General features: G+C 59.1%; 49 protein-coding genes and 3 pseudogenes (1 of these 52 running past the window's edge). 29 read left to right on the top strand and 23 right to left on the bottom strand.

Annotated features, from left to right (window positions below):
• From KW835_RS26940 to KW835_RS20675, 12 genes are all read left to right on the top strand, one after another.
• Nucleotides 1–171, top strand: the 3' portion of a protein-coding gene (locus KW835_RS26940; RefSeq protein WP_255593738.1) for a cyclophilin-like fold protein. The gene continues 363 nt to the left of window position 1, outside the view; 171 of the gene's 534 nt are visible here — the last part of the coding sequence; its start codon lies off the left edge, out of view; it ends in the stop codon at nucleotides 169–171.
• 204 nt (nucleotides 172–375) lie between these two features.
• Complete coding sequence (locus tag KW835_RS20725) at nucleotides 376–1215, top strand: 2Fe-2S iron-sulfur cluster-binding protein (RefSeq protein WP_255593736.1); 840 nt, start codon at nucleotides 376–378, stop codon at nucleotides 1213–1215.
• Complete coding sequence (locus tag KW835_RS20720; RefSeq protein WP_218385929.1) at nucleotides 1202–2194, top strand: xanthine dehydrogenase family protein subunit M; 993 nt, start codon at nucleotides 1202–1204, stop codon at nucleotides 2192–2194. The genes KW835_RS20725 and KW835_RS20720 overlap by 14 nt, the downstream gene beginning before the upstream one ends.
• 13 nt (nucleotides 2195–2207) lie before the next feature.
• Nucleotides 2208–4400, top strand: coding sequence for a xanthine dehydrogenase family protein molybdopterin-binding subunit (locus KW835_RS20715; RefSeq protein WP_218385927.1), 2193 nt, complete (start codon nucleotides 2208–2210; stop codon nucleotides 4398–4400).
• Nucleotides 4401–4586: 186 nt separating this feature from the next.
• Complete coding sequence (locus KW835_RS20710) at nucleotides 4587–4955, top strand: cyclophilin-like fold protein (RefSeq protein WP_218385925.1); 369 nt, start codon at nucleotides 4587–4589, stop codon at nucleotides 4953–4955.
• A gap of 473 nt (nucleotides 4956–5428) precedes the next feature.
• The gene (locus KW835_RS20705) at nucleotides 5429–6052 is read left to right on the top strand and encodes a tyrosine-type recombinase/integrase (protein ID WP_099654885.1); all 624 of its coding nucleotides are present in this window, start codon (nucleotides 5429–5431) and stop codon (nucleotides 6050–6052) included.
• Between the two features lie 179 nt (nucleotides 6053–6231).
• Nucleotides 6232–7401 (top strand): HD-GYP domain-containing protein, encoded by a 1170-nt coding sequence (locus tag KW835_RS20700; RefSeq protein WP_056057405.1) that lies wholly within the window; start codon nucleotides 6232–6234, stop codon nucleotides 7399–7401.
• 88 nt (nucleotides 7402–7489) lie between these two features.
• A complete protein-coding gene (locus KW835_RS20695) occupies nucleotides 7490–12304 on the top strand; it encodes a PAS domain S-box protein (RefSeq protein WP_082522306.1) in 4815 nt (1604 codons plus the stop codon).
• A 9-nt stretch (nucleotides 12305–12313) separates the two neighbouring features.
• Nucleotides 12314–13849, top strand: coding sequence for a transporter substrate-binding domain-containing protein (locus KW835_RS20690; RefSeq protein ID WP_082522307.1), 1536 nt, complete (start codon nucleotides 12314–12316; stop codon nucleotides 13847–13849).
• The gene (locus KW835_RS20685) at nucleotides 13846–15456 is read left to right on the top strand and encodes a response regulator (protein ID WP_056057417.1); all 1611 of its coding nucleotides are present in this window, start codon (nucleotides 13846–13848) and stop codon (nucleotides 15454–15456) included. The genes KW835_RS20690 and KW835_RS20685 overlap by 4 nt, the downstream gene beginning before the upstream one ends.
• 304 nt (nucleotides 15457–15760) lie before the next feature.
• Nucleotides 15761–17497, top strand: a complete 1737-nt coding sequence (locus KW835_RS20680; protein WP_218385923.1) for an ATP-dependent endonuclease — start codon at nucleotides 15761–15763, stop codon at nucleotides 17495–17497.
• Nucleotides 17484–18908 (top strand): UvrD-helicase domain-containing protein, encoded by a 1425-nt coding sequence (locus tag KW835_RS20675; RefSeq protein ID WP_218385921.1) that lies wholly within the window; start codon nucleotides 17484–17486, stop codon nucleotides 18906–18908. Before KW835_RS20680 ends, KW835_RS20675 begins: the two co-directional genes overlap by 14 nt.
• A gap of 146 nt (nucleotides 18909–19054) precedes the next feature.
• Here the strand turns inward: KW835_RS20675 and KW835_RS20670 are convergent.
• A pseudogene (locus KW835_RS20670) lies at nucleotides 19055–19284 on the bottom strand (IS110 family transposase); the annotation flags it as partial.
• 129 nt (nucleotides 19285–19413) lie between these two features.
• Here KW835_RS20670 and KW835_RS20665 point away from each other — a divergent pair.
• On the top strand, nucleotides 19414–19842 hold the full coding sequence (locus tag KW835_RS20665; protein WP_218385919.1) for a hypothetical protein: 429 nt from the start codon (nucleotides 19414–19416) through the stop codon (nucleotides 19840–19842).
• A 319-nt stretch (nucleotides 19843–20161) separates the two neighbouring features.
• The gene (locus KW835_RS20660; protein ID WP_339385456.1) at nucleotides 20162–20986 is read left to right on the top strand and encodes a hypothetical protein; all 825 of its coding nucleotides are present in this window, start codon (nucleotides 20162–20164) and stop codon (nucleotides 20984–20986) included.
• Here KW835_RS20660 and KW835_RS20655 read toward each other — a convergent pair.
• The 5 genes from KW835_RS20655 to KW835_RS20635 form a co-directional block, all read right to left on the bottom strand.
• Nucleotides 20943–21425, bottom strand: coding sequence for a DUF488 domain-containing protein (locus KW835_RS20655; protein ID WP_218385917.1), 483 nt, complete (start codon nucleotides 21423–21425; stop codon nucleotides 20943–20945). The genes KW835_RS20660 and KW835_RS20655 overlap by 44 nt on opposite strands.
• Before the next feature lie 354 nt (nucleotides 21426–21779).
• The gene (locus tag KW835_RS26935; protein WP_255593735.1) at nucleotides 21780–23537 is read right to left on the bottom strand and encodes a DUF2779 domain-containing protein; all 1758 of its coding nucleotides are present in this window, start codon (nucleotides 23535–23537) and stop codon (nucleotides 21780–21782) included.
• A gap of 34 nt (nucleotides 23538–23571) precedes the next feature.
• Complete coding sequence (locus tag KW835_RS20645; protein ID WP_218385915.1) at nucleotides 23572–23781, bottom strand: hypothetical protein; 210 nt, start codon at nucleotides 23779–23781, stop codon at nucleotides 23572–23574.
• Nucleotides 23782–23819: 38 nt separating this feature from the next.
• A complete protein-coding gene (locus tag KW835_RS20640; protein WP_218385913.1) occupies nucleotides 23820–25157 on the bottom strand; it encodes a PD-(D/E)XK nuclease family protein in 1338 nt (445 codons plus the stop codon).
• Between the two features lie 35 nt (nucleotides 25158–25192).
• Nucleotides 25193–26191, bottom strand: coding sequence for a YafY family protein (locus KW835_RS20635; RefSeq protein WP_218385911.1), 999 nt, complete (start codon nucleotides 26189–26191; stop codon nucleotides 25193–25195).
• 631 nt (nucleotides 26192–26822) lie between these two features.
• Between KW835_RS20635 and KW835_RS20630 the strand changes: the two genes are divergently transcribed.
• The 5 genes from KW835_RS20630 to KW835_RS27170 all read left to right on the top strand — a co-directional run bounded on the left by KW835_RS20630 (nucleotide 26823) and on the right by KW835_RS27170 (nucleotide 31232).
• Nucleotides 26823–27752, top strand: a complete 930-nt coding sequence (locus KW835_RS20630; protein WP_218385909.1) for a YafY family protein — start codon at nucleotides 26823–26825, stop codon at nucleotides 27750–27752.
• A 22-nt stretch (nucleotides 27753–27774) separates the two neighbouring features.
• Nucleotides 27775–28068 carry a hypothetical protein gene (locus KW835_RS20625; protein WP_218385907.1) on the top strand — a complete coding sequence of 98 codons (294 nt, stop codon included), beginning with the start codon at nucleotides 27775–27777 and terminating at the stop codon, nucleotides 28066–28068.
• Between the two features lie 55 nt (nucleotides 28069–28123).
• Nucleotides 28124–29224 carry a chemotaxis protein gene (locus KW835_RS27055; protein ID WP_218385905.1) on the top strand — a complete coding sequence of 367 codons (1101 nt, stop codon included), beginning with the start codon at nucleotides 28124–28126 and terminating at the stop codon, nucleotides 29222–29224.
• 74 nt (nucleotides 29225–29298) lie between these two features.
• The gene (locus KW835_RS20615) at nucleotides 29299–30933 is read left to right on the top strand and encodes a hypothetical protein (RefSeq protein ID WP_218385903.1); all 1635 of its coding nucleotides are present in this window, start codon (nucleotides 29299–29301) and stop codon (nucleotides 30931–30933) included.
• 8 nt (nucleotides 30934–30941) lie between these two features.
• On the top strand, nucleotides 30942–31232 hold the full coding sequence (locus KW835_RS27170; protein ID WP_339385455.1) for a YkgJ family cysteine cluster protein: 291 nt from the start codon (nucleotides 30942–30944) through the stop codon (nucleotides 31230–31232).
• A 347-nt stretch (nucleotides 31233–31579) separates the two neighbouring features.
• Here the strand turns inward: KW835_RS27170 and KW835_RS20610 are convergent, their stop codons facing one another.
• The 4 genes from KW835_RS20610 to KW835_RS20595 all read right to left on the bottom strand — a co-directional run bounded on the left by KW835_RS20610 (nucleotide 31580) and on the right by KW835_RS20595 (nucleotide 33075).
• Nucleotides 31580–32053 carry an antitoxin gene (locus KW835_RS20610; protein ID WP_218385901.1) on the bottom strand — a complete coding sequence of 158 codons (474 nt, stop codon included), beginning with the start codon at nucleotides 32051–32053 and terminating at the stop codon, nucleotides 31580–31582.
• A 30-nt stretch (nucleotides 32054–32083) separates the two neighbouring features.
• Nucleotides 32084–32455 (bottom strand): hypothetical protein, encoded by a 372-nt coding sequence (locus KW835_RS20605; protein WP_255593729.1) that lies wholly within the window; start codon nucleotides 32453–32455, stop codon nucleotides 32084–32086.
• A 63-nt stretch (nucleotides 32456–32518) separates the two neighbouring features.
• Nucleotides 32519–32740 (bottom strand): hypothetical protein, encoded by a 222-nt coding sequence (locus tag KW835_RS20600; RefSeq protein WP_218385900.1) that lies wholly within the window; start codon nucleotides 32738–32740, stop codon nucleotides 32519–32521.
• A gap of 26 nt (nucleotides 32741–32766) precedes the next feature.
• Nucleotides 32767–33075 (bottom strand): hypothetical protein, encoded by a 309-nt coding sequence (locus tag KW835_RS20595; RefSeq protein WP_218386029.1) that lies wholly within the window; start codon nucleotides 33073–33075, stop codon nucleotides 32767–32769.
• A gap of 89 nt (nucleotides 33076–33164) precedes the next feature.
• On the opposite strand from KW835_RS20595, the gene KW835_RS20590 reads away from it, so the two are divergent.
• From KW835_RS20590 to KW835_RS20575, 4 genes and pseudogenes are all read left to right on the top strand, one after another.
• Nucleotides 33165–33896: a DUF72 domain-containing protein gene (locus KW835_RS20590; protein WP_255593727.1), complete on the top strand. Its 732-nt coding sequence runs from the start codon at nucleotides 33165–33167 to the stop codon at nucleotides 33894–33896.
• Nucleotides 33838–34379 (top strand): annotated as a pseudogene (locus tag KW835_RS20585) (DNA/RNA non-specific endonuclease); the annotation flags it as partial. The gene KW835_RS20590 and the pseudogene KW835_RS20585, both read left to right, overlap by 59 nt.
• A 70-nt stretch (nucleotides 34380–34449) precedes the next feature.
• Nucleotides 34450–34761 carry an HU family DNA-binding protein gene (locus tag KW835_RS20580; protein ID WP_056057356.1) on the top strand — a complete coding sequence of 104 codons (312 nt, stop codon included), beginning with the start codon at nucleotides 34450–34452 and terminating at the stop codon, nucleotides 34759–34761.
• Between the two features lie 149 nt (nucleotides 34762–34910).
• Complete coding sequence (locus KW835_RS20575) at nucleotides 34911–35363, top strand: helix-turn-helix domain-containing protein (RefSeq protein WP_218385898.1); 453 nt, start codon at nucleotides 34911–34913, stop codon at nucleotides 35361–35363.
• Nucleotides 35364–35399: 36 nt separating this feature from the next.
• On the opposite strand, the gene KW835_RS20570 is transcribed toward KW835_RS20575, so the two are convergent.
• From KW835_RS20570 to KW835_RS20510, 13 genes and pseudogenes are all read right to left on the bottom strand, one after another.
• On the bottom strand, nucleotides 35400–36593 hold the full coding sequence (locus KW835_RS20570; protein WP_255593726.1) for a hypothetical protein: 1194 nt from the start codon (nucleotides 36591–36593) through the stop codon (nucleotides 35400–35402).
• Nucleotides 36594–36852: 259 nt separating this feature from the next.
• Nucleotides 36853–37953 carry an SAVED domain-containing protein gene (locus KW835_RS20565; RefSeq protein WP_218385890.1) on the bottom strand — a complete coding sequence of 367 codons (1101 nt, stop codon included), beginning with the start codon at nucleotides 37951–37953 and terminating at the stop codon, nucleotides 36853–36855.
• A 9-nt stretch (nucleotides 37954–37962) separates the two neighbouring features.
• Complete coding sequence (locus KW835_RS20560) at nucleotides 37963–39495, bottom strand: nucleotidyltransferase (RefSeq protein WP_218385888.1); 1533 nt, start codon at nucleotides 39493–39495, stop codon at nucleotides 37963–37965.
• A complete protein-coding gene (locus tag KW835_RS20555) occupies nucleotides 39492–40007 on the bottom strand; it encodes a Mov34/MPN/PAD-1 family protein (protein ID WP_218385886.1) in 516 nt (171 codons plus the stop codon). The genes KW835_RS20560 and KW835_RS20555 overlap by 4 nt, the downstream gene beginning before the upstream one ends.
• A complete protein-coding gene (locus KW835_RS20550; protein ID WP_218385884.1) occupies nucleotides 40004–41743 on the bottom strand; it encodes a ThiF family adenylyltransferase in 1740 nt (579 codons plus the stop codon). Before KW835_RS20550 ends, KW835_RS20555 begins: the two co-directional genes overlap by 4 nt.
• Nucleotides 41740–42753: a nucleotidyltransferase gene (locus KW835_RS20545; protein ID WP_218385879.1), complete on the bottom strand. Its 1014-nt coding sequence runs from the start codon at nucleotides 42751–42753 to the stop codon at nucleotides 41740–41742. Before KW835_RS20545 ends, KW835_RS20550 begins: the two co-directional genes overlap by 4 nt.
• Nucleotides 42754–42890: 137 nt before the next feature.
• A complete protein-coding gene (locus KW835_RS20540) occupies nucleotides 42891–43118 on the bottom strand; it encodes a hypothetical protein (RefSeq protein WP_218385877.1) in 228 nt (75 codons plus the stop codon).
• 1311 nt (nucleotides 43119–44429) lie between these two features.
• Nucleotides 44430–44741: a ChpB-ChpS toxin-antitoxin system antitoxin gene (locus tag KW835_RS20535; protein ID WP_218385876.1), complete on the bottom strand. Its 312-nt coding sequence runs from the start codon at nucleotides 44739–44741 to the stop codon at nucleotides 44430–44432.
• Between the two features lie 280 nt (nucleotides 44742–45021).
• Complete coding sequence (locus tag KW835_RS20530; RefSeq protein WP_218385874.1) at nucleotides 45022–45462, bottom strand: RES family NAD+ phosphorylase; 441 nt, start codon at nucleotides 45460–45462, stop codon at nucleotides 45022–45024.
• 14 nt (nucleotides 45463–45476) lie between these two features.
• Nucleotides 45477–45953 carry a hypothetical protein gene (locus KW835_RS20525; protein WP_218385873.1) on the bottom strand — a complete coding sequence of 159 codons (477 nt, stop codon included), beginning with the start codon at nucleotides 45951–45953 and terminating at the stop codon, nucleotides 45477–45479.
• A gap of 129 nt (nucleotides 45954–46082) precedes the next feature.
• A pseudogene (locus KW835_RS27165) lies at nucleotides 46083–46274 on the bottom strand (DNA polymerase III subunit beta); the annotation flags it as partial.
• 396 nt (nucleotides 46275–46670) lie between these two features.
• On the bottom strand, nucleotides 46671–47255 hold the full coding sequence (locus KW835_RS20515) for an HAD domain-containing protein (RefSeq protein WP_218385871.1): 585 nt from the start codon (nucleotides 47253–47255) through the stop codon (nucleotides 46671–46673).
• Between the two features lie 290 nt (nucleotides 47256–47545).
• Complete coding sequence (locus KW835_RS20510) at nucleotides 47546–48403, bottom strand: hypothetical protein (protein ID WP_218385869.1); 858 nt, start codon at nucleotides 48401–48403, stop codon at nucleotides 47546–47548.
• 389 nt (nucleotides 48404–48792) lie between these two features.
• Here KW835_RS20510 and KW835_RS20505 point away from each other — a divergent pair, with 389 nt between their 5' ends.
• The 6 genes from KW835_RS20505 (at nucleotide 48793) to KW835_RS20480 (ending at nucleotide 56640) form a co-directional block, all read left to right on the top strand.
• Complete coding sequence (locus KW835_RS20505) at nucleotides 48793–49230, top strand: helix-turn-helix transcriptional regulator (RefSeq protein WP_218385867.1); 438 nt, start codon at nucleotides 48793–48795, stop codon at nucleotides 49228–49230.
• 329 nt (nucleotides 49231–49559) lie between these two features.
• A complete protein-coding gene (locus KW835_RS20500; RefSeq protein ID WP_218385865.1) occupies nucleotides 49560–50477 on the top strand; it encodes a hypothetical protein in 918 nt (305 codons plus the stop codon).
• Entirely contained in the window at nucleotides 50462–52846 is a 2385-nt protein-coding gene (locus KW835_RS20495; protein WP_218385863.1) for a hypothetical protein, read from the top strand. Before KW835_RS20500 ends, KW835_RS20495 begins: the two co-directional genes overlap by 16 nt.
• Nucleotides 52847–52848: 2 nt before the next feature.
• Nucleotides 52849–54102, top strand: coding sequence for an ATP-binding protein (locus KW835_RS20490; protein ID WP_218385862.1), 1254 nt, complete (start codon nucleotides 52849–52851; stop codon nucleotides 54100–54102).
• Entirely contained in the window at nucleotides 54086–55213 is a 1128-nt protein-coding gene (locus KW835_RS27160; RefSeq protein WP_370633663.1) for a TniQ family protein, read from the top strand. Before KW835_RS20490 ends, KW835_RS27160 begins: the two co-directional genes overlap by 17 nt.
• Entirely contained in the window at nucleotides 55210–56640 is a 1431-nt protein-coding gene (locus KW835_RS20480; RefSeq protein WP_218385854.1) for a TniQ family protein, read from the top strand. Before KW835_RS27160 ends, KW835_RS20480 begins: the two co-directional genes overlap by 4 nt.
• Nucleotides 56641–57671 lie beyond the last annotated feature (1031 nt).

Here is a 57671-nt window from a genome sequence, read left to right as displayed (position 1 = left end):
ACGATAAGCAACGGCGACCTCATGCTGTACGGCTCAGACACCCTGGTCCTTTTCTACTTGGGTTTCGAGTCGGCCTATTCATACACGCGCCTTGGCCGTGTCGATGACCCGAGCGGCCTGGCGCAGGCGCTCGGCCAGGGTACAGCTCGCATCACTTTCTCGCGTTGGTAGCCGTCACTCCCCATTGCGCGCCTACCTTGCATTGCGGGGAAATTATTAGCTAAGGTAATAGCAGCAATAAGCAATCGTTCGGTAGTCAAAGGCCTGCTTGCCCGACAAACTCAATGCGCGGCAAGACGAACAGAACAACACGCCGCATCGGTCAGCACGCCTGCATGGCCTCCACAAATGCGGTTTCCAACAAGGACACAGTCCATGCCCCACGAAACACACAACGATCTGCCAACGGAAATCAGTGCCGACGAGGCCGCCCTAGTGCAAGACATGCCTGAGCTCAAGGGCGTTGGCCAGGCGCGGCGCACATTCATGGTGCAAACCGGTGGCGGCGGCATCGGCCTCTTTGCCGCCAACTTACTGGCCACGGAGTCCGCGCTGGCACAGCTGCCGCCAGTGCCGGGTGCGGCGTCCGCGCCCATCGTCGCGCATAACGTCGTGGTGGTGACGTTCAAGGTCAACGGCACACCGCAGACGCTGCAGCTCGACTCGCGCGTGGTGCTGCTCGATGCACTGCGCGAGCGGCTTGCGCTCACCGGCTCGAAGAAGGGGTGCGACCAGGGCCAGTGCGGCGCCTGCACGGTGCTGGTCGACGGGCAGCGCGTGCTCTCGTGCCTGACTCTGGCCGCCACGCTCGAAGGCCGGGAAGTCACGACCATCGAGGGCTTGGCAAAGGGCGACCAGCTGCATCCGATGCAGGCCGCGTTCATCAAGCATGATGGATTTCAGTGCGGCTACTGCACATCGGGGCAGATCTGCTCTGCCATCGGCATGTTGGGCGAGGCCCGGCGCGGCCAGGTCAGCCACGTCACAGAGAACATTGGCAGGACAACGACCCGCCTCACGGACGACGAGATCCGCGAGCGCATGAGCGGCAACATCTGCCGCTGTGGCGCGTACCCAGGCATCGTCGCCGCGATTCAAGAAGTCCATTCGGGCCGGCAGGCAGCCCAGACCTGGGGCTTTGCCACCGAAGCGCAACTTGCGATGGCATCCACCGCTACAAGCCGTTCGAAGGAGGATGGCCATGAGACCGTTTGAGTATGTTCGCGCGCCCGATTCCGCCGCCGCTACTGCGGCGGTGTCGGCCGTGCCCCAGGCCAAGTACCTGGCCGGTGGCAGCAACTTGCTGGACCTGATGAAGGAGGACGTCGAGCGGCCCACGCGGCTGGTGGACATCACGCGGCTGCCGCTGCGCGAGATCCAGCGCACGCGCTCCGGCCTGTCCATCGGCGCGCTGGCAACCAACAGCGAGACCGCCAATCACCCGCTGGTCCGGGAGAGCTACCCGTTGCTGACGCAGGCGATCGTTGCAGGTGCCTCCGGGCAGTTGCGCAACATGGCGACCAATGGCGGAAACCTGCTTCAACGCACGCGCTGCAACTACTTCTACGACACGTCGATGCCCTGCAACAAGCGCGAGGGTGGTAGCGGCTGCGGAGCGCGGGAGGGCCTGAACAAGATCCACGCGATCCTGGGCTGGAGCGAATCGTGTGTGGCGACCTACCCTGGCGATATGGCAACGGCCTTGTATGCGCTGGATGCCAAGGTGCGTGTGCGCGCACCGGACGGAAGTGAGCGGCTGATCGCCATCACCGACTTCCACCGGCTGCCGGGCGATACGCCGCAGCGCGACAACAACCTGGAGCATGGCGATCTGATCCTCGCCATCGAGCTCCCGGTGCCGTCGGGCGACTTTGCGCGCCATTCGCACTACCTGAAGGTGCGCGACCGCGCCTCGTACGCCTTTGCGATGGTCTCGGTGGCCGCGGCGCTGCAGCTGGACGGCGGCACGATACGGCAGGCGCGCGTTGTGCTGGGAAGCGTCGCCCACAAGCCCTGGCGCAGTGCGGAGGCCGAGGCCGTGCTGGTCGGCCAGCGCGCCGATGAGGCCACCTTTCAGCGTGCGGCCGAAGCCGCGTTGCGCGATGCGCGGCCACTGGCGCACAACGCCTATAAGGTGGAACTGGGTCGTCGTTCTGTCGTGCGGGCGCTGATGCGCGCCTCGCGACTGGCTTGAGGAGAAGATCGCTATGGCACGCCATCTTGGCAAAGAAACCACCCGCGTCGACGGACTGGCCAAAGTCACTGGCAAGGCGAAATACACCGCCGAATTCCAGATCCCGAATGTCACCTACGGCTTCATCGTGTTGAGCACCGTGGCCAAGGGACGCATCTCTGCGATTGACACGCGAGAAGCTGAGCAGGCTGGGGGAGTGATCCGCGTTTTCACGCACTTGAACGCGGGTAGGCTGGGGTCGCCACCGGCCGCCGGAACGGCGCCCGGGTGGTCGTGGCCGCTGCAGTCGGACCGGGTGTTCTTCAACGGCCAGCCCATCGCCCTAGTTGTCGCGGAGACCTACGAGCAGGCCCGGCACGCGTCAAGGCTGGTGAAGGTCAGCTACCAGGCCGAACCCCACAACACCGACCTCGCCACGGTGCTGGAAAGTGCGCAGCTTGACCCGGCCTCGGCCAAGGCCGTGCCTCGCGGCAACCCGGTGGCCGCCATGCAGGTAGCGCCGATTAAGGTGGCGGCGGAATACTGCATCCCCATCAACCACCACAATCCGATCGAGCCGCACGCAGCCATCGCCTTCTGGCAGGGGGATCAACTCACCATCTTCGACAAGACCCAGGAGGTCTTCGGCGTACAGAAACACCTGGCCGCGGGCCTGGGCGTGTCGGCCGAGAACATCCGCGTGGTGTCCCCGTTCGTTGGCGGTGCCTTCGGCGCATCGCTCAAGCCCAATTACTACCCCTCCCTGACTGCGATGGCCGCACGAGAGCTCAAGCGCCCGGTGAAGGTGGTCTACACGCGGGCGCAGATGTTCACCGGCCATGGCTACCGGCCCCACACCATTCAGAAGGTGGCGCTGGGGGCAGACCGCAACGGCAAGCTGTCGGCCATCATCCATGAAGCCTTTCACAACACCTCTTCGTTCGAGCCGTTCTCGGACGCCACCACCAGCTTCCTGAAACAGGTGTATGCGTGCCCGAATCTGCATGCGCCGCTGAAGGTTTCCGCCACCGACCTTGCCACGCCCACGTGGATGCGCGCACCGGGCGCCGTGAGCGGCATGTTCGCCCTGGAAAGCGCGATGGACGAGCTGTCGTACGCGCTCGGGATGGATCCGTTGGCGCTGCGCCTGGCCAACTACGCCGAGGTCGACCCGGAAAGCGGCAAGCCTTTCTCAAGCAAGGCGTTGCGCGAGTGCTACCGCCTGGGCGCAGAGAAGTTCGGTTGGGGCAACCGCAAGGCCGAGCCGCGCTCGATGCGCGATGGACGTCTGCTCGTCGGCTGGGGCATGGCCTCCAGTGTCTGGGGCGCCTTTCAGCAGCCTGCCAGCGCGCGCATTGTGTTTCGCGCCGACGGCACGGCAAGTGTCACCAGCGCCACCAGCGACATCGGGCCAGGTACCTACACCGTCATGACCATGATCGCGGCCGAATTCCTGGGGCTGCGGCTGGACCAGGTGCACTTCGAGCTGGGCGATACGCGCCAGCCCAGGGCACCGGCGCAAGGCGGCTCATGGACCACATCCAGTGTGGGTTCTGCCGTGCGGGGCGCTGCCCTGGCCGTCACCGCCAAACTCCTGGAGTTGGCGAACCGGGATGCCGCATCGCCCCTAAGGGGTAAGGCTGCGGCAGAGGTGGAGATGCTCGAAGGGTTCTTGCGCCCCAAGGGCGATGCATCGCGCTCGGTGGCCATTGCCGACGTGATGCGGCGCACCGGCACGCACGAGATCGCCGAGACCTACGACTCGACGCCATCGCCAGAGCGCGCAAAGTACGCATCGCTGGCCCACGGGGCCCAGTTCGTCGAGGTGAAGGTCGACCCCGACCTGGGCACCATCAAGGTCACCCGCGTCATCGAGGTGACCGCCTGCGGCAGGATTCTCAACCCGCTGGCCTCGCACAGCCAGGAGATCGGCGGCGTGGTGTGGGGCATCGGCATGGCTTTGGAAGAAGCCACCGAAATCGATCACCGCTACGGCCGGATCATGACGGCCAGCCTGCAGCACTACCACGTGCCCGTGAATGCGGACATCCATGCCATCGATACCATCTTCGTCGAGGAGGAGGACACCATCGTCAATCCGCTGGGTGTGAAGGGCATGGGTGAGCTCGGCATGGTGGGCATTCCCGCTGCCATCGCCAATGCGGTGTTCCACGCCACCGGCAAACGCATCCGCGATCTGCCGATCACGCCCGACAAATTGCTGTGACCACGCGAACCGCTCGACCGACTTCCGCAGGTTCCTCCGCTGCAGCCCCTCCGTCGTAATGAGCTTCTCTTCGCCTTTTCCCCCAGCCTGTCGTGACTTATGCGGTTGTGCTGCCTGTGGCCGCCGCAGGGACCGGCGCAGTGTCGATATCGTCTGCTCTGCCTTGTCGGTGAGGTAGGGCAGCATATGAAAATCGAGTTTCTTCGGGATGGTGCAGTGATCGCGACGGCGATGCTTTATGACAACGCGACTTCCAACGATTTCGCGTCGCTGCTCCCGCTACGACTGACGTTGGAAGACTATGAGGGGACTGAAAAGATCGCAAGCCTCCCCAGGACGCTGACCACCGACGGAGCGCCTGCCGCCTGCTTACCGGTCGCTGGCGACCTTTGCTTCTACGCCCCATGGGGCAACCTTGCGATCTTCTACAGGGATGGCCAGCTTTCGACCGGCCTCATACGGCTGGGCCGACTTCAAGCAGGATGTGAATCCGCGCAATTTTTGGGTGACTTCACTGGTCATGTAGTAGTAGCCGTGGCCCAAGACTGCGTCTGAGCGATGTTTCGCTACGAGTAAAGCGATGGTTTGGATTTTTTCTTGAAGTGGAGGCTTTTCGTCATAGATAGGACTCTGTGATTCATGGGAGGCGGTGGTCTCCTTCTCTGGGTTTGAGTGGTTTTACGGCGCGCTCCACGGATCTCCATGCCGGTAGCTGGTTAGGCCTCCCGGACTAACGGAACACTCAATCCGGACAACGACTGCTTTGCCCCGATTAATGCCAATACAAAAGCTGGATACCGCCGACGGCAACCGCTGCACTGCAGCCCTACTGCCCGGCCGCTTTAGGCTGGTTGCTGTCGCTCGACCCGAAGTCGTTGAACGACTGCTGCGATCGAGAGCAGACAGTGAAGAACATCACTGGGCGTTTTCTGAACCGCAAGAACTGACATATCTACCGTGGTCACTCGTGGACAACGGCATCTAAAAGGCGCATCGTATTTGTCCCCTCTACTCGATGGGAGACCATCATGGAATCCGCTCCAGTCGTCGTTCATCGCGAGCCTTGGAACAAAGGGAAAATCGTTGGTCAGAAGGCTCCCTTCAAGCCTAAAGACATCTGGGCGCTACGCGTGCGCCTCCAGATGGAGAGCCGGGTGCGCGATCTTGCACTCTTCAATCTGGGAATAGACAGCAAGCTGCGCGGATGCGACCTGGTCGCCCTCAAGGTTCGCGATGTTTGCCATGGCGACCAAGTCGCCTCGCGAGCAATGGTCTTGCAGCACAAAACCCAGCGCCCCGTCCAATTCGAGATAACGGCGACCACCCGTGAAGCACTTCAGCAATGGATCAAGGCAGCCGGACTGAAATCAGAAGACTTTCTTTTTCCGAGCCGACTTCACAAGTCTCCGCACCTCGGGACGCGCCAGTACGCCCGGATTCTCGAGCACTGGGTGGTGCAGCTTGGGCTCGATCCAGCAGAGTATGGAACGCACTCCATACGGCGCACCAAGGCTACGCTCATCTACCGGAGAACCAAAAACCTACGTGCGGTCCAGCTACTACTGGGCCACTCAAAAATCGAATCAACTGTCCGCTACCTTGGCATTGAGGTTGACGATGCTCTTGAGCTATCCGAACAGACCGAAATCTGAGTTGAGAGAGCACCGTATTTCCATAGCGAGACAGCCCTTGGGGGCAGGCATTAAATCACCCCTGAACTCGGAGTGCTGCCCTTCGATCCAACTTAGGTCAATTGAGCACTTGTCAAACTGTCCCGTGTAAGGAATAGTTAGGCTGATGAGGGGCCTACGCCTTGGAGGGATGATTAAAGATGCTCAAACAGTCCGAGGATTCTCCGCGTCCACTGGTACTTGCTGTCGATGACTCTTCAGACAATCTTTGGGTACTTTCCGGCCTCCTCAAAGATCAGTACCGGGTGAAATTGGCAGGGTCTGGCGAAAAAGCGCTGCAGATCGCGCGCAGCATCCCAGCACCAGACTTGATTCTGCTGGATGTGATGATGCCGGACCTCTCCGGCTATGAGGTATGCCGCCAGCTCAAGGCGGCTCCGGCCACGCGGGATATTCCCATCATCTTCCTGACGGCCATGACGGGGACGGAGGATGAGAAGGTCGGGCTGGCATTAGGCGCTGCCGATTTCATCACTAAACCAATCAACCCTCCAATCGTGCTTGCCCGTGTGGCGACCCAGCTTCAGGCCAAGGCGGGTGCCGATTTCCTGCGCGACCAAAATCAGTTTTTGCAGACGGAAGTCCACAAGCGCACGCGCGAACTCGCCGCTATCCAGGATGTCACCATCCTGGCCATGGCGTCCCTGGCAGAGACCCGCGACAACGAGACCGGCAACCACATCCGCCGCACGCAGCACTATGTGAAGGCGCTAGCCACAGCGCTAAAGACGCATCCGCGCTTCAGCACTGCACTCAGCGATCACGTGATCGACATGCTGTACAAGTCGGCGCCGTTGCACGACATCGGCAAGGTTGGCATCCCGGACCGGATTCTTCTCAAACCCGGGCGGTTTGAGCCGCATGAGTTCGAGATCATGAAGACGCATACGACCCTGGGCCGAGACGCGATACAGCATGCCGAGGACCAGTTGGGCATGCCGGTTGAGTTCTTGCAATACGCCAAGGAGATCGCCTATGGCCACCAAGAGAAATGGGACGGCAGCGGCTACCCACAGGGCCTGGCGGGCGAGGCAATTCCCCTGTCTGCGCGCATCATGGCCGTGGCCGATGTCTACGATGCACTGATCAGTCGTCGTGTCTACAAGGACGGGATGCCACACGAGAAAGCGGTGGACATCATGCGCGAAGGCCGAGGCTCGCATTTCGACCCCGACATCCTGGATGCCTTTCTCGGCATGCTCGAAGAGTTTCAGCGCATTGCTCAAAAATTTGCCGACAGCGACGCGGAAATGGCCGACAAGGCCAAGCACCTGGAATTGGCGACTGCGGTCATTCAGCCTTCTTCCTGAGCTCAATAGGTTCCCAGGCAGCCAGCCTCCATTGCCGGGACCGTCTGGCCTGCATCACTTCGCCCCGGAATAGAGAGGAACGCGTTTCATGAACGCTATTGTTCAGCACTACCACCGCTCCTCCCTGACGGCGAAGCTCGCGTTCGCCTTTTTCGTCATCCTCCTCATGGCAATCGTGCTCAGCGTGCTGGGCATGCAGGCGGTCAGCCGCGTGAACGACGAGATTCAGGACATGTATGAAAGGGACCTGCAGGGCGTTTCCAACGCCCGGGCGATCCAGTTCCACTATGCCAGCATGGGGCGCCATTTGCGCAATGCGCTGCTCACCGTAGAGACAGACGACAGGGCCCAGGCGCTGGAGAGGCTTGATCAGTCGCACCAAGATATCTTGCGCGAGGTCGGTGAGCTTCGCGGGCGCATTGTTCGCGACGACAACAGACGCAACCTTCTGACGTTCGACCAGAACTATGCGGAGTACCGCAAGAGAGTTGAAGGTCTGCTTGAGCTCGCCAGGCAGGGGCAACTTCAAGAAGCGCGCAGACAGGTCTCAAGTCGGGAGTTCGCTGTCGTTGGGGATACCGTGGCCCAGTCTATGGAAGCTGTGGCAGCCACGAAAGAGGACAGCGCCCGGGCTACGCTGCGCTCCGTGCAGGACCTTGCGCAGCAGACCAGGATCCGCGGCAGCACCCTGCTGGTCATGGGCGGCTTGTTCAGTGTGCTTTTTGCGTGGCTTATCGCGCGGTCCATTCGTGTACCAGCGTTCGAACTGCGCACGGCTGTGGAGCGGATTGCAGAAGGAGATCTGCTGCAGGAGGTGCCTCATACCTCGTACCTCAACGACCTGGGCGCGCTGGCGCGTGCAGTGGCGGTGCTACAGCGGGGAGCCCGCGAACTGGAGGTGCAGCGCTGGGTCAAGACACATACGGCCAGCGTCTCTGCCGAACTGCAGTCGACCCAGTCCTTCGTCGAGCTGGCGCAACGCTTCTTCACGCTCTCGGCGCCTTTGCTGGACATAGGGCACGGCGTCCTTTACATCTACGAAAAAAGCCAGCGCCACCTGCGTCTGCTAACCGGTTTTGCCCATCGCGAACGCAAGACGATGGATCAATACATTCAGCTGGGCCAGGGCTTGGTGGGACAGTGCGCACTGGAGCGCAGCGCCATCACGCTCACTCAGCCTCCCCCAGACTACGTACGCATCGGATCGGCGTTGGGCGATGCCGCACCCCGGTGTATCTGCGTGCTGCCGATCCAACGTGGTGACGAGTTGCTGGGTGTGCTGGAGATTGCCAGCTTTCAGATCTTCTCGCCTGCACAGCAGGCCCTGTTGGACGCGCTGATGCCTGCGCTGGCTGCCAATCTGGAGATTCTGGAGCGCAACGTGGCCACCCATCGGCTGCTTGAGGAAACGCAGGCCCAGGCGAAGACGCTGGAACAGCAGGCGCACGAGCTCGCCACGCAAAAAGATTCCATCGCCGCCACCGAGGCTTGGTATCACGGCATCATCGAATCTGCACCCGACGGCTTGATGGTCACGGACGAGCACGGCACGGTGATCATGGTCAACCCGCGCATGCTCGATCTGTTTGGCTATGCGGAACATGAACTGGTGGGCCAGCCTATGGAAATACTGGTGCCATCCGCCATCCGCGACCGGCACCCGGGCTTGCGCCAGGGCTTCCTGGCAGTCGGACTGCCGCGAAACATGGGGGGTACGAATGCCAACCTCAAAGGCGTGCGCAAGGATGGCAGCGAGTTTCCGGTGGAGGTCGGCCTGTCACGCCTGCCTGCCATTGGCGGCCATGGCGTCTGTGTATGCGCCTCGGTGCGCGACGTGACCGAGCGCAACCGGGTAGAGCAGGAAGTGCGCAACAGCCAACGTCAGATCCGCACCCTGGTGGATGGCATCGGCTCCATCATTACGCTCAAGGACAGGGAAGGCCGCTACCAGCTATTGAATGCCACCTATGCGAAGTACGCAGGCACCAGCGAGCATGAGGTTCTCGGTAAAAACGCACACGACCTGTGGCCCAAAGAGATGGCAGACAAGATCTGGGAGGTGGAGAACCGCGTGCTCGAAAGGGGCGAAGCCATCACCTACGAGGAGATCATCCCCACTGCCGATGGATCAGAGCAGCGCTCGTTCATGACCACGAAAACACCGCTGATCAACGAAGCAGGTGAAATCTACGGCATCTGCGGCATCGCCACCGACATCACCGAGCACAAGAAGTCGCAGGAGGCCATGCAGCTGGCCCATGCCGAGCAGACCGCCATGTTCGAGGCCACCACGCTGGGCATCGCGTTCATCAAGGACCGCGTGGTTGTGCGCGGCAACACACAGCTTGACACGCTGTTCGGCACCGGGCAACTTGGCCAGTCCCCCCGTGCCTGGTACGCATCTGATGACGCGTTTGCCCATGCCCTCAATGAGATATACGGACAGCTATCAAGCGGTGAAAAACACCAACGCGAGGAAGAGCTGGTGCGCGCCGATGGCACGCGTTTCTGGTGTCAACTCAGCGGTGCAGCCATTGATCCGGACGACCTGAGCAAGGGGACGGTGTGGATGCTGCTTGACGTGACGATCCGAAAGACGTCAGAAGAAGATATACGGCGGGCCAAGGAAATGGCCGAGGAAGCGACGCGGGCCAAAAGCGAGTTCTTGGCCAACATGAGCCACGAGATCCGCACGCCGATGAACGCCATCATCGGCATGTCGCACCTGGCTCTGCAGACCGCGCTGGACAACAAGCAGCGCAACTACATCGAGAAAGTCAACCGCGCTGCCGAGAGCCTTCTGGGCATCATCAACGACATCCTCGACTTCTCCAAAATCGAAGCCGGCAAGATGTCCATGGAGCAAGTCGACTTCCGGCTGGAGGATGTTCTCGACCACGTAGCCAATCTGATCGGTATGAAGGCCGAGGACAAGGGTCTGGAGTTGCTGTTCAGCACAGCGGACGACGTTCCGACGGCGCTGGTAGGAGACCCGCTGCGACTGGGCCAAATCTTGGCCAACCTGGGCAGCAATGCCGTGAAGTTCGCGGAGCAGGGGGAGATCGTGCTGGGGATCGAGCTGGCCGGCCAGCAAGGCAAGCCAGGTGGTGACGTCGAGCTGCACTTCTGGGTCAAGGACTCGGGCATCGGCATGACGCCAGAGCAATGCCAACGGCTGTTTCAGTCGTTCAGTCAGGCCGACAGCTCCACCACGCGGCGTTATGGCGGCACGGGCCTGGGCCTGGCGATCTCCAAGACCCTGGTGGAGTTGATGAAAGGCCGCATCTGGGTGGAGAGCACCGAGGGGCAGGGCTCGACCTTCCACTTCCATGTGCACTTTGGCCTGCAGGCGCAGCCCATGCCCCGGCGCATGTTTGATGCCAACGAACTGCTGGGCCTGAGAGTTCTCGTGGTGGATGACAATGCTGCGGCCCGGGAGATCCTGTCGACCATGGCGCGCCGTTTCGGCCTGGAGGTGGACATGGCCCGCGATGGCGAGGAAGGGCTGCGCATGGTGGAGGGCGCCGACAGCCGCTCGCTCGCCTACGACCTAGTGCTGATGGACTGGAAGATGCCACGCATGGACGGCGCCGAGACCGTGCGCCGCATGCAGGCGCTCAAGGGTGGGGCTGCACCGGCGGTGATCATGGTGACTGCTTTCGGCCGGGAAGAAGCCATGACTGCGGTGCAGAGCCATGGCGCCCGGGTGAATGCGGTGCTCACCAAGCCGGTCACGGCATCGACATTGCTAGAAGCGGTGGCTGAGGCGCTGGGCAAAGGTCGCCTGGTATCTGATCGCGTGGTAGCCAAGGCCGACGGGCGAACCGAGCATTTGCAGCAGCTCAAGGGCGCGCGGGTGCTGCTGGTTGAAGACAATGCACTGAACCAGGAACTGGCTATGGAGCTGCTGCGCCAGGCCGGCATGGAGGTGGTGCTGGCCAACAACGGCCAGGAGGCGCTGGACCTGCTGGCCGCGGACCCTCGATTCGATGGCGTCCTCATGGATTGCCAGATGCCCGTGATGGACGGCTATACGGCCACACGCCACCTGCGCTCGCTGCCGCAGTTTGCCAACCTGCCCATCATCGCCATGACAGCCAACGCCATGGCCGGTGACAGGGAGAAGGTAATGGATGCCGGCATGGTGGACCACATCCCCAAACCGCTGCGGGTAGAGGAAATGTTTGCGTGCATGGCTCGATGGATCAACCCTGCTGCCACAACCGCCCAGACGACGCCTGAACAGGCTTTCAATCAAGGAGGCAGCGTGGCCGATCCAGATCTGCCGCAATTGCCCGGCGTGGATCAGGCGATTGGACTTCGCATAGTTCAAAACGACCGGCGGCTCTACCGCCGACTACTGGGCATGTTTCTGCAGGAGTACACGGGCTTTGAAACAGCCGTCGCTGAGGCGCTGCATCAGGGCGACTGGCCTCTGGCCACGCGGCTGGCTCATACCCTCAAAGGCGCTGCGGGCACGATCGGCGCCACCAACGTCGCATCGGCAGCAGGGGCGCTGGAGGCAGAGGGCGCCCACGAGTCCCGCGTGCCGGCAGCGCTGGAAATGTTGTCCCAGATTGGAGTTTTGTTACGCCCGCTTATCAAGGCTCTGCAGGAGTCCACGGCGAGCAGCGGGGCTGGCACTGTGCAAGCCCGATCGGAACCTGTTGTTTCCAAGGCGCGCTCCGCCGAAACCGAGGCTCTGCTGAGCCGATTGCGCAAGTTGCTCAGAGACAGCGACGCGGATGCGGGCGACGCGCTGGAGAACTTGGTCGCTCGGTTGGCGGCGGATGGCGACCCGCTTGCTGAGTCCCTGTCTGCCGTGAGCCGAGCCATTGATCGCATCGATTTCGATGCTGCGCTCTCAGCGCTCGAAGTTCAGGCTCCTGCTCAGCCCGGCTGAATCTGGTCCATGAAGCGCCAAATGCGATTTTTTGCCTGCTTTGTGGGCCTTGCGATGGCCGCGGGCAGCGCCTTGGGGCGCTCGCTGGTGCAAATCAAGGACAGCCAAGAGTTGCGCATCTGCGTCGCTGGCTCCAGCGCCGACTACTATCGGACCAATGGGGAGGATTTCGCCCGATACCTTGGTGTTCAAGCGAAAACCGTGACGCTTTCGCAGTGGGATCAGCAGTTTCACAACGCGCAGGGCGTGACAGTTCAGGGAGATCGCTACGAAGCCGCTCCTCTGGCCACTGGAAAATGCGATCTGTACCCGAATGACCTGCACATCACCGAATGGCGCAAGCAAAAGATGATACTGGTGCCGTACTTCACCACGCGCAATGTCGTCGTCTCGCGACCGGAGATGCGATCCGTTTTGCGCGCCGAGGTAGATCTTGCAGGGCGCACTGCATCGGTCCAGGCGGGAACCGCTTACGAAGGATGGATCCAGGGATTCAACGCTGGAGCGGGAGAGCACTCACCGATCGTCATTGAGAACGTACCTACCGCCAAATCCATGCAGGCCGTCGCGCAGCGTCGCGCAGATTTCACCGTGATCGCGGCCGAATCTGCCTTCCACTGGGTGCGTAACGACCTGGAGAACCTGGACATGCTGTTTCCGGTGGGCGAGGCGATCTCGGTAGGCTGGGGTATTTCCTTTGAAGCATCGGACCTCGAGCACGCCATACAGCGCTATTTCACCGACAGTCGTCGGATGGGGTCAGATCTCGATCTGTCCTGGCGACGCAAATATGGCGTGTCGCTGATGGAGTACCAGCTCTTCTCCGCCTCTTTCGACAATAGCGGGAAATGGCACCGGGTTTGGATGGCCTGGGGAATCCCTGGCGGGGCCGCCATTGCGGGAGTGCTGCTGGCCATGCTATTTTGGGCAACGCAGCTCAGGCGCGAAGCGGCCCGGCACAAACTGACCCTAAAAGCGCTGCAGCAAAGCCACGACCAGTTGACCGGCGAGGCCTACCGGCGCAAGGCAGTGTCCGACCTATTGCTCGAGTTGCAACACGCCAACACTCTTGCAGCTTTTGCCCGCACAGTCCTGCACGAACTGGCGAGGCACTTGCCGATGGGGCAAGCCCTGCTGGTGCGAGTAAACGAAGCGCGCGCGATGCAGGCAGTTGCGCACTATGCGGGTTCGGGTGCTAGTGCGGAACAAACGCTCTCTGAGCTGCCCACAACAGCCAGCATGATCGAGCGATGCATCGCAACGGGCGAGTCCGTGCTCATCGAAGCGCCTGGGACTGACTACCTGCGTGTCCAGTCAGGTCTTGGGCATTGCGCTCCCTGCGCCATCTATTTGATGCCGATCAAGCACGCTGGATGTGTCGTGGCCGTCATTGAGTTAGCCGCGACTGAGTCGATCAGGCCAGAGCGCCGCCAGTTGCTAGTGGACATGGAACCCATCATCGCTGTGGGTATCCTGCGCTTCGTTCGTGAAGAGGCCGATGTGGCTCTTGACCTCACCCAGCAAGACAAGAAGGTATCTGCATGAGTGTTTTTGCTGCTTCGAGCCCATCTGCCATTGGGCGAGGCGCACGCTGTCTGGTCGTTGATGACTTTGAGGCGATGCGCAAGGTCACCATCAACCAGCTCCGGCAGATGGGAGTGGAACGCATTGAATCCGCGCGCAACGGTGCCGAAGCCCTGCGCCTTCTGAAGAATCAGCGTTTCGATGTGGTGCTCTCGGACTGGAACATGCCCGTGATGACAGGCGTGGAGTTGCTTCAGGCCATGCGTGCAGACGAACGATTATTCGCAATACCGTTTGTTCTTATCACCGCCGAGGCGGAGCGCAGCCGTGTTCAGGAGGCCATTTCGATGGGGGTGACCTCCCTGCTGCTCAAGCCCTACTCCCCCAAGCAATTGGCTCAAAGGCTGGAGAAGGCCTTGCAATGGAAGCCGCGCGCTCCTGGCGATTTTGCTGGGGAGGGGTTGCCAGCGCAAAATGCGCATGCTCCGGCGACGCAGGACACCGCGAGCACGCCATCAGCCGAAGAGCAGGAAGCTCCTCGACCGACGATACTGATCGTCGACGATACGCCCGACAACCTGCTGCTACTGTCCCAGCTGTTCAAAGGCGAGTATCGGATCAGGCTGGCTCAGACAGGCGCCAAGGCGATGGAGGTGGTGACCTCCGACGACCCTCCGGACTTGGTACTGCTGGACATCATGATGCCCGGCATGGATGGTTTCGAAGTAGCGCGGATGATGCGCGAGCATCCCACATCCCAGAGCATTCCCATCATCTTCGTCACTGCCATGGCGTCGGCGGACGCACGCATCAGGGGGCTCGATCTCGGCGCGGTCGATTTCATTACCAAGCCCATCGACCCCGAAACGCTCAAGCCGCGCGTGCGCAATTTCATGCGCTACGTGCAGCTGCGCAAGGACCTGCAGGCCGAGTTCGACAGCATGGTCGAGGCAGCCCAGTTGCGCGAAGACGTTGAGCGCATCACGCGGCACGACATCAAGGCGCCGCTGGCCGGGGCACTGGGTCTTGTGCAGGCGCTGATTGAGGATGACTCGGTCGGTCGCCGACAAGTGGAGCAGTTGCGCTTGATGGAAGAGAGCGTGATGCAGGTGCTCAACATGATCAACCTGTCATCCGAACTGTACAAAATTGAATCGGGTCGCTTCGTGCTACGAGCGCAGCCCGTGCTTATCGGCGAACTGCTGCGCCGCATAGCCGAGATGAATCGGGTGACCTTCGCGGAGAAGGACCTGTCTATCGCGGTGGACACGGACGTGGCGGTCGGAGCGGAGCCACCTGTAGCGCTTGCGGATTCAACCCTGTGCTACTCGATCTTCCAGAACCTACTAAGGAACGCGTGCGAAGCAGCGCCGCACGGGTCGCGGGTGTCGGTGCAGCTCCAGGATCAGAACCCCTTGCGCATCATCATCAGCAACACTGGAGCTGTGCCAATCGCGATCCGCGACCGGTTTTTCGACAAGTTCGTGACTGCGGGCAAACAGGGGGGGACAGGCCTGGGCACATATTCCGCCAAATTGCTCACCGAGGCCCAGCATGGCAGCGTAGGGCTAGAGGTATTCGATGACACCAATACGACCCGGGTCGTCGTGGAGCTTCCGCGACGGTGATGAAGTCAGTTCACGGCAATCAGCAAACCGCCTGATCAGGATAGCCCAGCCGAAAGCAGCCCTTCACTGAGGTCCACTTCTGGCCGATAGTACCCATTCGCGACTGAGATGCGAACGGCTGCAACCGCTGCAGAACCGGCGTCCGGTGTGGTAGCTACAGGCTGTATGCGGTCGGTCACCATACAGATGCCCGATAGCCGGTTTGCTCGAGAGTTGACGTAGCGGATTTCCGGCGAAATCATGTGCTTGCCTTCGCCAGCGGCGCGTCGCGCAAGGATACTTTCCATACAGACAGGGAGAAAACATGACGCGCGTTCGTCGCCTTGAGATTCGCAACTTTCGCTCGATACAGGCACTCGATTGGATGCCATCCAACGGCGTGAACTGCCTTATTGGCCCGGGTGATAGCGGCAAATCGACTATTCTCGATGCCATCGACCTGTGCCTTGGAGCGAGAAGGAGCGCACCTTTCGGCGACACGGACTTCTTCGGCCTGGACGTTGCCCGAACCATCGTGATTGCGGTCACGCTTGGCGCACTGCCCGACGCGTTGAAGAACATCGACACCTACGGAGATTTCCTTCGTGGATTTGACCTCCGTACCGGGCTGTTCGAAGACGAACCCCGCGCAGGTCTAGAAACGGTTCTGACGCTGAAGCTTGAAGTCGGGGGCGACCTCGAGCCGACTTGGACGCTTTATTCCGACCGCGCCGCCCTCCAGCAGCTAGAACGTTCTTTATCTTGGAAGGACCGTAGCCTCCTTGCACCAGCCCGAATTGGCACCTACGCAAACACCAACCTTTCGTGGGCTAGAGGCTCGGTCTTGAACCGGCTCACGGAAGAGCGCGCGAACCTCGGCTCGGAACTCGCCGGCGCAGCACGCGCCGCCCGGGCCACCTTCGGCGCGCAAGCCGGCCCTCAGCTCGCCCAGACTCTGCAAGTGGTTACCCAGACGGCTACAGGCTTGGGCGTAGCCATCGGTGCGAGTGCTCAGGCGTTACTCGATGCTCACTCGGTGTCGATTGGCGACGGTGCTATCGCGCTCCACAGCGAGACCGGCATTCCTCTTAGGTCGCTGGGCACCGGTTCGGGGCGGCTCCTTGTCGCAGGGCTGCAGAGGGCTGCAGCAGCGGCAGCCACTGTCGCCTTGGTAGACGAGGTCGAGTACGGGCTTGAACCGCACCGGCTCATGCGGCTGCTCGACTCGCTCGGAGCGAAAGACGCGACCCAGCCGCTGCAGGTTTTTATGACCACCCATTCGCCGGTTACGCTCAGGGAGCTATCTGGCAACCAGCTTTTCGTTGTGCGTCGGAGTTCGGACATCCACACGGCCACATGTGCCGGTACGGACGACGGCATTCAGGGCACATTGCGCAAGGCAGCCGAGGCCTTCTTGTCCAAATCCGTCATAGTCTGTGAAGGCGCCAGCGAGGTTGGATTCGCTCGCGGTATGGACCAGTGGTGGGTCCACTGTGGCGCGCCCTCATTCCTAGCCCGGGGAGGCTCATACGTGGATGCAGGCGGAGGAAGCCCCGACCAGTGTTTCACACGAGGTGAGGCGTTCCTCAAATTAGGCTATCGCGTCCTCGTGTTTGTCGACGCTGACAAGCCAGTTTCCACCGTCGGACTCATCGAGAGATTCACGGCGTCGGGCGGGCAGTACATCACGTGGCGCCCCGGCTTGGCACTTGAGGACGAGCTATTCCTACATTTAAGCAGTGACGCCGTGCATGCTCTGCTGAATAAGGCGGACGAGATGGTCGACCGGGAACTCATGGCTGAGCACTTCAAGTCGAAGTCGCATGGACAAGTCACATTGGACGCCATTGAGGCAGAACGGCTGAATGGCGGCTACACACCTGCGAGCCGGAAATTGCTCGGACTTGCCGCCCGCAACAACAAGAATGGCTGGTTCAAATCAGTAACTGGTTTCCAGGAAATCGCCAAGGATGTCGTCGGCCCACACATTGCGAATGCAGAACCGGGTTTCGTGCACATCGTGAATAACCAACTCTGGGGGTGGACGAGTGCCGCCGCCTGAAATCGACATCTTTCAAGCGCGCCTAGGCTCAGTTACAGCCCCAGCCGGATGTGGCAAGACCCAACTTATCGCGGACGCGCTAAGTCAGCACACCAACACTAAGCCTGTCTTGGTACTAACGCACACCAACGCTGGAGTCACCGCTTTACGCACCAGACTCCAGCGTGGTGGCGTCCCGAACTCAGCGTACAGAGTTTCGACCATCGATGGTTTCGCTATGCGCTTGGCGGCAAAATTTCCCCTTCGCGCGGGGCTCAACGCGCATGTTCTCGAGCTGGCCAACCCGAACGCCGACTACCCAGCCATCCGAGTCGCTGTTCAAGCGCTCCTTCAGGCAGGTCACATTAATGACCCCATCGCCTCGACGTATTCGCGCTTGCTGGTGGATGAGTACCAAGACTGCAACAAGGTGCAGCACGCTATCGTCTGTTCCATCGCGCAGACGATACCCACCTGCATTCTTGGGGACCCGATGCAGGCAATATTCGGCTTCCGCGACCCGCTGGTCCACTGGGAGCAAGAGGCTCTATCCGCATTCCCACCCATCGGTGCGCTGCAAACACCTTGGCGATGGCGCCTCGCAGGCATGGACGCGCTGGGTGCTTGGCTACTCCAAGCCAGAGCATCGCTGCAATCTGGTCATCCTGTGGACCTGAGAGGGGCGCCTGAGGGCGTCCAATGGGTTCAGCTGACCCAAGGCATGGAAGTGCAGCAGCGACTCATGGCCGCCCGGAAGGAAGCGCCAAACCGAGACGGCAGCGTTTTGGTGATTGGCGACTCCATGAATGCCACCAGCCGCCATCAACTCACAATGCAAACACCCGGCGCCACATCCGTCGAGGCCGTTGACCTGAGAGACCTAGTGAGCTTCTCCCGCCAGTTCGATTTGACGAGTCCCAACGTGCTGCGACAACTTGCGGAGTTCGCCGCTTCAATGATGACCGGGGTAGGTACTGCAAACTTGCTCGCACGGGTCGAGACGATACGGGGCGGCCGAGCCCGAACGCCGGCGACACCCGCAGAAGCCGCAGCAGTGGCGTTCATGCTCGCACCAAGCCACGCGACCTCGATTGACCTGCTCCAGTCACTCGCAGACCAACCAGGTGCGCGTGTCTACCGACCCGAAGTTCTGCACTGCTGCATCTCAGCGCTTAGGGCAGCCGAGGGCGAAGGTGGCTTTATCGGCGCAGTGATGCTGGCCCGCGAACGGAACCGCCATCTGGGTCGGCCGCTGGGCCGGCGCTCCGTTGGAAGCACGCTTCTTCTGAAAGGACTGGAGGCTGACGTCGCAGTCATTCTTGAGCCCGAGCGTATGACTGCGCAGCATCTCTATGTGGCTCTCACGCGAGGCGCGAGGCAAATCGTGGTTTGCTCTCCGACGCCATTGCTGACACCAGCTGCGGGGCGCTAGCAAATATTCGTTATTCCCCTCACAAGCGTGACCTTCGCGCTTTCGATGACCGCTCAGCTCAAAAAAATCGGACGTGCGCCACCGGAAACCGAACTTCTGCGCCCGCTGCACAGCTGTCAACTCCGCCGAATCAATAAATCTCGCTAGGGGACGACGAACTTGGGCGCTATCAGGCGCACGTTTTGGCCGAACCTCTGGAATTCGCGAGCCCAGTGATGGGCACCAGAGCACGCTTCCATGCCAATGAGATGAGTTCGAGCAGCGTGGCACGCGGCACACGGGGACGCAAAAGTACAGGCTTGCCTGTGGCATCAACGCCGTGTGTAGCAAAGACATTCTTTGCCATATCGATTCCGATAGTGACAATGGTAGTCATGGACTTCCCCTTCCAACAAACGAGTGAGTTGATGAGAGATCGAGCTTCCCATCGTGGCACTTGGATGCCTTATCCCGCAACTGCGCGGTTCACTCGGGACCGGGAAGTCCCTTTCATTCCTTAGCCACCATGAACTCTGACGAGCGCTGGGCACTCCTGGTTGCCCTCGATGAAGAGCTGCTCCGTGGCGGAGTGATTCTTTCGGAGTGGTGCGCCTTCATCGTTCGTGAGGCCGACACGGCCTTTGCCAACGGCGCACACCTGGCCTCCATTCTCACTGCCGTTTCAGCAATTGAAACGTACCTACGGTCAGAGCACGCCGCCACGGGGAAGGAACGCCTCGTGGAATTGATCGACAGGTCGTCAATCGATACTGGTCTTAAGGGCGATCTACATGCATTGCGACAGTACCGCAATCGGTGGGTGCACGTCGATGACCCTTGGAACGACGCAAAGCTGCTGGAACAACCTGAAGTCAAAGAGCGCGAGCTCGAAGACATGGCGCTCTTTGCAGCGAGAGTGTTGCGCCGAACAATCTATGAAAACCAATGGGTGTGAGGCCCGGGTGATGGCTAACCCTTATGTCAAGGGGGCCTGCCGGCGCAGGTTCCTTTTGGCCCATGGTACGTGTTCGACCTCAACACTCGTATTGCTCCAAACGCTGCAGAAGCGACTTCAGATTTAAACTGGAGTCGCCTCGCACGCACCATCCACCCGGAGGTGGAATTACTCCCTTGAGCGGAGACCCTTAGGTCTCGACCAGACAAGTGGATGGAATGACATTACCGCTGCCGACGCGTGATTGGAAGGTAGGGTTGTGGCTTGATGTGCTGGTCAATTGGCTGCTTTGACGCAGTCTTTTCAGGGAGGAACTCACGTGGCATCAGACCACCAACGCATGCTGATTCTGTGCAAGACCTACCCTTCGCCCAGCGCTCGGTATGTTGAAACCTCCTGCGTCGCTGGGATGACCGACGACGGGCGCTTGATCCGGCTGTTTCCTGTGCCATTCCGGCTGGTCGAGGACGACCAGCAGTTCAAGAAGTGGCAGTGGATCACAGCCCGGGTTCGTCGCGCACAGGACGATGCCCGGCCCGAGAGTCACCGCGTTTCGGTGGACACGATCGAGGTGGAGGGCGATCCGCTTCCCACACGCGACCACTGGATCACCCGCCGCGAGGCGATCAAGGGCGTAACGGTGTTTGATTCGTTCGATGCACTGGAGGCTTCACGTCAGGCGAGCGGGACCACCCTGGGGCTGGTGCGGCCGAGCCGCTTGCTGGGGTTGGACATCAAGGCTGTGGAGTCTCCAGACTGGACCGAGGATGAACTGGCCAAGCTGTTGCAGGAGCAGCAGCAGGGCAGCCTGTTCGACGCGGTGGAGGACCAGCGCTCTCTCAAGACGCTCAAGAAACTCCCTTACGACTTCCATTACCGCTACGAATGCCAGACCCCGGAGGGCATGAAGCCGTTCAAGCACAAGCTGGTGGACTGGGAAGCCGGAGCCCTCTATTGGAACGTGCACCGCCGCGCTGACTGGCAGGAGGCGATGCGCCACAAGTTTGTCACCCAGTTCAGCGAGCTGGATGTAATGCTCCTCTTAGGGACCATACACCGTTTTCCGGGGCAGTGGTTGATCGTGAGCGTGCTGTACCCGCCTAAGCTGCCAGAGATGCTGGTGCGTCAGCAAACACTGTTTTAGCCGTAAGGTGGTGCACTGCCGGGCCACCAGCACCTCGCACGGCGCGAGCCACGTAGGAGCGGTGGCAGGCAGAAAAATCAGCCTCGAAACAGACTAGGCATGCCCGGTTGTCGCGGGCTGTGGCGGCCAAGTTCCGCACCTCGGTTTTCACGGTATCCAGATGGGCCAGAAAACCACGGGTGTAGTCAGCCCAGTCGCCGTTTTCACGGTATTTGTCGCGCACGGGCTTGGGGCAACCCAGGGCGGGCCGATGCTCATAACCGATGCCTGCCGCGGCCAGATGATCGCGGAATGCGCTTTTCGAGAACCCCTTTTTGCGTGAGAGCGGCAGCTCGCGCACGTCCACGATTAGGTTCACGCGCGCGTCCTTCAGACGGGAGATGAACCCGTCGATAGTCAAACCTTCGTAGCCGAAGGTGAAAAGCGCGGGAGTGGTCACTGGTAGTCGAGGGTTGGAGCATCACCGAAGAATGGTGCGGGACAATTGTCTCACGCAAGCTTTGACTAGGTCGGCAGCAGTACACGATTTCGCGGTAGAGCCGCGACTGTCGGGAAGCAGTCATTCGTCAACGCCCGCTCCTTAGCCGAGAACGGTCGGTTGCCGCCGCCCTACTGACCGGCAGGAATCGCTGCAAAGTCGACGTTGAGACAACTCAGGATATTTGCCGTGGCTGTGATGACTTCGCACACTGGGCAGACGCTTTCCAGCGTCGACCAAATAACGTAGAGGCGGGTATTGGACGCGGAGCGCTTGTAGCAACCTGGTTGATCTGCCCCGGCTGGCGAGGGCAGATCAAGTTGCCCGGCGGCTTTCAAGCCGATGCTCCAGAGCGGACAGTATGCCAATATATTCCAGCGTCTGGACCAGTGATAGAGCCGGGGAGTATCCGATCTTCAGCTTGCGCTGCAGCCAAGCAACCGGGTCAGGAACCACGCGGTTCTTTGCCGTGCCGCATCGGCGGCGCAGCAGTTCTGCCGCGGTAGGCAGCAGTGAATCGGCCTGCGGTGTTCGAATGCCGTCAAAGATCAGGCCCGTCAGCTCTGCGCCGAGTTCTGGCAAGAAGTAGCGCCATGACGTAGTGTTGTGCAGAAACTCTGCCAGCCGAACCATGGCCAACGTATCGAGCGTGCAGTACTCGCGTAGCCCTTGTGTCAGTAGCTGGCGTCTGGCATCGGGCGTTTCGGGGTGCACTATTTCGCAATAGGCTGTCTGCGCAGCCGTACCGTTGCTCACCGCGACCTGCCCATAGTCCAGGTCTGGAGCGATGGTGGGCAGAACGGCTTTGATGGACCACGAGCCATGCATTTTGGGGTGGTAGTAGCTCTCGCGGGTCAAGGGCAGGAGATCGATGACCCGGTCGTTGATTGCCTCCAAGGCCTCCGCCAGATCGGGGAACAGCGCCGCGAGCTCTGCAATCCGGCTCTTCTCAAACCCTTGGAAGTAGACCAGTACAGGGCCGTGATCGCCCACCGCCTCCAACAGGCTCTCCGCGAAGCCCCGGCGCGGGTCATCTCCCGAGACATCGAGGAACATGGCATGCCGAAGCGCGCCTGTCTCCTCTTCCACGTGGCAGGACCACTGAAACGGAACCTGTGTGCGATGCGGGCTGGTGTGGGCCCAGCGCGGCACAGCCAGCTTGACGGTCTCGAAGTCCAGGTAGTAGCGAGGGTAAGGCAGGGCTTCCAGCACCAGGGCTGCGGCATCCGTGAGCCATACCTGGCCTGTGCGGCTGCACTGCTGCACCCGCAGCTGCACATCGTTGAGATGCTCCGCAGGAACCTGCAACGCATCGGAAATTCCCTGTGCCCGCAACTCGTCCTTGAGCGTTGAGCGCATGCGGGGAAAGACGTCCAGTGAAAACTCCGGAGCCTCAGGGGAGGCCGTGCGGGCGCCGCAGTATGGCTGGAAGGGGCATTCCACAGGGTCATTGCACTGGGCTCCCATGGCCACATCCGGCTCAGACCCTGCCAATGCCGATCGCGAATGAGCAACCCACGTCGCCACTTGCTCCAGCAAAGGTGCGAGAGCTGCATCCAAGGGCTCGGAATGCAACAATCCCCGATAGTCCCCGTCGCCCTGGTAAACGAAGTCGGTATCGATGTGGGCCAGTTCCACGGAGCTCAGCGGTACGCCGCAACGCTGGAGCACCCAGGCCTGCAGCGCGCAGTCCTCCACATGGCTCGGCTTGACGGCAGTCGAAGACTTCACCTCGATCATTCGATAGCCCCCGGGCGAGGGCGTCAAGATATCTGTGCGTACCAGCACACCATCGTGCTGGAAGGTGGCCTCGTAAATGGGATGCTGCGGATGCAGGCGCATGGCTTCCTGAGTGGCGCTCAAAGCCGATGACAGGCCTTGCTCGCCGTCGACCAGCACCCCATGGGGGAACAGCGATCGGGCCACATCACCAACCTCGTAGCCGATCTGATGGCCGCGGTCCGCTTCTTCGGACACCTGCAACAACTCAGGCCGATGTATCTGCAACCACAGCTTCTTGGGGCACTGCCTCCAGGTGGCAATGCGGGATTTGGACAGGCCGTATGTGGTCATTGTCAGAAGGGAATGGGATGGAGCTTTGTACGCCTCACAACGTGCGCTTGAGCGACCCCGTCCGGATGTCATACACGCGCACACGACCGTCCCCGCAGGCCACGGAAACCACATCTCCCGCGACGTTGGCCGCCTGCGCTCCCTTGTAGCCGCTGCACCCGATGGTGCGCTTCAGGCTGCCAGTGCGGACGTCGAAGACCTTGACGGCCTGGTGATCAATCTTCGCGGTGTATGTCGGGGACATCGGGGACTCCAGATCGCTTCAAGGCTGCAGGGGGAGGGCTAGGAACCTGCAGGCACGGAGAAATCCGGCAGCGTCTCCATCTCCTTGTGGTAGGGCTCGAAGTAAGACCAAATGAGGTCCGACAGGCGGTTGGCGAGCTCGTGCGATTCGCTCTGGTTGTCTCTATGGATTTCCAGAATGTTCTCGGGAGTCCATTCCTGCAAGGACTTGGCCCAAGCGAAGTCGTTGAGGTGCTTCCAGACCACCCACCAGCCTTCGGTCGTACCCAAGGCATTGCCTTGCATCTTCGCTTCGACCTCTGCCGTCGTTCTCCCTCCATCCTGGGTCCTGAGCCAGGCAGGTCTGTACCATCCCACATAGTTCTTCCACATGGCAAAGCGCAGCTCCACGACGCAGCTGTAGCCAGGGTAGCTGGGGACGCTTGTCTTGGGCAGGAGCCCTATGACTGCGTCATCACCCTTTCGGGAGCCTGCGACCCAGGTGTCGGCGGCTGGCGTTAGGGCCAGTTTGGTTTGCAGTGCCACCATCACCTGGCCTCGAAATACCCGCTTGATGTCTTCCAGCACGTAGCGGTTGAGGTGTTCCTGCAGGTCCAGTGCCACCTCAAGGTTCCTGGTGTCTTGTAGAAACGTCACGATCTCAGGGTTGGGTGGGCTCATTTGTGGGTCTCCTTGCGCGATCCTTTGGCACAGTTGGATGTATTGGCGGGTGGTGGCGATGAGTGCGTGCGCGGTTTCAGGGCAACGCGCCATGCCGCGCTCCAGCACTTCCGCCAGCTGTCCGTAGGACATGCGCACGATGTGGTCTCGCGCGCCTGCCGTCGTGCCGGCCCTGCCATCGGGCGTCAGAAAAACCAGCATCAGCTGGTCGGCCCTTTTGCCGAGAGAGCGCAGCCAATGCCAGTAACGCCCCAACTGGTCCTCCTGCTCTTGGGCATCGACCTTGTTCTCGATCGCAATGGTGGTTCCATCACTGAGCTCCAGCACCAGGTCAATGCGCCCACTCCCTCCCGTGTCTTTTTCCGCCGTGACGAGAGCTTTGGGCGCCAGCGTTCCCTGTACCTGGCCAGCCGTCCACCCTTTGGCGGTGGAGGAAGGCAAGCCATGGTGCTCGCGCAACCAGTCCAGGAAACTGCAGAGAAACACCGCACCCTGGTCATGCCGCTCCGTGGGATCCAGCAAGTAGCCCATGAATCGGGAGTGGTAGTTTTCTTTGCGCCCCAGCCCCAGGGCATCGAACACGTTGTGGCGCGCGGCGGTGAGGCAGCGCAATGCCCTGCGCTTGCTGAGATCGTCACGAATCAACGGATGCATTAGCAGGGAGCGCATTCGTGTGAACTGCTGCGCTTGGTCGATGGGCGAGGTATCCGGCGCCATGGGTCGTCTTCGAAAGTGTGTGGTTGCTGGAGGTATCAGGTATTTGCGTACTGCGCTGCGGCATTGCTGAGGGTTGCAGCGATGTCGCGACGCAGCGACTTGGGGTGGAGCACTTCGATCCTCTCACCCTGCGAGAGGATCCACCAGCGCAACTCCCAGCTGTCGAACAGCGCTACGTGGAGCAGTCCGTTGCGGATGCGCTGGCCTGGTGCCAATGGGGTTTCGGTCAGGATGCGCTCCAGCGCGCTGGAAACCTTCGCGCGGAGTTGGATGGACTTCTGCCCGCCAAACTGCGCTGCTCCACTTGCCAGCCATGCATCCACCTGAAAATCCTGAGGCGGCATCGTCGGCTCATGGGTTCTTTGCGCATGGGACATGCGGTGCAGTGCATAGATTCGAACGTCTGCGTACTCCCATGCCGTGGCCGCGAGAAAGGACAGGGGCCCGCGTTGGATCAGCGCCAAAGGGTGTAGCCGCAAGGCAGAAGCCGCTTGCGCCTCCATGGACCGGTACCCAATGTCGAGTTGCTCGTCTGCCAGCAGCGCTTCATGCACGGCTTGCACCACCACCGTATCGATGGCGGGGGCCAACAACGTGAGTTGCGCCGGCAGGTGACGGACCTTGTCCTGCCACCGGCATAGCGCGTTGGTGCGGCCTAGGTCCGCCAGTTTCCTATCGGCCTGCGCAAAGCTCTGGTCAATGCCTTGCAGCAAGGATGCGGGCAACAGCGGCCGGACCGTTGCCTGGACCAGCTTCAGGGACAACGCCTGTGCGACGTCCATGCCGGGAAAGCCGATATGGGCGCCAGATGCCCAGCGCCACCCAAAGGGGGTGCTGATGTCATTGCGCTCCAGGGGGAAAATCTCTGCGAGATCCCTCAGGTCCCGTTCCACCTGTCGCTTGCTGACGGGAAATCCGCGGACACCAAGATCCGCGCACAATTCGGCTGCTGTGACTCCAGCGCCTGCAGATGGCAGACGTTGGAGCAGTTCCCATTGGCGGGCGATCGTGTGGCGGCTGGCGCTGGATGGCATATATGAGCTTGGTGGAGGGCTCACTATAAAGTCACGTGCGACAGAATGTGTCGCGGTGAACATCGAGTGCACTCGTTGACTGGTTCAGGCTGGTTGCTGACATACGTCTTCCGCGTACAAATGAGTTCTATCGGCTAGAAGCGGTCGGCCACCCATGTTCGCTGTTGGCGCCACCTATGGTGTGACCTGCGGAGCCACGCATCCTCAACCTTGGGCGCGTGCAAGGGATATAGCTTGTTCTGTTCCTTGGTGCGCTGGGTCAGATGCCGCGGTTGTGGTGCAGCAGGTCCTGCACTTTTTTTTTGCGCTTCGGGCAGTAAATGCAGTTGACGCTTCACTTCGCGATTTAGCCGGTCGATAGGGCACCGACGATATGCCGGGTGAGCCCGAGCAAGCTCGATCCGTATGCAGAGAGGCTCTGAATGTGGCTTCAAATGAAAGTCACTAAATCGAGGAAACAGCGGCACAATCTTCGACAGACTCACATACCGTTACTTTGGATTACGTTGAACGCCGCGAATTTGCGAAATCAAGTCGGGAGGGCGAAATTCGGGGAGCTGAGACCATTGCGACACAACCTGTCGCAATAGTTGTCTAAAGTCGGTTCACTTTCAACATAAACCTTCCCAGGATGACCGAATTTTCCGTACGCAAGGCGAGTTCAAAAGGCGAAAAACTGGCCCAACGCCTCTCCGGCATCCTAGCCCTGCTGCATCAAGGCGATCATCTTGACAAGCACCTGCTGGCCGAAAGATTCCAGGTTGATGTACGGACCATCGAACGCGATTTGGCTGAGCGCCTGGATGGCATCGTGGAGCGCAACGCGCAGGGCCGCTGGCAGTTGATGCACGCGGCGCGTGGCGCGATCCCGGCGCGGCTCCTGAACGAATATGCTCGCCTGAGCGGTACGCAATACCTGTTCCCTGACAGCAGCCTGCCGTATCTTCTGCAGCGACTCGAAAAACCGGGCAATCGCCGGACGATGCAGGTCCAGCTTGCGGCCAACGAGGACCTGGGGGCCACGGCGCCCAACTTCGCTAGCCTCGAAGCTGCGATCGAAAACTGCCTTGAATGCCGCTTCGAATACAAAGGCAAGGTCCGGCGGGTGCAGCCCTATCGTCTAGTCCACAAACAAGGCATCTGGTACTTGGCCGCTACCGAAGGCGAAAGGCTCAAGATTTTCAGCGTGGCGCTGGTCACGGGATTGGCGGTCGACGACAGATCCCGCTTTACTCCTAAGCCCGAGCACCACGATTACATCGACGGCAAAGATGATGTCTGGTTCGCGCCCGACACCGTCGAAGTGATCCTGCGGGTCGCGCCTGTCGTGGCCCACTACTTCACCCGCCGCGCACTCCTGCCCAAGCAGCGACATTGCATGGACGCTGGTGGCACGCTAACCGTCACCTCCCAGATCAGCCACCCGCAGCAGTTGCTCCCTATGGTGCGCTACTGGCTGCCTCATGTTCGCATCGTGCAGCCGACGCCGTGGCACGAGCATCTGGTCTCCGAACTGAAACAGGCTCTGGAGCTCTGGGATTCGCCCGAGACCGGCCACTGAGCGCGCCCACCAGGAGTCGAACATGCCATTCATTCTTTTCTCGATCTGCCTCTTCCTGATCTTCTGTGCGCTCTACGGCATCTCACTGGGCGTGAGCGCAGTTTTGCGGTTGTTTTCGCGGGGCAGTACGGGCCCCACTGGCGCGGCCTGCCCTATTGTGCAGACTGCCGGCCGCAGGGCGGCGGACGATTCCCTCGGGCAATGTATCGTCGATCTCGACAGGTTGTTCGAACTCCAGCAGTGCGGTGCATTGACTCATCGTGAATTCGAAGCGCTGAAGCACCAGCTGATGCAGCGAGCAGCATCGGCTACCTGAACTCGCCGCAAACCTTCCCACCCTCTTTCTTCCACCACCCTCAGGAATAAATCACATGCCAATTCCATTCATCATCGGCGCTGCGGTTCTCGCCGCTGGGGCCTACGGCGCCAAAAAAGGCTACGACGGCTACCAGAAGCACTCCGAAGCTGATGAAATCGTCAGAAGCGCACAGAACCGCTATGACCGAAAGAAGACCGAATTCGACGACCAGGAAAGGGACACTCATACGGCACTGGCCAGCCTAGGCACGCTAGAGCTGAGCATCGGCGAGAGCTTTGGAGACTTCAAAACGCTCGCTGACTCCTTGTTAGACAAACTCCGGCAGGATGGCCGCAAGGACCTGACCATCAATGTGCCACGGCAAACCTTGCAGCGAGTCGAAAACTACAGCTACTCTGCCATCGGCGTGCTGGGTAGTGCGGTCGGCGCTGGCGCCGCGGGTGCGGCCGCTGGGTTCGCGGTGTACGGTGGTGTCATGGCGTTGGGCGCGGCGTCCACCGGAACCGCGATTTCATCGCTGGCGGGTGTTGCTGCCACCAACGCCACGCTGGCTGCCATCGGCGGCGGCTCGCTCGCGACTGGGGGCCTTGGCATTGCCGGTGGCACGGCCATTCTCGGTGCTGCCGTAGCAGCCCCGGTACTGGCCATCGCTGGCTGGGCATATGACAGCCACGGCGAAGAAGCGCTGAAGAACGCCCGCCGTGCCGACCGCGAAGTCGACAGTGCGACCGCCAAGCTGGCTAAGGCCGGCAAGATGCTGGGCGACGTCGAGGACTACGCGCGCAGAATCAAGCGCACGCTGACGGCCATCTTTGGCCAGTTCAACCAGTACTTCGACAATCTGAAGAACATCAACACCTTTGTAGAAGACCTGAAAGGGCGCAGCGTCGACGTTGACGCCGAACTGGCCAAGCATGGTGACGACATTATTCACGCGATAGAGAACGGCTATGCCCTGGCGGCCTTGCTAACTGACCTCATCACTACGCCGATCTTCAAGGTCCAGGAAAAAAATGGCGAAGTGGTCCGCGATGCCGACGGCGTTCCGCAGATGGAGAAGGATGCAGACGGTTCCATGATCCTGAACGACGCAGGCCTGGACGGCGCCATCGCCAAAGCACGAGACGACGCCGATAGATACGCCGTTGCCTGACGTTGCAACGCTTCAGAGGAGGGGCGCTTCGCCCCTCCTTCACTCTCTGCGAACGCAAACCCGCCATCGACATCATGCAAGCAACCGCCGCCAACTACCCTTGGGCCGACGAACTGGAAAAGACCGTGGTGAACAGCCTAGTGACTAGTTTCGGCCTGGACTTTTTGCTTTTCAAGGACAAGCTCGGAGGGGACGTCAACACCCTTCATAACGTACGCCAGAACGTGTGGGCCACCGACCAAGAGAAGCATCGTTACGATCAGCGTGGCACCTATGCCGACCACGCCGCAGCGTACCATCAGCACGAGAACTATCAGGCTACCGGTGCGCGCGATAAAGGCCTCCAGCAGCAGGGCAAGCTCCATGACGCCTACCGGTCGACCACGATGGCGGCGCACGAGCAGCGCAACCTTGACCATGTGATTTCAGCCAGCGAGGTCCACAACGACGCCGGTCGCGTGCTGACCGAACTCGATGGCGTGGCGCTGGCGAACCAAGGCAGCAACCTGCAGACCACGCATGAAAGTATCAACAAGTCGAAAAAGCAGACACCCACTGCCGAATACGTCAGAAGGCTTCCGGACCTGATCGCATCGCACGAGGCCGGCTTGGCCAAGGACGCCGCTCGGCTGGCTGCCATGCCGCGCGACACCCCCGAGCAGGCCCACCGGGCACGTGAGATTGAGGACCGCATCCGCAAGAACCAACAGAAAGTCGACGCCCTGAAATCCATCGACACCGAGGCGATGTTGACCAAGGACGCGGCGGCTCGTAAGGCCTACGATGCCGAGGTCAACCAGAGCTACTACACCAGCAGCAAATTCCTCGGTGCGAGCGCTTTGGCGGCGAGTTCGGCCGGCTGGCGGATGGGAACGCGGCAGATGTTGGGCATGCTGGCGGCCGAGTTCTGGTTCGAGCTGCGCAGCAGTCTTCCGCACATCATAGTGAGGGTGCGCGGCGACTTCCGCTTTCCCGCCTTTCTAGCGCGGATCAAGCGGACGATGCGCAACATCTGGACGCGTCTGCAGTCGCGTTTCCAGGACTTCCTCACCACCTTCCGGGAAGGCATGTTCGCGGGCATTCTTTCCAGTGTCATGACCACCTTGTTCAACATCTTCGCAACCACGAGCAAGGGCGTGATCAAGATCCTGCGGGAAATGTGGGGACAACTGGTCAAGGCCATAAAGCTTCTGGCGTTCAACCCGGAGCAACTGCCGTTCGTCGAACTGTGTAAGGCCGTCGTGATGGTGCTCAATACGGGCGTAGCCACCGTGCTCGGGGCCATCGTGTATGCCGAACTGGCGGCCATCTGTCAATTTCCGTTTGGTGGCGAGTTGGCCGCGTTCTGCGGCGCGCTTGTGACTGGGGTCTTCACGCTCGGGTTGAACTATTTCATTCTCCACAGCTCCGTGGCCCACAGGGTTTGGGACTTCGCGCAGGGTCTGATGCCGCACAACGGCGTCGTATTGAAATTTCAGGCGGTCAATGCCGAACTGGACCGCTACCTGGGCGAACTGGCCCGCCTTGAGTTCAACCTCGATCCGGTCGAACTGGAGGCCTTTGTGGAAGCGCTGTCCCGTTGCACGACGGAACTCGAGCGCGGGAGCTTGTTAAAGGCGGAGCTTCAAACGCGCGGCATTGAGTTGCCATTCGACATGGGCAAGCCGGCCAGCACGCGCCAGTGGCTGGCGTCAATCTCCAAAACGTGAGCGAAGCCATGTCGGACGCCAAGAGCCTCCCATTTCCATGCAACGGGTGCGGGCTATGTTGCGAGCAGGTGCATCGTTCGCCTGAGACCGCATTCCTGGACGGTGGCAACGGCAGTTGCAGGCATTTCGACGCGGCCGGCCGGCTTTGCACCATCTATGCGTCGCGGCCCGACATTTGTCGGGTAGACCGGCAGTATGTACTGCGATTTCACACCCAGTGCACCTGGGCTGAGTTCGTGGCGATCAACATCCGGGCCTGTCGGCAATTGGCGCAGTTGCATGAAGCGGCCGGCCTATGAGCCCACCTCCGGTTGGAAACTGCGGCGCCTACCGCGCCCCGACCACCCGCTTCTTCAACCTTGAGTTCATGTCCCGCGTCCATCACGCCAACTTGAAACTTAATAGTGAATACCGATACCTGCCACCTGCTCAGGGCCCTGCGAGATATCCGGCACCGCCAATAAGGGAGCGCGCACTGAATGACCGCAGGCCGCGCGCATCCGGTCATACGAATCCGCCCCCCTTGGGGCCGCAATCGCTGCAAACCAGACAGCTCCGCGCCCATCACCGGAAGCGGTTCATACGGACGCATGAACGACAAGGAGTCGTGAATCCGCGCACTACCTCGGGCTCAACAGGCTGGACGTCAAACCACACGTTCCTGAATCGGCAAGCGCTCGCGCAACGCCATGAAGTCGGCTGAGGTCTTCACACCCGAAGCAAAGAAGCTAGACCAGTCGGTCGGACGCGGGATCAACACCAGCCTCTCGCCATCGCGGCGGATGAATACCTCACGGACGGAATCGGCAAACCTGAATCCGGGCGGCAGGCCTACCGTCTGGGAACCATTGCTCCAGCCGATGCGGCCTGTCAGCAAAGGGTTGGTAGAGTGCTTTTTCGGCATGTCATCCTCCAGGAAAAAGACTGCTTCTGCGAACAACTGCCCCCTTCTGCAGATCCTCATCGGCAACTGCCTGAAGCACCGATATCTGCGCAGGAGATAGCGGCCCATCGCCAGGTCCGTAGCCCTGGACCACTCTCGTTGCGGACCCGCGTCGTTGACCGTCAACCCGCGCAAGCCCGGCGCAACGTAGCGACTATCGGAAGATGGGTTGGTCATGACGATCCGATCAATAGCCAGTTCAGGGCATCAGGTTGCCCAAGCGTCATCACCCACGGTCCACTGCAGCTCATCCACCACCCTGCGCATGATCCACACGCACTGCGCATCAGTGCACCACCGCTTGGCCAGCAGGCCCTTCAACGCAGCCTTCACTGTCGCCTCTTGGTTGCCTTCGTAGGTGGCAAGTTTTCTCTGGCAGTACGCGACCATCTGCGAGACCAGATCGTCACACATCTGGAAGGCCGCCATGACCTCGCCTGGCGAGGCGCCAGGGGCATAGAACTTCCCACCTTCCTCAACCAGGTTCATCTTGGGCTGAGCACCCGCAACGGCAGAAGGTACGGCGGTCACCGGAAAGTCTTCCGGCACCCCGGGATAGTTGGCACGGTCTATCGACATATCGACTCCTTGCTGGCTGTTGCACCATACAACCGGTAGCCGGTGCGGTGCAATCAAATTGCTTCAAAACGGCGCAGGCGACTCCACCAGCACCACAGGGCCCGATCCCGCATACAGCATTTCACCCGAGTGCTTCACCGTCACCCGCCAGATCTCATCCTCCTGCGTGACCGCATACGCCTCAGCCTCCAGCGGCAGCACGGTCTCCGTAGGGAACACACCACCGGCTCCGCCCGGTGGTGTGCGCATCAACGTCGGGTAGTTCCAGGGCGCGTTGATCAGCATGGCGTGTCCTCAGTGGATCTCCACCCTCACACCAGCCGCACTTCAAAGTAGGCCCCGTCCCCTTCGCCCAAATCCCGGAACCCCGCCTGCTTGGCCGCTGCACTGGCCTTGCCCCAGGCCTTGAGCAAGGTGAGATCGCCAAGCGACACCACCTCGGGAGGAGACTCTTCCAAGCTGTGCATGGTGTCCAGCGCGGCGGCCACCTGTTCGGGGCCTCCGAGCTGCTTTTCCAGGGCTTGGGCATACCGGGTTTCTGCGGCAATCCGCTCCTTGGCGGGGATCTCTTCGGGGTAGTCGCGCAGGGTGACGACATAGGTGGATTCGATGACTTGCATGGTGCTGCTGCTCATGTGGTTGAATACTGGATGAATATACAGCTTTTGGCACAAATGCGCATGTAGGATGAACCCAAGGAGGCCTCCCCATGGAGCACTCTTTCTCCCCCCATGTTTCCGGCTTCAATCCCTTGGTCGGGACCGCCTCCTGGTCGGACAAGACCCTGCTCGACTGCGGCAAGTTCTATCCGCCCACCGCCAAGACACCTGAAGCGCGGCTGCGCTTTTACGCCTCGCAGTTCAACCTGGTGGAGGTGGACACCAGCTACTACGCCATCCCTGCGGTCGCTACCGCCCAGCACTGGGCAGAACGCACCCCGCCCGGGTTTGTGTTCAACGTGAAGGCCTTCAGTCTGTTCACCGGGCAACGGACCAGCACAGACGTTTTGCCCAACGACATCAAGGAGGCATTGGGGCCTGGACGGCGCATGGTCTACAAAGACTTGGCAGCGGAGTTTAGGGAGGAGCTCTGGAAACGCTTTGTGGCCTGCCTGGTGCCATTGCAGGTCAACGGCAAGCTGGGCCTGGTGCACTTCCAGTTCTCACCGAAGGTGGTGCGCCACCCGGCTGCCATGGCCCACATCGAGCACTGCGTGGAGCATCTGCTGGGTCACACCTTGAGCATCGAGTTCCGGCATCCGAGCTGGTGGGAGAACGATGCGGTGACGGCAGACACCTTGGGCCTACTCAGGAGCCTGGGCCTGGTCCACACCATCGTGGATGGCCCGCAAGGCTCAGCGCACAGTGTTCCGGCGATCTGGGAGACCACCGGTGTTTGTGGCTCAGCGGCTGAACCGCAAGCTCATCGAGGATGCCGATGAGAAGCAGGCCAAGCGCTTCTTTGCGGATGCACGTTTGCCCAGCGGGGAGCGGGCGGAGCTGGAGGACTACAAGAACTCAGGTTACTCCCGAGGCCACATGGCGCCGGCGGGAGATATGGCCACCCCCAATTCCATGGCCCAGAGCTTCAGTTTGGCGAACATGGTCCCCCAAAACGCCCAGCACAACGGGGTGCCTGGAACAAGATCGAGCAGGACACGCGGCACTACGTGAAGCGGGCCAAGGGGGATGTGTTTCTGATCACCGGACCGGTGTTCACGGATGCGGGGCCCCGCATTGGGGCCAACGGAGTGAAGGTGCCGACCTATCTGTACAAGCTGGTGTACGACGCCACGACCAACAAGGCCTGGGCGCACTGGCAGGAGAACCGCGAGGGGGAGACGGTGGGTCGGCCGATCAGTTACCAGGAGCTAGTGAAACGCACAGGCGTGGAGTTTTTGCCAAGAAGTGCACTGCAGCATTGAGTGGCAGCAAGGGCCATGTCAGCGGCGGGGGTATAAATCGGTCCTTTCCAACCTCTACTCGTGAGCATCCATGAACCGCGCAGAACTCGTTGAAATCCTGGCTTCCAAGAATGACCTGTCCAAGACCGCAGCCAATGCAGTGTTGGAAACGCTGATCGACACCATCCAGACGGCCGTCAAGAAGGGTGATGCCGTGCAGCTGGTGGGTTTTGGGACCTTCAAGTCGGCCAAACGTGCAGCGCGCACGGGCAAGAACCCATCGACCGGTGCTGCCCTGAAGATTCCAGCGAGCACGGTGCCCAAGTTTGTGGCGGGGGCCAAGTTCAAGGCCGTGGTGGATCCCAAGGCTGCGAAGCGCAAGGCGGACAAGGCTGGGAAGTAAGTCCGACCAAATCGGGTACCACCAAAGCAAAACCGCCATGGGCTCAGGCCTCTGGCGGTTTTGTTTTTGAGGAACGTAGAAGATGTACGACACCGGCTGTGCACCAGTCCATAAGTACGCCATAAGCGGCCAAAGTTACCATTGGGCCTATGAATACGTTTTCTAATGCCTTTCGCGCTGAAGTTGTTCGCATGGCGCGCAAGGAGCTCAAGCCCGAACTTCAGGATATGCGCAAGTTGATCACCAGCCATCGCTCGGAGATCGCGGCACTCAAGCGTGAGGTCAAGGCCCTGACGTCCCAGCTCAAGGCCACTCAACGCCAGGTCAAAGCAACGGATGCGCCCAAAGCCAAGACCGTGACTGAAGAGGTCATTCCCAAGAAGTCAAAGCAGATCCAGTTTGATGCTCGGGTGTTGATCGAGAAACGCGCGGTACTTGGCATCACACAGAAGCAGATGGCTCAACTGCTGGGTGCTTCCTCACTGTCCGTCTATAAGTGGGAGACAGGCCACGTTCACCCCCGCGCAGCGCAACTGGAGCGCATTGCTGAAGTGCTCAAACTGGGCAAGCGCAAGGCGTTGGCACTGCTCGATCCACAGTAAGCAGTGAAAGGTGAGCTGGGCTGCCCCACCACGCACTCAACGGCGACGGTAGGGCTCTCCCGGTGATGAGTCATTGCGCTCGTCCGCCAGTTCGAATAGGCACTGCATGTAAGGCTGGACTTCGCTCCAACGGGCGCGGTCTTCATAGAAGCGCGACAGATTGCGCGTCGCCTCTACCGCATCTGGCCAACGGTCTGCAGCGCTTACGCGCGTCATAGCTTCTCGGCTGTCTTGTTCGTCGTGCAGGCTTCCGTCTTGAGCGCCATAGGTGTGGAACTCCACGATCCGCCTGGGCTGCGTAAGGTCAGTGCCCTGACACATGCCGCTTGGCTGTGAGCTCTCACGCGAGGCATGGGCTCCGGCGAACGAGTCCTGGACCGTGTGGAGCACCGAGCCGAATGCCACGTGGTGCAGGTACGGAAGTAGTTTGTCTTGACGCCCCAAGATGTAGAGGTCCGAGACCCGCCACTGTGTGCATCCAAAGTGCTCTCTCAAGGTGGCGTTGTCGATGTCTCGAAGAAAGGTGTCGGGCTTGATTTCGCGCGAGGACACTTTCCAGGCGAACTCCAGCCAGTCCAGCACTTTGGCGCGGGTTGCGCCTGGGTGTACTCCTTCTTCACTGGCCATGGCATGCAGGAACTGCAAGTCGCCGAAGTGCGAGCGGGTCATCACATTGCCGTGAAGACTACCCTTAGTCTTGCTGCACCCAACGATCGGCTGGGTCTGTGCTTTCTTCTCTGCATCCTTGAAGAGGCAGTACCAACAAAGCGGCTGCGTGGAGAACCGTATGGTCTGGGAAACGTTGCAGGACTTGCCCAGGTAGGTGCAGTTGCCCTCATCGGATGAAAGCTTGAACGGGGGTAGATCGTTCCAACGCACACCGTAGATGACATAGGGCGTGGCAAAGGGCAGATCCCGGGAGCTGCAGCTGACGTCTTGAGCCAGGGTGCCTGGCTCTACCGGACAACCCATGCCAATCTGGGTGATCTCTTCATGGACGCGGCCCTTGATCAGAACGCCCAGTCTTCCAGCCACCGTGGCCAAAGAGTTTTCTGTTTCGTTGGTCATCTTGGATTTGAAGGCGGAGCCCATGGGGGCGATCTGGAAGGCCATGGCGGCAGTTGAAAGAGTCAGAGCAACCGCAGCGACCGCCAAATGACGCGCAACAGAGCGCATTGAATACGAAGACTTATGTCTATGAACTGCTGTCTTGTCGTTTGCGGCCTGCATATGTCTTCTCCTACGGACGCACTCTAGATGGAAGTCGGTTTTAGGCAACTAAAAAGTGTGCACGGAAATATGGTGATCACAGGGTGCGTCAGGAGCCCCGACTGCTTCAGGCTGGTGAGAGTCACTCGCCTCGACTGCCGAATGTCGGCAGTCTCTGGGACCAGCCCTTCGAACGCGCTTGCCACCAGCAACCGCTGAACTCCAAGCGACCGGTCGAGAAGTCCAAGCGGGCAGGCCATGAGGGGCCTTCCCGCAGCGGTTAGCTAGCCGCTGCCGCCTTCGTCGTCACGACTAGGATCGCGTCTGGCTTGCCATGAGTTGGCATGGCGAATGCCCACGGATATGGAGGCGTGCAGGTCCTCTCGTACTGATACACCAGCAGTTCAGGCATAAGCCGCCGGTCATAGGACATTCCCAGCCGTAGGGACAGGCTAGCCGGGGCAGCGAGTACGAGATGAATTCGATGCACGCCTCGGTGCAGGAGCTCCTGTATAGCAGTTCGAAACGCAGCAACAACGGCTTGCTGCTTCTCGCTTGACCAGTACTTGTCCGCCACGACTTCCTCAGCTCGCAACTCCACCACTTCGAGCGTCGGGAACGAGGCCTTGACCGCCGACAGGCTCACTGCGTACGAAAGCGAGACCGCAAGCACGGCCTCGGTGGCTCCAGTCGATAGCGAGCTGTAGTCCACGGGCATCAGGCGTTTGCCATCGTCAGGGCCATCAATGAGTCGCCAGCGCTTGCCGTCTCGGTGCCAGTCATAAAGCGTGACTGCGGATTCGTCATCGAGCAACATCCCCGCAAGGAACAGCGCGGGCACTGCTGCCAATCCGCCAACGGCTACCGCCACGTCACTAGGGTCCCGACCATCGGCATGAGTCTGGAGCAAGCTCTTAAGGCTGGTCACTTTCTGCAGGGCAAGCGAAGGGTTCACCAGCTCTGTCTCGCTCTGAGGGCGGAAGTCCATCAGGAGCGGAAGGCGCTGGCCAGGCAGGCGGAGGTCTGTGTCCTTCGCGGGGGTGTCTGGACTTGAGTGAAGCCCCCTGAGTTCGATAACGATTGCCACCTTCCGCGACGTGCGCTTGTGGTCGACGTAGAGCAGGACAAGTCCAGCGGCGACTAAGAGACAACCAACCGCGTAAGCGGTCGGGGCCATCCACTGCGGAAGGCTAGACCCGGTCGCAGCCTTTATGGAGAGCCAGTGTTTCCCGTCAAAGAGGTCGAGCTGCCCGAGCCAATCCAGTGAAAACGGAGCCGCGAGAAGCGCCCCTCCAGTGACAACGAGCCTTAAGCCTACCGTTCGCGGCCTGGTGACCCAATCGAGTAGGCGGAGGACAACGGTCTGTATGAAGTTGGTCATGTGGCTTGCTCAAGCAATGTTGACGACGAAGGCACCGCTTCGAGCGACAAGGTACCCGTTCTTAACGATGAAGCACTCAATCGTGTGCGTTCCGCTGTAGGAGGTACTTTCCTGTCTCATGATCGAACCTCGGTCAACGTTGCCAGCATCAAACCCGCCTCGAAGCCCGCCCCGTACAGCAGCAGCCTCGGGCCCGGTGTTCACCACCTGCCAATAAACGTCATACGGCCAAGGCACATCGGTGACTGCCTTAAACAACAGAGACGCACCCTTTGTCAGAGGCGTGCCATCGTGGTAGAAGCGCCTCGTTCGGAAGCCGCTCCGAGAGACGATGGCTTCGACAATGGTGACGGTGCCGCCTCGAACGTGCTGCCAGGGGGCCGGCTTCTTGTGGGTGGCCAGGAACACCAATGCGGCACGTTGGAACAAGGACGCGCTGGTTCGAGCAGGCCGACTGGGTGCAGAAGACGCAGCGCGCGCCACGCGGTCACCAATGACCGGGGCAGCTTGTTCAACCAGAAGTTCACGGTTCGCGAGAGTCCCGATGCGCAAGAAGTCGTCGCGGGCTACCTTTAGCCACTCGAAGAACCCTTGCTTGCGCTGAGGGTGCGTCGCCCATCTATCGGCAAAGTTCTCCTCGGGGTCGGTCGGATTCGGAATCCACGTAACTCCACCTCGGGTCTCGATGTGAGAGTCCATGCCTGCCAGGATTGCCTGTAGGGCATACGCAACGTTCGACTCTCCACCGTAAGAGAGCCCGGCCAGCGTGGTGATGATGATAGAGATGGGTTTGTTGTCCGGGTCCTTGGCGAACCGGATGTCACGGTGGCGCTTGAGGATTTGGACCGCTTGCTGCAGCGGCGTCTTGACCCGATACGAAGGGACATCCTCGACGTTTGCCTTCGCCTCTAGCGCCATAGCCGCACGTTGTCGTTCGAAGGCCTCCTTCATGCGGCTGCGAAACCAGTTCGTGTAGCCCTTCGGATTGCTATGAGGCCAATCGTCGCAATGAACCTCGTACAAGGGATGGTCGACATCCGTGATAGCGATGGCGGTCTCGACCCAAGTCGTGCTAAGGCTACGGGCCTCTAGTTGCGCGCGCTTGCGGCCAGCGTCTGGAATCGCCGGGAGCGCGTCCAAGTGGAACTGCGCGCCCTCGGCGTAGTCGAGCGTCCAGCAGCGCCTGCTCTCGGTCACATCCTTCATTCCGTGATGCTTGGCGTAGAGCTGCATCTCGCGGCCGAGCAGGCGCTTCAACTCCTGCTGAGTCACGTTCGACTTCGAAGCATCAAGCTCGCATACGAGGTCAAGGTCGTAGTGCTCATCCTCGTTGACCGGCCGGATTGGGGTTCCCAACCGAAATGACCCCTGAACGTAGACTTCTGGAGAGAGGTCCTTCAAGGTGGATTCCTCGCGACCGAGCCACTCGCCAACCGACTTGTAGCGCCTTGTCGCCTCTTCATAGCGACCCGGCGGCACGTCGAGTTCAGTTGCAACGCGCTCAAGGTACGCGGCGGATGCCGCAGTAGTGGCAAATGTCATTCTTGTGCTTCTCCCCGGCCAGCTGGCTGCCCATCCACGCGTCGAACTTCAACGAGCTCCTTGATGGTGCCGCGACGTGTCTTGGTCCAAACCCTGATGCACTCCGTTCCGACAATCGGAAAGAAGAGTCGGCTGCCTTCGTACGCGTCGTTCGCTACGGCGTTCTCCCAGTCGCGATGGTCCACGCTTGATGGCGTGGGGTCGCGCTCAGGGTGGGTATGCCAGAGGCCGAGGTAAGCGGATGTGCTGTGCTCGTGTAGCCACCGCTGATGAGCCACCTGCTCGTGCTCGTACGACCGGAAAAAGTTGCATCGACCGCGGCGGTCAGTGTTCTGGGGCGTTGAGACCTCATCGACAACGACGTCATGCGAGTCCAGGAGGTGCCGTCCCATGAGTACGCCGCCGGCTTCTCTATCCCACCACCGGCGTTGTGCGAACGCCTGCATCTGCTTGATTGCATGCTCGACGATGATGAGCCGCTGACTGGGCGTAACGCGATAGACCAGCTTCACGCCGATGGGTCCTTCGGCGTGCGGCAGTGACGGCAAGGCCGACCGAACACCATGCGAGTGGCTTCCTCGAATGACGTCGTCCGGGCTGTCTGGAACCACGGCGCAGTCCGCAAACCGTGCTCGGTGGCCGCCGTTCCATCACCAGCCCAAAAACGATAGGAGGGCTTGGGCGCCTCGTCTCCCGCAGCCACTGAGGTCATTACCGAAAGCAGGTGCTCGGCCGCCAAGAGGCCTGTCTTGCGCGCCTGGATGGGCCCGAACGGAACGAACGCCCCGGCGCACCCCGTTAAATTGCGAGTAACCGGCTGGTTCGGCTCGAGGAACGAAGTACGAGACGCTTGAGAGGGCAGACCCTCGTCATCCCGATAGGCGCAGTCGAGGCAACCCTCACCCTTGGTCCACATCAGCACAGAATGACCACCGAGGTCCATGGCCTCGAGCCACGTGAAGACCACCGGGATGTCGTGCTGCCGGCCCTTGAGCACTCGCGAGAACGAACGCTCCACCGAGGGGGCACCAAACGCGAATACGATTCCGTCGTAGTGGCGGAGGTCGGCAGTCTTCCACCACTCCTGCGCGGTCGAAGTGACCGGGGTAATGCGTAGGCCGGGGTACCGCCGTTCCAACGCGAAGTTGAGTCCGAAGGGCTTCGGGGTATCGATGTAGAGCGGCTCGAGCAGGTGGCGGAAGACGTTGTCCGCCGAGTACTCGTCGTAGTCGACCACCGTGAGCTTTCCGACGCCAGCCGCGGCCAATGTATCGACGACAACGCAGCCGACGGCGCCTGCTCCGAGCACGGCAACATGCTTCCCGAACAGCTCCAGCGAGGCGCCGCCGCGCTCGCGCATGTAATGGGGCGCATGCCGGCGCATGGTCAGCGGTGTGACGGGCGCACTCTTATCAATGCCTCCAGCACGGGCGCCGAACACCGCTGCGACAAGCGAGAGGCCGCCGGCTTGGCGCGGCACCGAGACCAGGAGCACCAGCGTCTTGGGTGAATTCTTCGACGGACCGAGGAGCTGGTCCCAGAGCTTCAACTGCTCAAGCGTCAGCCGTTGGTGAACCGCCTCGATGAAGGCCGGCGTCAGCTTGTCGGGCTTTGCAGGGGGCAGCTCCAGCGCGCCAAGATGCACGTACAGTGCCCGTTGTCCGGCAAGCTTCTCCTGCCGGACGTCCCAGGGCTGGTCGGCATCAGGTTCAACGAAGTACCAGTTCGGCGTCTTCAGCCTGGAGTTGACGAACCCCTTGACCATCCGCGACTTCCCGTCCACCTCGAAGTAGGCGCGAGAGCGCAGCGAACCAGGCAGGTGTAGCCAGTACCCTTCGAGTTCATTGAAGAACTCTACGTAACCGGAAGCTGCATCGACCGCTGACTTCTCGAGCAGGTCGTAGGCCTTCAGCGCGGCGTGTGCCACGATTTCGACGGGGCGGCTCGGGTCCAGCGACAGACCCTGGCCATCGTCGATGCACACGGCTCCCGAATAGCTGACGTGCGCGAGCGGTGAGGTCGGCGGCTGCGTCGCGACCCACGGGAGGCGCAGCCGCGCCTCGTCGCAGTCGATGTAGAGGTGCCACTTGCGCGTCGCGCCCGTAAGCTCAACGGCAAGGATGGTTGGCCTCGGTTCCTCCATCCGCACGACTTCAATGCAGCGTATGGAACAGGCGGACTTCACCGCGTCGAACGCGGCATCGACCTTCACGGGGCCGCCAACCTCGGCGGAGACCTTGTCAGTCAAGCGGAGTTGCCGGTGCTGATGACAGCGGGCGCGACCATCTTGGCCGTCTCAGCCTTCTCAGGCACCTTGAAGTCGTCGCCGAACTGCTTCTTCAGAACCTTGCAGGCATCCTCAGGCAGCTCTTCGTCGTAGGCCTTCTGCAGAGCGTCGCGTAGTGATTCGAGCCGCTCCTTGAAGTCCTTCATCTGGGCAGCGGTGCGCTTGGACATCAGGTCGGTGTACGGCTGGACCGGCAGCGGCACACTGAGCCGCATGTGCCACCCGCCGTCCTCGCGGTACTCGCTAACGAAGTTGTCGAGCATCGCCTGCACCCAGTCGAGCATCGCCAGCAGGTCGACGGGTTTGCCAGACGTGTTGAAGTTCGGCTTGAACCACTTTAGCGCCGCCACGGTCAGAGCGATGCTGAGCGGCGCGCCAGGGCCCGAGAACTGCCAATGGCGCCAGCGCTTCAGGTAGCGGATGCAACGGCGGTACTGCGCTTGCTCTTCCGAGTCCTCGAACGCGCTGCACACAAGTTTGGTCAGGCCCTTCGGGTCAGACGCCTCCCAGATGCGGTGCTCCTCGGCGGAGTTTTCCTTGCCCTTGGCGAGGTAGAGCGTCCCGCTCGCATCCTGGCTGTAGACAGCCAGGTCAACGTGATAGGCCGTTTTACCGCCGCTGATGTAGTTGACGGTCACGCAAGGCCGGCGAATCTCGACCGTGCGGAAGTTCGTGTTTATCGCGTCGCGCACCTTCTTCTTGAGCACGACCGGGTCGGGGTACTTGTCCTGGTTGCAGTCGAAGATGAGGCCGACATCGATGTCGAAGTTGCCGTCCAGGGGTACCACGCCGGTGTGCATGGAGTAGCTGCCCTGGTTGAAGTTGGTGAAGGTCGGCACGTCGTCGCCGAGGTTGTCCCCCAACGCCTTGATGATGATGTCGCGCTTTTCGCGCAAGGCGGCCTTCTCGTCGTCTTCATCGAAGCAGATGGCCTTGTGGAAGTCCTCGAACTGCTTTTGCACTGCAGGCATCTTCTTGTCCCTGTCATCAAAGAGCCAGGCCACGACCGCCGCGAGGAGTCCGAGACCTAGAAGTGGGTGCATGGCGTGGAATCAGTTCGCGATTGTACGAAATCTAACACGTGTAACCACTATATCTGTGGTGTGGGTCAAGTGTAGACGCTACCTATAGCGTGTTGCGGTGCGGCACGAGTGAGCGACATAACGGGCTGGTCGATACGCCGGTCGTCGGCGAAATCCGCGCGTTCGCGTGCAAGCGGCTCAGTCGCCGCGGCCTTCACGAGGTCGAGCAGCGCCGACTGGCTGACCGATTGGACAACTTTTTCCCGGTTCGGAGACTCCGCCTGCCCGAGTGGAAGATGTACTGTCGGCAGCATGGCGGCTTCGATGCATACATGCGCTGCACGTGATGGTTGCCGAGCCGTGAGAGATGCCGCGATGCGGAAGCGCCTGGCCCGGCTCTTTTCGAGCTTTCGGTGGACGCAAATGCAGCGACCCACGCGTCATCTCCCGGCGCATGGTGATTACGAGGCGGTTCCTCCGAGGGTTGAAGAGGAACGCGATTGCAGCCCCAGTTGACCCAAGTGACCGGGTCAGGGTGCTGAATGAGAACGCCAGAAATTCTGCTGTGGGTCGGCTCCACCAGTTCGCGCCATCGGTCAGCGGTCGTTTGGGCAAATGCGCCCGCAGGCACTGGGGCAAGGTCATCTGTACCTCTAGAAGCGGTCAGCCACGCGGCGCCCGCCCGGTTGCGTCAATGACCGCGACGTGGCCGACTCCGTGATCTCGCGGTTTGCGAGCGACTGACCGCAACCGCTGCAGAACAGACTTTGGACTAGAAGAGCCCTTTCTTCATTTGCCGCAGTTTCCTCGACGGTTTCAAAACTGCGTAATGCGCCCCATACAGAAGATAGAGAAGCGGGCTCTCCCAGAGCGCCCTTGCGTTTTTGCACGCGAACGTTGCCTTGCTCAAACAAACTCCTCCTCAAGGAGAATGGACCAAGTGATCAAAATTCCATTTCTCGCCTGCAGCAAGCGGTTTGCGCCATCGGTAGGGGAAGAGCCGCGAGTACAGATTGCAGTGTGGAGGCTTCTTTGCGTTGGCGAGGGTGAGCTAATTCTGGTTGTCGCGCTGTCATCGGGGGCCGTGCGCACAACGTCTGCGTTGGATTATTTTGATCCAGTGACACGGCAGGCCAGGACCTTTTCTGGGCGTGTGTACGAATTGCAATGCGGGCCAACGGAGGACTCTTTTCAGCGCCGTAGGATTGCCGCCGCGCTGGAACACGCAGGGCTTCAACTAGCGTCAGATGTAAGTGACGACTTTTGGGTGTCTGTGTTGGCTGCGACGCATTAGAGAGTGAATGGAAACGGTGACTGCCATTCGCGCCACAGAAAAATCTACATTTGACCCTCGCAGACCTCTTGCCACTCTTCTCGTAGACGAGAGCATCAACGTGGCCGATGTCGTCGGGCTAAAAACTCACGTTGACGTTCCCGTAGCACCCCACTTGATTTGAATGTGTTCAGGCAGTTGGTCGATGGGAGCGTAAAAGCCGGTCTATAAAAGCGTCCAGCGGTTTCTTTCCTTTTGTGCTGGCTCTGCCAGCACATCAGATGTCTGCAATCTTGGACAACTAGGTTGAATTTGTCCAGAAAATTGGACATCCGCTTGGCCCGCGCCGAAGTCAAAGAATCTCCTCACCCTCAGGGCGTCCGACTCCCCAAAGAGCCAAGTCAACGGGAGGTGATGCCTTTAGGTCGCGCTGCGCAATCATGTCGCACAGGAAATACTTGCTTTTTGTCAGCAGGATCTCACCATCAACGATCGCTTCCAGCTTCAAGTACTGGTCCGAAGAGATGCCAAACGCTTTGATGAGTGAAGGTAGGAGCGCCAAGGCCGTGCCACTACCAATATTGGGCTGGGCGCCCACAGTGGCAGACACCACCGCGTTCATTGGAAAGTCTTTCGGCACCCTGAGGTAGTTGGCACGGTCCATCGGCATATCGACTCCATGCTGGCAGTTGCACCGTATGTGTCCGGCCGACAGTATGCTTTCGACGAGGAGAAGCAGATGACCGCAACTGCTGCTGACGAGACTCCAGGCGCCATCAGCTGGAGGTCCGCAGCATCTACGGCAGTAGCGGCAACCGCGATCCTTTCAAAGCGGTTGCCAAAGCGACATGCAGATTGCCTGACCCTGACTCAACCAGGCTTTCAATGGACATCCGGCGCAGCGCCCTGAGAGCCTGCCCCCACAGCGCGAAACAGTCGTTGTCCTACTGCTGGGCTGACTTGTAGACAACGCCGAGAAACCCTGCCGCATGAGCTTCGGCCGCCAGGGCTTGTGTTTGATCAAAGCGCAGAGAATGAAGCACCGGCCAGCTCGAAGCATGCGGACGCAGGTCAAGAAGGGGAAGGTTGGCGGTGGTTTGTACGCTCAGCAGCGAGCGCTTGGCCATCAGTGCATACGAAATGCCGACGGCTTCACGACGGCAGATAGCCTCATAGAGGGCAGTTTCAGACCGCTCTGCAAAGTAGGCCACTGGCTGGCCAGCAATATCAAAACGCCCCGAAAGCAGATTCGATGGAGGCAATAGAAGCAGCCGCGTACCAATTTTCACCGTGCCAGCGCGGGCGCTGGAGCGCTGAACACGAAAAAGAAGCTGAGGGGCTAGAAGATCGAAGTGAGGGATGTACTGAAGATCTGCGAGTTTCATGGGGCGTAGAGGGGTCAATAGCCCTCAGCACCCGCCACTTCAACAACACGGGTCAAATGACCTTGCTCTATGGCCTGGCGCGGTGTTCGACCGCCCAATGCGCCCGATGGCGTCTCCAAGAAGGCGAGCAGCGCCCAGCCCTCAGTGGTTCCCAAGGCTTTAGAAAGCTTGGGCACGGCATCCCAGAGAACGGGCTCAAACTGCCAACTAGGGAGCTTGAATCCCCGCCGGGTTTGGGTCAATCCGATAGCCCGTCCTTTGGCGATCCACGCATTGATCGTCACTCGGGTGGTACCAACCAGATCGGCAGCCATGTCTGTGCTGAGCATGTCATCGGCTTCCAAGCGGGCCTTCCGGAAAGCCAAGCTGCCCGCCAGTAAGTCCTTGGTCTGAGCAGCAGACGCGTAGGGAGACGGATTTGCAACTGCGCTTGGGGTGTTGTTTGTGTGGTGGCGAGTCGTTGAGGTTGATGTTGTCGAGGCTGTTTTCATGGGGACTTCATCAATGGCGCCTTATGGCGCGTTGCGGCCGTTGACCTTGCTGCTGAAATAGGAAGTGCGGGGCAAGTTCAATGCAAGAGCTTGCTTGAGCTTGGTCATCGGCCGTGAGAACAAGGCGAATACCTCGGCGCTGTGGCGAGCTGGCGCTTCGAGAGCCGACGGGCCGATATCCAACTCCATGAAGCCGAAACTCGCTGTCCGACGGCAGAGCACATTGGCCAAGATTGGGAGAGTGTGGCGCCGTTCCACGATGCCAGCGACAGATTGCAAGACCGCGAGGACCTTGTCTTGGGTTGCCTTCAACACAATCATGATAGTTTGATTAGTTGGTGTATTTCGTAAAGTTCGATTGTCTCATCGTGCTGGAACCAATGCAACAGCGATAAGCGATCGCAGTCATCTCGGCCGCGCACAGGCGACTCACTGAGCCCTGCGATACGCGTTCCTTTGGCAAGGATCCACACAGTTCGCACAGTCGAGAGCCAGTCGTTGCGGAGCGATGCTGCGCATTTGGAGCAAGGCATCGCATTGCAGCCACCTCGGCATACGCAAGGGTCCAAGCCGAAACGTCAGCGTGTTCACGCTTGTCATGAGTACGCTCGCCCCCGACGACAAACTCATCGCGCAGCAGGGGCGTCCTGATTGCAGTGTGCTGCGTGGAAACCTACTGTTGAGGCGCCTCGCCATCCAGTTGGTTGCTTCAAGAGACTATGAAGGCTTGGCCGACAAAGCCGCCCAGCTGCAGCGCAACCTCTCCCTCAATTCTTGCTGGACCTCGGGGTTGGACAAGCCTGTAGTTCCTTCGCATGCGACCAGGTTTTGCCGACAGGACTCAGGCCACCCCTCCAGATCGTCATCTAGTGCTACCCACTGCCGGGGCTTCCTGCGTAGCGCGTCTTCTTGAACTTGCACACCTCGGGGTGTGGTTCGGAACATGGACAGGTTCCAGGGATCCACGCCATGCACACGCCCGTGGTACGTCCCACCGATAAACCGGGTACGCAAGGAGGCCGGAAGGCGTTTGAGGGTTGCGCTGTATCCGGGGCGGATACACCAGGTGCTACTTAGTACCAAGGCAACTGCCGGGTAGGGTTCAAGCACCGACTCCAGGATAGGAACCCACTCGAAAAGAGAATGTCCTGCAGCCTCATATGGGCTCATGTAGATGCCCCTGCGTGGATGCCAGAGCACTTTTTCATGGTGAACAACGCCGTCGAGGTCGAGGTACAGAACGACATCCGCGCTGCGTGGAGGGGACGCGGGGAGATAAGGGGCGCTTTGACCGTGTGACATAGCCGTACGTATTCTGCATGGGGCGACGTGTCAGCCACGAAAACGGCATCTGCAAGCCGGGTTCAGATAGGCATCGGGACCGACGGATTGATGACGTGCCGCAGATGACCAAACTCGCGCAACCTGCTGAAGCCACTAAGTGGCACGCGTCATCGAGGATCGCCGCTGCGCAACCGCAAAAAACGTCGCCCCCGGGGGCATGCTTTCGCAGAGGTCACACCGGGGGCTTGCTTATGGATTCATTTTACCGGCGCCAGCACTGAAAGTGGTCCCTGTGTTGTGACCAACGATCAATTTCGGCTGCTGATGATTGTTTCGACCAATCTCACTGGTATCCCGTGGAGCAGCAGTTGGTGTTCATAGACTGATCTGGCTTCAAAAAGTTTTTCGATAGAAAAGGGCGACCAGGAATAGCTTTGTCTTCTTTGAACCTCTTCCAGCAGCTCAAGTGTCTCTTCATCATCGTCCTCTATCTGAAACAGAACTCGCTCAAGTAAGCTCACATACAGGTAGTCAGATGGGTTTGAAGGAACTAGCGTTTGTTGATCGACTCGGATCTGCGCACGCAGCAGCAGTGTGGAACTCGCTAGGGCAAGTGTCCAAGCCTCCAGTCGATCCGCACGCAGAAATCCGACGTCCTCGATTAGACATAGCAATGTCTTATGGACGTGCCGTGACGTGAATTCCGGCGTATGCAGATCAGAGTCGAACATTGGGCGAGGAGGGCGATTCATGAACCAGTCAAAAACCGGGGGCCTAAAACCACTCAGAGCGCGTCGACTTTCAGTCTTTTCCTGCTCGCTCTTTTCTGCCCAACAGAGCGCGAAATCAGAAGAAAGAGTCGTGTACACCCTGCCGTTCGTCACATTCCATTGTTCGTGCAGCACCTCAGCCAGATGAGCTAGGGCTATCTGGAGTAGGGCCATACATTCTCGTGCTTCCTTTCCCTCAGCGAGAGTTGCAACGTCAAGCGCATCGAGGTGCAGGTGCCAGTGGCTCAGCGGTGAGTACGCTGCAGCTCGAAGGCTCATGACGCTTTCTGGTGTCTGGCTTTTTGTAGGCTCCAGCAGCTTCCGCACAAGCCCTCCTGTCATCATCTCTTTGTAAAAGTTCAGGTCCCATGCACCCTGCTGTGCGGCGCTCTTCATAGCGAATACGCATCGGTCAAGAGCTTCTATGGCGTCAGTTCTTGGACGCGGCGGCTTGGATGAAAACCAACTTCGCCACGTTCTAGCGTCCAGGCACTCGGGACCCAAAAGTGATTCCATTGAATCCATCACCTGTCGCGCTTGATGCGCGCCCGGAACGTGGTCGTTGCCCAGTAGGAATGATTTGAAATGACTCGCACCAAAGCGCGCTCGCACGAGGGGTAGTCTTTTATGAAGACTTGAATTGCTACTCATAGGAAGGCATTGGATTGATTGTCGAGATGCCAAGAATTTGATTTGGAATCCAATCCTGTCAAGTCAATTGGACACGACGCATATCAAACTGAATTGCATCGACTGCACGGGGCGAATCTCTTAAGGTCCATGCCATGCCCGTCGGAAAGAATTCAGTGTTCATCTCTGCAAATTTGCCATCGCGTATGAATGGTGCGCGCATCGCTCCGTTGAGCTTTGGAAGGCTTCTTGCGGAGCTTCGACAGGCGCGAGGAATGAGCCAGAAGACGCTTGCTTTTCAGGCACGGGTGGCGGCTTCAACCTTATCCGAGCTGGAAAATCGTCGCCGCCCTCCACCGCCGGAGTCGACAGTGTTGGCGCTGAGTCAGGCGCTCAAAGCGAGCGCAGAAGAGCAGCGAATGCTCATCCAACTTGCTGACGAGGCCCGGGCAGGAATTGGCGTACGGGTAAGCCGAACTATGCCAGCCCACGTGGCTCAGTTGCTGCGCGAATTGGCGGGCCTTAGCCACCGACTGTCTCCAACGGAGACGCGGAGCCTGCAACTTTATGCAAAGGACCTTGCCATGAAATAAGAAACGGCGAAGCCCCTTTCGAAGCCCCGCCGCCCAGGTTGCTCAGACCGTTCAGTCTTCGCGAGTCGCGTTGCAAGACTATCAGATCTGAATGCCCGGGGGAAGCTATTCGTCTCTACAACGCGAATCCCCTATTCAGATCATGAACGCAAAGACATCCGCGCGCTTCTCTCCCATTCTTGCAGCTCATCAGGTGCCTCATCTGGTCTGTTGTCTGGCAACCGAGGGTACTTGCATTTCCCCGCGCATAAGAGTTGCCCTCGCGGGCGGGAGTAGACCAGCCGAAACCAGGAGATCACATACCTATAGCCATTTGAGCTTGCATTGACATGGCGACAGTGATGACAGAGGCCCGGCTGGCGCAGCTACGCCGAGACGGGTGTGGGACGGGGCGTGACGAGGGTTACCAGGCCTGGATCCGCATTCGCCGTAAGCTGAGCTCGCCGGTCTCCAACCTGCATTCGATGACCAATCCGTTGTATCGGAGGTCGCTCAACCTGCTCTCCGGTTTGGAGTTCTCTGCTGCGAATGTAGCTCTTTGGCTGGGAGCTAACGAGGTGCGAGAGCAGCATCCATTTTGGCCGGAAGAGCATGTTCATCCAAGTACAGGTCGTCATCCTGACTTGGATCGTGAGTTCGGTCCGGCGCCTGGTTTACTCGACCTTGCTAAACAGGCGGGCATCAAGCATGGCGTCTATCCAGGAACTCGTCTCCCCTTCGTTGCCACCATTGATTTCACTGTGGCCACAGGCGCGTGGCATGCGTCGCGGTTGACCCATTGGAGTTGTAAACCGAGAAGTTTGCTGGACAGTGCCCCGAATCGTGAGCGCATGTTGGAACGCATTGAGCTTGAGCGAATGTATAGCCATGCGGTGTACGCGGTTCATGTAGTGATTGACGGCACCCATTTCACTCGCGATTTGATTGCCAACCTCGATTGGTGCCGACCGCTTCGATCTGAGATGCGGTGCCCTGCTCACCGTGATCGGCTACCTGAGTTCAGCGGTCTCTTCATGTCCTGCGCGCAAGACTCAATCGAGCGAGCGATACGCTTCGCGGCGGAAAGAATGATGATTTCAAAGTTGGATTCCGAGGCTTTGTTCAGAACCGCAGCCTGGCTAGGTTTGATAAACATTGACCTGAGCGTGCCCATCATCCTAAGTCGGCCATTGCGCCGCGATTCCACTCAGTTCAAGGAGCGGCTACGCAAAGAACTACTTGGGGCGCAGGTATGCGTGAGTCACTAAAGGGAAAGGTGATCCGAATCCATAGTGACGACGGACACGACGATTTCGGCCGGATCATTTACGACTTTGTAGAGAGCGATGACGTTCTCTACATCGCATTCCCGTCATCACCCAAGAAAGCGTTTGGGGAAGTGAATTCAATCACTGACGCAAAGGCACCAAAGAACGAGAAACGTAGATCTGCTTACCTCGGCATGCCCCGGCGTCTTCGTCGGGCGACGATTCCCCTGTTGGGAGGAGGAAAGAGTGTTTCGCTCGTCGACTTCACTCCGCCGGCCGAGTGGCTTCTCACTGACGACCAACTTAAAAAAGAAGCCACGTCGCTAGAGAGAAATCGCCGAAATCTCCCCCAATGGCTCAAGCATAGAGAACAGCAGAAGGAGCTTATCGAGCCCATCATTGGTGAGTTTGGCGAGTTTGAACTTCTCGAACTTGGACTGTTGCGAGAGCTAGTTCAAGCGAGGTCTAAGGCATTGGGCTATTCAACCACCAAGAAGGTGCGGCAAACAATGCTGCGGTTCTTACTCGGATGCGGGCACCCCAACGCGTTACTGCCAAATTGGGGCGAGATCGGGGGAAGAGGAACGGAAAAATTCACCAAGAAGAAAACGGGGGCTCCTAGCAGAAGAAGTTCTCTTCCGCATGCCGTGCCCGAGCATGTTTCCGACGAGCAGGATCGGTGGAAGCTGAGGGAAGGATATCGAAAGCACAAGCGTAAGCGAGTCTCGATTCATCTTGCATATCTCCGAACTATGGAGGAGTACTGGCCAGGAAACGAGGCGATCCTTCATCGTTCTCAGCGCAAGTATTTTCTGCTTCCCGCAAGTCAGCGCCCTACAGAGGCTGCGTTCCGATGGGCCGCACGATCACTGCGATCCGCCTCGCGAATCAACATGGGTGAGCTTGTACATCGAGCGGTCAGACGCGCTCTTATGGGCTCACGTGCGGATGGCGTCGTTGCGGTGGGACAACTTGGGGTAATCGACTGCACTAGTGAGGACCAAACGCTAGTTTCTGCAGTCAATAGCCTTAAGGTCCTGCCCTCGTCAAATCGCACTCTCGTCGTAGATGTAAAGAGTGAATACATCTTGGGGATCTACTGCGGATTTGAGTCCCCCAGCACGCTGACGTCACTCCTCGCGATTCTTAACTGTGCCGCTGACAAGGTGTCCTTTTGTGCGCAGCATGGGGTCTACATCAGCGTTGGCGACTGGCACTCTCGTGTTCCCAAGCGAATCCGCGCAGACAACGGAGAGCTCAAGAGCGAAAAAGGAATCAAGACGATGACCGCCTCCGAGGTCGGTCTTGAATTTGTGCGCTCGTATGCAGGCGACATGAAAAGCTTGGTTGAGGCTACTCACCTCATGATGCATCGCCATGTTGACCATCACGTCGCGGGATCCACCCAAGGTCGTGCGAAAGAGAGAGGTGAGCCGTCCCGTGAAGAAGAAGCCTGCCGTACTTTTGAGCAGAACATGAAGTACGTAATAGAAGGGGTGCTCCACATCAACAATGAACAACCCGTTCCCCACCTACTTACGGTTGAGATGCGGAAGGATGGTGTGCAACCTACGCGCCGTTCGATCTATGAGTGGTGTGTGGATAAGGGTTACGTGGCGAGCGAGCCCATAGACATGGATACCCTCAGAGCGCATTGCCTTCCAAAACTCAAAGCCGTGATTCATCGGGATGGAATCCACGTTTTTGACCCTAGGGACGAACGCAGGCTGATTCCAGGCATGGTTTATGTCGGCGCCTGGTTAGCGGAATCAGGACTGTGCGAACGAGCGACTAGTGGTCGTATTCCGTGTGAGTTGCAACTGGATCCTCAGAATATCTCGGAAGCCTTCGTGATGCGCGAGGGGCTTCGTGAGCTCAGTCTCAAGACTACAGACCCCTTAGTGAAGGAGCTGACGCTGTTCGAGTATCTGCAAATGACTGATGAAGACAAGCATACGGTGGACGCCATGCAGTCTGATCAAGAGTCGCGGGACGCGTACTTTCATTCGAGCAATCAAGCTGAGAACAAGGCTGCAAAGGCGGTCAAAGCTAAGGCCTTGGCAGATGCGGGCGAGCGCAAGTCATCACGAAGCTCTGGATACGAAAAACGAAAGAATTTAGACGAGGAAATGAACCGGCAGCAGCTCATTAAGCTGGGGCTGGGCGACTCGGGTGCGCCAAGTCAAAGCATTTCGCCGCATAAATCTCCTGACCTTCGCGTAAGTCAGCTCTCAGTGCTTGAGCAAGATTCTCCGATTCCAACAGATAGCGATGCGATCGGCAGAGCGCCAGGCTCATCACGCCGCGGTGCAGTTCGAAGCGTAACCGCAGACCTAATGGCTCAACTAAGAAAAACACGGAGGGAATGAGAATGCAAAATTCGAATCAACTGTTCCTAATAGACCAAGGAAATCCGCTTCTCACCCCCTTTCTACCTGAGCGGAGTTTTAATCAATGGGCGGAGGACCTGTACTTTGATCCCATTTCGAATCGGTCAACAACAGAACTGCAGATCTCTGAGAGCCATCTCCACCTTGTTGAGCAGGTGTTCATCCCGAGCCAGCGCTCCATTGTGCTAGCTATGAGTCTTGCCGCATTAATGATCTCTAGTTTGCGACGCCGTGACCCGCGGTTTCCAGCGAATCGACATTACCAGTATCGGCTAGCGCAGTATTCTGACAAGGTCAACAAGTACAACCTGAATGACATACCGTGGCTTGGGGAGGGCGCGCCAGGTGTCATTCTGCAAGGGCCCACCGGCAGTTCTAAAAGCCACTCTTGCGACGCATATCTCAGACTGCTACCCCAGTATATTGATCACGATGCCAATGACCAATATGGGTGGATCAAGCTCCGGCAGTTGATTTACTTGCGGGTGCCCATGCCTGCAGACTTCAGTCGCAAGGGCTTGTTACTGAACATCATTTGGAAGATCGATGAAGCGCTAGGTACGACATATGGCGGCGAAGTGAACAACCGTATCACGCAAGAGCAGCTTCTCGTAGAGGTAATCAAACTGCTGGCCATCCATCGTTGTGGCCTCCTAATTCTTGAAGAGGTGCAGGAGCGCAATGTTTCTTCCAGCGGGTGGGGCAGCGAGTTTTCTACGGTATTCCTAAAAATCATGAACTCAGGGGTACCTCTCGCACTGGTAGGAAACCCAATGTCATTCGCTCGAATTATGAGTTTCTCGCAGGATCAGAGAAGACTAACTTCAGGTGGACAGTTCGACTTCGTCCCTGCGTTTGATCATGCCGACGAGGAATGGGGGCTTGATCTGGTTCCCGGTGTCTGGGGATGGTCTGTTTTCCCAGAGGCAGATGAGCCTATAGATAATTTATCCCAGTTTCTTTTTGAAAGGACTGGTGGGATTCCTGCTGCCCTCAGCTTGTATCGGCGAGAGTGCTTGGTGGAGGCTTTCCGTGCTGGAGCTAGGCGAGTGACGCGTGATCATGTAGACGCGGCATTTTGGTCTCCAGCGATGGTTGGTATGCATGGGCTTATCGAAGCTTATGTGAAGAAAGATCTCCAAACCCTGGCCCAATCATTCACGGATCAGCCAATTGCATTTCTGCGGGACATTTGGGCGCGAGAGCAGAGCAGGCGAGATGAAGGCGATGTATAAAAGGTCCATGCTCATTGAGCAAGAAAGGCGCCTTCAAATCATTCCCTCCTGGATAGATGATGAATCTCTCTACTCATGGTGCTGTCGTTGGCACCTACACACACTAAATCGCACGCGCACCACCGGCGTGGCGTTGTTTGGAGTTCCAAGTGCTGCCAAAGTCTGGCATGCACCTAATCCCTTTGGGTGGTTTGATCGCGTGACCATGGGGCTGTTGGGTGCTCCTAGTTCGATTCTGAAACACAGAACGGTCGCTGGCTCATATCTATCGCTGGCTCAGCAAATTGACCGGCAACGTGTGCAGCTTGGTCAAATACCGCCGGCCTATTTGTTCAGTGCGAAATCAGGCGTAGGCGCGTCTCTTAGGTACTGCGAGACGTGTGCATCGCAGCATTTTCTAGAGCACGGTGTAGCTATCTGGCGTATCACGCATCAGCTTCCTGGTGCTGGTGTCTGCATAGAGCATTGTCGACCATTGGTCGAATGCATGGAAGGACGGCAAATTTGGGCATCGCCTCATTCCACAATTGGAAGAGAAATTCGGATGGTTTCGTCAAACGAGTTGCAGCTTATGGTTGCAGTCGCGAAAGTAGCGAGGAAGATTTTCGAGAATGCGCCATTGGACGTCAATGCGCTCCGCGGTAGCGCACGGAAAGTGCTCTGCGAAGCTTACGGAGCGCTCGACGCGAAAAGGCTGGACCCAGAGCGTGTAGAGCGCGATTGGAGATGCTCGATTTTGTATCAATGGTGCGCTCGCTCAATTAGTGTAGCTAAGGCTTTTCCTCGCCTTTGGCTTACAGACGTTATAAGGGGGCGGCGCTCGGAAAGAAACCCTATGAGGTGGGCTTTTGCAATTGCCTATTTTTGTGAGCAGTCGTGGACATCTATTGATGGATTTTTTACTGACGCCACAGTTCCGCATTCGAATCAAATCTCGCTATGGGCTGATATGGGGGGTATTCCTCATGAAATTCTACGCGCATTCACGACTGCGACGAATCTTAAACAGGCTGCTGCGGAACTTGGTGTGACTGCTCCAACGGTCCGAAGATGGGTGTGTACGCATCCAGAAATTTTTTTAATTACTCAGCACTGGAAATTTAGGCGATGATTCCAATCGCACCGGAAGGTGTGGCACTTGAATCTTATGTGAACGTGCTGCAATATTTAAGGGGGAGAAGAGATTACCCGCTTAAAAGAAGCTGTATTGTTTGGCGAGCAAGAGAGTTTGCAGAAGAAATACTTGGCGGTACTATGAGCTTGCTCCAAGTGCTAATGAGATTTACCGTTTTGCCACTTATACTCGAAACGCTACATGAATCTTCGAAGAAGGAGGTGATTGAGCGAATTTCGGCTAATGAAGCAGATGCTGAGATGGTTCTGCTTTTTAGACGTTTGAAGCCAAAAAGTGGTTCTAGATATAAGCGCTGTCCACGCTGCATAATTGAGGATCTCCGTGACTATGGATTTTCTTTTGGGCGGACACTGCATCAGTTTGCATCCATCCGCACCTGTCCTAGCCACGACGTTTTGCTGGAGGAAAAGTGTTCTGCCTGTGGAGCAGGGTTCGAATTTTTACCGAAATTTTACCCATATAGAGGGGAGCTTCAAGTTTGTCGGCAGTGCGGTGCGAAAAATGAGGAGGCGTTGTCTCATAATTTTTCGAATGGTTACGTAGCATTCGCTAAATTGTTTGCGCGTGGCTTGGAAGGGAATGCATGTGAAGTCGGACCGCAACAGATGAAAGTTGCGTTGGATCGATTTTCTGAGCTTAGTCTGGAACATGATGTTGACTTACTCTCAATTTTTGCTGAATTCTGGGCCTGCAAGGACTGGCGGGATGTTTGCAAGGATATCGGTGCTAAATACCGTGAAATTCGAAGGGCATTAATTTTGGGTGTGCCGCCGGTTTGTGTGATTTCGACTTATGTTGTTGCGAGCTTCTTTAACGCTCGCATAGCGAGTGATATCACATTGCCTAATGGTCCCGCATCGTGTGTGGCTAAATGGAAATTTAGATGTGAGTTCCCTGAGCACTGGGATATTCGATATCGAGCCCATGAATTTGGGATGCCTATGCGTGTTATCTACTGGCTGCTGGTTGGTGACTGGGCTTCAGTTCGTAAGCTTGGCTATGCCCTAAAAAATGTTCGCACATTTGTCTCTACTCTGGAACACTGGCAGCAACTTGCTATCAATGCGCGCCGCACGATATTTCTTGGGAATCGGTTATCGAGGTTAAATATTAACAGTGGGAAGCTGGCAAAACCGCCTGGGATATTGGTAAAGAGCGCAGGAAGCTGCACGATGACTGAGCTGGTCCGGAAAATTTGTGAGTTGCTAGGGTTCTCATTCCAAGTGGAGATTCAAGTTGAGGTTCTAAGAGAGAGCCCCGTGGTGTTTTGTGATGGGTCCGAAATGAAGCTATGGGGCTCAAGTCACACTTACGACTTCGTGATTCAGCGGACGCAATATTGGCCTCAACTTAAGACGAGAACTGGCTTTTTGGTTCCCCACGTGTGGCGTCCAAGCAGCTAAACAAAACGGTGATCAATCCAGTCAACGAAGTTGCGCTGTTGAGTTGGTTTGGTCCCAATTCCTAGAACTGGTTGTGGATTGCGCTGCGTGTGCGCCGAGTGGAGTCCATGCTTGGTGCGTCGCGGATGCTTTCGTATAGCGAGTGCGGCGGATTAGGTCGACCAATCGGATGCGAACGCCACCGAAGAAGCTGCACTGCATCATCGGATCAGTCCGTTGACTTAAGAGCTAGTGAAGATTTTCGTTGGCCTGACGATGCCCCTGTCGGCCGCGTGCTTGGAAGCCCGGACTATGAGCAATTGATGGCGCTCTATCAGGACGCCTTCGCTGCGTCTCGTTCTTTGGTAGGAGTGGAAAGGTAGGTGTTCACGCCAGAGCCTCAACTTGCCCGTATTGGCTCAGAAGGTGCAGCCGCAGGTCCTGCCTGATTTCATAGGGCCTTGCAAATCTTGGCTACCGTCGGTGTCAATGTATATAGACCCAACTAGAACTACCTAGTTCGATGTCGATATGCGCCTACTGCATCACTTAGCTTCCCCAATTGCATTGACTGGTCGGGGAACGAACGCATGAATAGATATCGTCAACGGCATATAACGCTCGCGTGCCAGTAGGTCCCCTCTCTGTTGGCACGTGCGCAGCGCGACACAGAAAATCCGTTCATTGCTGTATTTGAGGACTCGATCGGTCTCAGCTAGTGGCCTACTAGAGGCAATCGCAGGTCGACACTTTGTTAGAAAGTCCCACCAGGTGGGGGCGCAGAACAAAGTCTCAAGAAAAGAACACGGGCGGGCGTCCCGTTGCTATGGGACGAACCAGTCGGTGGGTGTTCCAGCCAAGTCACTTGAACCACCCGTGGCGGCCGGTGGGAGCGCAGCGATCACGTACGCCGACCAGAGGCCTCAGAACCAGAACCCATGCGGCACATCAGGCGCCTGCCCCGTGATCGACAGCGGCACGTACGCCGGCGCCCCCGGGTCCGTGATGACCCCGTCCACCTTGCCGTCCGCATCGAACTGCCCCCCGTCCTC

The organism is Acidovorax sp. sic0104, assembly GCF_019219095.1.
Lineage (GTDB): Bacteria > Pseudomonadota > Gammaproteobacteria > Burkholderiales > Burkholderiaceae_C > Acidovorax.
Note: the sequence above shows the minus strand (reverse complement) of the source record. Positions and strands in the feature narration are given on the sequence as shown.

What these genes read in the sequence shown, in the direction of transcription:
- KW835_RS20725 (WP_255593736.1), top strand. Translation starts at nt 376, where the DNA reads ATGCCCCACGAAACACACAACGATCTGCCAACGGAAATCAGTGCCGAC.
- KW835_RS20720 (WP_218385929.1), top strand. Translation starts at nt 1,202, where the DNA reads ATGAGACCGTTTGAGTATGTTCGCGCGCCCGATTCCGCCGCCGCTACT.
- KW835_RS20715 (WP_218385927.1), top strand. Translation starts at nt 2,208, where the DNA reads ATGGCACGCCATCTTGGCAAAGAAACCACCCGCGTCGACGGACTGGCC.
- KW835_RS20710 (WP_218385925.1), top strand. Translation starts at nt 4,587, where the DNA reads ATGAAAATCGAGTTTCTTCGGGATGGTGCAGTGATCGCGACGGCGATG.
- KW835_RS20705 (WP_099654885.1), top strand. Translation starts at nt 5,429, where the DNA reads ATGGAATCCGCTCCAGTCGTCGTTCATCGCGAGCCTTGGAACAAAGGG.
- KW835_RS20700 (WP_056057405.1), top strand. Translation starts at nt 6,232, where the DNA reads ATGCTCAAACAGTCCGAGGATTCTCCGCGTCCACTGGTACTTGCTGTC.
- KW835_RS20695 (WP_082522306.1), top strand. Translation starts at nt 7,490, where the DNA reads ATGAACGCTATTGTTCAGCACTACCACCGCTCCTCCCTGACGGCGAAG.
- KW835_RS20690 (WP_082522307.1), top strand. Translation starts at nt 12,314, where the DNA reads ATGAAGCGCCAAATGCGATTTTTTGCCTGCTTTGTGGGCCTTGCGATG.
- KW835_RS20685 (WP_056057417.1), top strand. Translation starts at nt 13,846, where the DNA reads ATGAGTGTTTTTGCTGCTTCGAGCCCATCTGCCATTGGGCGAGGCGCA.
- KW835_RS20680 (WP_218385923.1), top strand. Translation starts at nt 15,761, where the DNA reads ATGACGCGCGTTCGTCGCCTTGAGATTCGCAACTTTCGCTCGATACAG.
- KW835_RS20665 (WP_218385919.1), top strand. Translation starts at nt 19,414, where the DNA reads ATGAACTCTGACGAGCGCTGGGCACTCCTGGTTGCCCTCGATGAAGAG.
- KW835_RS26935 (WP_255593735.1), bottom strand. Translation starts at nt 23,537, where the DNA reads ATGACCACATACGGCCTGTCCAAATCCCGCATTGCCACCTGGAGGCAG.
- KW835_RS20645 (WP_218385915.1), bottom strand. Translation starts at nt 23,781, where the DNA reads ATGTCCCCGACATACACCGCGAAGATTGATCACCAGGCCGTCAAGGTC.
- KW835_RS20640 (WP_218385913.1), bottom strand. Translation starts at nt 25,157, where the DNA reads ATGGCGCCGGATACCTCGCCCATCGACCAAGCGCAGCAGTTCACACGA.
- KW835_RS20635 (WP_218385911.1), bottom strand. Translation starts at nt 26,191, where the DNA reads ATGCCATCCAGCGCCAGCCGCCACACGATCGCCCGCCAATGGGAACTG.
- KW835_RS20630 (WP_218385909.1), top strand. Translation starts at nt 26,823, where the DNA reads ATGACCGAATTTTCCGTACGCAAGGCGAGTTCAAAAGGCGAAAAACTG.
- KW835_RS20625 (WP_218385907.1), top strand. Translation starts at nt 27,775, where the DNA reads ATGCCATTCATTCTTTTCTCGATCTGCCTCTTCCTGATCTTCTGTGCG.
- KW835_RS27055 (WP_218385905.1), top strand. Translation starts at nt 28,124, where the DNA reads ATGCCAATTCCATTCATCATCGGCGCTGCGGTTCTCGCCGCTGGGGCC.
- KW835_RS20615 (WP_218385903.1), top strand. Translation starts at nt 29,299, where the DNA reads ATGCAAGCAACCGCCGCCAACTACCCTTGGGCCGACGAACTGGAAAAG.
- KW835_RS27170 (WP_339385455.1), top strand. Translation starts at nt 30,942, where the DNA reads ATGTCGGACGCCAAGAGCCTCCCATTTCCATGCAACGGGTGCGGGCTA.
- KW835_RS20610 (WP_218385901.1), bottom strand. Translation starts at nt 32,053, where the DNA reads ATGACCAACCCATCTTCCGATAGTCGCTACGTTGCGCCGGGCTTGCGC.
- KW835_RS20605 (WP_255593729.1), bottom strand. Translation starts at nt 32,455, where the DNA reads ATGTCGATAGACCGTGCCAACTATCCCGGGGTGCCGGAAGACTTTCCG.
- KW835_RS20600 (WP_218385900.1), bottom strand. Translation starts at nt 32,740, where the DNA reads ATGCTGATCAACGCGCCCTGGAACTACCCGACGTTGATGCGCACACCA.
- KW835_RS20595 (WP_218386029.1), bottom strand. Translation starts at nt 33,075, where the DNA reads ATGCAAGTCATCGAATCCACCTATGTCGTCACCCTGCGCGACTACCCC.
- KW835_RS20590 (WP_255593727.1), top strand. Translation starts at nt 33,165, where the DNA reads ATGGAGCACTCTTTCTCCCCCCATGTTTCCGGCTTCAATCCCTTGGTC.
- KW835_RS20580 (WP_056057356.1), top strand. Translation starts at nt 34,450, where the DNA reads ATGAACCGCGCAGAACTCGTTGAAATCCTGGCTTCCAAGAATGACCTG.
- KW835_RS20575 (WP_218385898.1), top strand. Translation starts at nt 34,911, where the DNA reads ATGAATACGTTTTCTAATGCCTTTCGCGCTGAAGTTGTTCGCATGGCG.
- KW835_RS20570 (WP_255593726.1), bottom strand. Translation starts at nt 36,593, where the DNA reads ATGCAGGCCGCAAACGACAAGACAGCAGTTCATAGACATAAGTCTTCG.
- KW835_RS20565 (WP_218385890.1), bottom strand. Translation starts at nt 37,953, where the DNA reads ATGACCAACTTCATACAGACCGTTGTCCTCCGCCTACTCGATTGGGTC.
- KW835_RS20560 (WP_218385888.1), bottom strand. Translation starts at nt 39,495, where the DNA reads ATGACATTTGCCACTACTGCGGCATCCGCCGCGTACCTTGAGCGCGTT.
- KW835_RS20545 (WP_218385879.1), bottom strand. Translation starts at nt 42,753, where the DNA reads ATGCCTGCAGTGCAAAAGCAGTTCGAGGACTTCCACAAGGCCATCTGC.
- KW835_RS20540 (WP_218385877.1), bottom strand. Translation starts at nt 43,118, where the DNA reads ATGCTGCCGACAGTACATCTTCCACTCGGGCAGGCGGAGTCTCCGAAC.
- KW835_RS20535 (WP_218385876.1), bottom strand. Translation starts at nt 44,741, where the DNA reads ATGGACCGTGCCAACTACCTCAGGGTGCCGAAAGACTTTCCAATGAAC.
- KW835_RS20530 (WP_218385874.1), bottom strand. Translation starts at nt 45,462, where the DNA reads ATGAAACTCGCAGATCTTCAGTACATCCCTCACTTCGATCTTCTAGCC.
- KW835_RS20525 (WP_218385873.1), bottom strand. Translation starts at nt 45,953, where the DNA reads ATGAAAACAGCCTCGACAACATCAACCTCAACGACTCGCCACCACACA.
- KW835_RS20515 (WP_218385871.1), bottom strand. Translation starts at nt 47,255, where the DNA reads ATGTCACACGGTCAAAGCGCCCCTTATCTCCCCGCGTCCCCTCCACGC.
- KW835_RS20510 (WP_218385869.1), bottom strand. Translation starts at nt 48,403, where the DNA reads ATGAAGAGCGCCGCACAGCAGGGTGCATGGGACCTGAACTTTTACAAA.
- KW835_RS20505 (WP_218385867.1), top strand. Translation starts at nt 48,793, where the DNA reads ATGCCCGTCGGAAAGAATTCAGTGTTCATCTCTGCAAATTTGCCATCG.
- KW835_RS20500 (WP_218385865.1), top strand. Translation starts at nt 49,560, where the DNA reads ATGGCGACAGTGATGACAGAGGCCCGGCTGGCGCAGCTACGCCGAGAC.
- KW835_RS20495 (WP_218385863.1), top strand. Translation starts at nt 50,462, where the DNA reads ATGCGTGAGTCACTAAAGGGAAAGGTGATCCGAATCCATAGTGACGAC.
- KW835_RS20490 (WP_218385862.1), top strand. Translation starts at nt 52,849, where the DNA reads ATGCAAAATTCGAATCAACTGTTCCTAATAGACCAAGGAAATCCGCTT.
- KW835_RS27160 (WP_370633663.1), top strand. Translation starts at nt 54,086, where the DNA reads ATGAAGGCGATGTATAAAAGGTCCATGCTCATTGAGCAAGAAAGGCGC.
- KW835_RS20480 (WP_218385854.1), top strand. Translation starts at nt 55,210, where the DNA reads ATGATTCCAATCGCACCGGAAGGTGTGGCACTTGAATCTTATGTGAAC.